Source organism: Alcanivorax sp. IL3, assembly GCF_047495465.1.
Lineage (GTDB): Bacteria > Pseudomonadota > Gammaproteobacteria > Pseudomonadales > Alcanivoracaceae > Alcanivorax > Alcanivorax jadensis.
Genome location: NZ_CP179931.1, coordinates 3,030,740 through 3,088,125 on the forward strand (window position 1 = coordinate 3,030,740; position 57,386 = coordinate 3,088,125).

52 protein-coding genes (1 of these 52 cut by a window edge) are annotated in these 57,386 nt (G+C 59.4%); 27 read left to right on the forward strand and 25 right to left on the reverse strand.

The genetic code is table 11. The annotated features are described in order from the left end of the window. Positions 1 to 1,383, reverse strand: the 5' portion of a protein-coding gene (locus ACMG4M_RS14135) for a hypothetical protein (RefSeq protein ID WP_156964810.1). Its footprint begins 72 nt before the window's first position; only the first 1,383 of its 1,455 coding nucleotides appear in the window; the start codon lies at positions 1,381 to 1,383; its stop codon lies off the left edge, out of view. Between the two features lie 253 nt (positions 1,384 to 1,636). Beyond that, positions 1,637 to 2,557 carry a DUF808 domain-containing protein gene (locus ACMG4M_RS14140; protein ID WP_414430252.1) on the reverse strand — a complete coding sequence of 307 codons (921 nt, stop codon included), beginning with the start codon at positions 2,555 to 2,557 and terminating at the stop codon, positions 1,637 to 1,639. A gap of 142 nt (positions 2,558 to 2,699) precedes the next feature. Here ACMG4M_RS14140 and ACMG4M_RS14145 point away from each other — a divergent pair, with 142 nt between their 5' ends. The 3 genes from ACMG4M_RS14145 (at position 2,700) to ACMG4M_RS14155 (ending at position 4,915) form a co-directional block, all read left to right on the forward strand. Continuing rightward, positions 2,700 to 3,392, forward strand: coding sequence for a 4'-phosphopantetheinyl transferase family protein (locus ACMG4M_RS14145; RefSeq protein ID WP_273008883.1), 693 nt, complete (start codon positions 2,700 to 2,702; stop codon positions 3,390 to 3,392). Between the two features lie 166 nt (positions 3,393 to 3,558). After that, entirely contained in the window at positions 3,559 to 4,173 is a 615-nt protein-coding gene (locus tag ACMG4M_RS14150; RefSeq protein ID WP_272975004.1) for a TetR/AcrR family transcriptional regulator, read from the forward strand. A gap of 106 nt (positions 4,174 to 4,279) precedes the next feature. Continuing rightward, positions 4,280 to 4,915, forward strand: coding sequence for an endonuclease (locus tag ACMG4M_RS14155; RefSeq protein ID WP_035244912.1), 636 nt, complete (start codon positions 4,280 to 4,282; stop codon positions 4,913 to 4,915). A 133-nt stretch (positions 4,916 to 5,048) separates the two neighbouring features. On the opposite strand, the gene ACMG4M_RS14160 is transcribed toward ACMG4M_RS14155, so the two are convergent. The 4 genes from ACMG4M_RS14160 to ACMG4M_RS14175 all read right to left on the reverse strand — a co-directional run bounded on the left by ACMG4M_RS14160 (position 5,049) and on the right by ACMG4M_RS14175 (position 10,932). Further along, positions 5,049 to 6,824: an acyl-CoA dehydrogenase C-terminal domain-containing protein gene (locus ACMG4M_RS14160; RefSeq protein ID WP_273008881.1), complete on the reverse strand. Its 1,776-nt coding sequence runs from the start codon at positions 6,822 to 6,824 to the stop codon at positions 5,049 to 5,051. A gap of 197 nt (positions 6,825 to 7,021) precedes the next feature. Continuing rightward, on the reverse strand, positions 7,022 to 7,393 hold the full coding sequence (locus ACMG4M_RS14165; protein ID WP_035244914.1) for a YbaN family protein: 372 nt from the start codon (positions 7,391 to 7,393) through the stop codon (positions 7,022 to 7,024). Positions 7,394 to 7,495: 102 nt separating this feature from the next. Beyond that, a complete protein-coding gene (locus tag ACMG4M_RS14170) occupies positions 7,496 to 8,992 on the reverse strand; it encodes a DUF945 family protein (protein ID WP_414430253.1) in 1,497 nt (498 codons plus the stop codon). Between the two features lie 143 nt (positions 8,993 to 9,135). Further along, positions 9,136 to 10,932, reverse strand: coding sequence for an acyl-CoA dehydrogenase C-terminal domain-containing protein (locus tag ACMG4M_RS14175; RefSeq protein ID WP_035244916.1), 1,797 nt, complete (start codon positions 10,930 to 10,932; stop codon positions 9,136 to 9,138). Between the two features lie 276 nt (positions 10,933 to 11,208). Between ACMG4M_RS14175 and ACMG4M_RS14180 the strand changes: the two genes are divergently transcribed. Continuing rightward, the gene (locus ACMG4M_RS14180; protein WP_035244917.1) at positions 11,209 to 11,397 is read left to right on the forward strand and encodes a Trm112 family protein; all 189 of its coding nucleotides are present in this window, start codon (positions 11,209 to 11,211) and stop codon (positions 11,395 to 11,397) included. A gap of 13 nt (positions 11,398 to 11,410) precedes the next feature. Next, the gene (locus tag ACMG4M_RS14185; protein WP_414430254.1) at positions 11,411 to 12,547 is read left to right on the forward strand and encodes a phospholipase A; all 1,137 of its coding nucleotides are present in this window, start codon (positions 11,411 to 11,413) and stop codon (positions 12,545 to 12,547) included. A 303-nt stretch (positions 12,548 to 12,850) separates the two neighbouring features. On the opposite strand, the gene ACMG4M_RS14190 is transcribed toward ACMG4M_RS14185, so the two are convergent. The 6 genes from ACMG4M_RS14190 to ACMG4M_RS14215 form a co-directional block, all read right to left on the reverse strand. Next, positions 12,851 to 13,978: a DUF3570 domain-containing protein gene (locus ACMG4M_RS14190; RefSeq protein WP_035244918.1), complete on the reverse strand. Its 1,128-nt coding sequence runs from the start codon at positions 13,976 to 13,978 to the stop codon at positions 12,851 to 12,853. Beyond that, on the reverse strand, positions 13,969 to 14,190 hold the full coding sequence (locus ACMG4M_RS14195; RefSeq protein WP_084573375.1) for a DUF4266 domain-containing protein: 222 nt from the start codon (positions 14,188 to 14,190) through the stop codon (positions 13,969 to 13,971). The genes ACMG4M_RS14190 and ACMG4M_RS14195 overlap by 10 nt, the downstream gene beginning before the upstream one ends. Before the next feature lie 11 nt (positions 14,191 to 14,201). After that, positions 14,202 to 14,696, reverse strand: a complete 495-nt coding sequence (locus ACMG4M_RS14200; protein WP_035244920.1) for a TlpA disulfide reductase family protein — start codon at positions 14,694 to 14,696, stop codon at positions 14,202 to 14,204. A 24-nt stretch (positions 14,697 to 14,720) separates the two neighbouring features. Beyond that, complete coding sequence (locus tag ACMG4M_RS14205; RefSeq protein WP_232221976.1) at positions 14,721 to 15,293, reverse strand: outer membrane beta-barrel domain-containing protein; 573 nt, start codon at positions 15,291 to 15,293, stop codon at positions 14,721 to 14,723. A gap of 59 nt (positions 15,294 to 15,352) precedes the next feature. Continuing rightward, positions 15,353 to 16,096, reverse strand: coding sequence for an outer membrane beta-barrel protein (locus tag ACMG4M_RS14210; RefSeq protein WP_414430255.1), 744 nt, complete (start codon positions 16,094 to 16,096; stop codon positions 15,353 to 15,355). Positions 16,097 to 16,241: 145 nt separating this feature from the next. After that, positions 16,242 to 18,740, reverse strand: coding sequence for a hypothetical protein (locus ACMG4M_RS14215; protein WP_414430256.1), 2,499 nt, complete (start codon positions 18,738 to 18,740; stop codon positions 16,242 to 16,244). Between the two features lie 313 nt (positions 18,741 to 19,053). Here ACMG4M_RS14215 and ACMG4M_RS14220 point away from each other — a divergent pair, with 313 nt between their 5' ends. The 4 genes from ACMG4M_RS14220 (at position 19,054) to ACMG4M_RS14235 (ending at position 25,335) form a co-directional block, all read left to right on the forward strand. Beyond that, complete coding sequence (locus ACMG4M_RS14220) at positions 19,054 to 20,238, forward strand: hypothetical protein (RefSeq protein ID WP_414430257.1); 1,185 nt, start codon at positions 19,054 to 19,056, stop codon at positions 20,236 to 20,238. A 4-nt stretch (positions 20,239 to 20,242) separates the two neighbouring features. Beyond that, complete coding sequence (locus tag ACMG4M_RS14225; protein WP_035244924.1) at positions 20,243 to 22,693, forward strand: LamG domain-containing protein; 2,451 nt, start codon at positions 20,243 to 20,245, stop codon at positions 22,691 to 22,693. A 10-nt stretch (positions 22,694 to 22,703) separates the two neighbouring features. After that, a complete protein-coding gene (locus ACMG4M_RS14230) occupies positions 22,704 to 24,284 on the forward strand; it encodes a hypothetical protein (protein ID WP_414430258.1) in 1,581 nt (526 codons plus the stop codon). A 76-nt stretch (positions 24,285 to 24,360) separates the two neighbouring features. Continuing rightward, positions 24,361 to 25,335: an FAD:protein FMN transferase gene (locus ACMG4M_RS14235; protein ID WP_035244926.1), complete on the forward strand. Its 975-nt coding sequence runs from the start codon at positions 24,361 to 24,363 to the stop codon at positions 25,333 to 25,335. Positions 25,336 to 25,372: 37 nt separating this feature from the next. Here the strand turns inward: ACMG4M_RS14235 and ACMG4M_RS14240 are convergent, their stop codons facing one another. The 3 genes from ACMG4M_RS14240 to ACMG4M_RS14250 form a co-directional block, all read right to left on the reverse strand. Next, entirely contained in the window at positions 25,373 to 25,984 is a 612-nt protein-coding gene (locus tag ACMG4M_RS14240) for a LysE family translocator (protein ID WP_414430259.1), read from the reverse strand. Between the two features lie 118 nt (positions 25,985 to 26,102). Then, entirely contained in the window at positions 26,103 to 27,968 is a 1,866-nt protein-coding gene (locus ACMG4M_RS14245) for a tetratricopeptide repeat protein (RefSeq protein ID WP_414430260.1), read from the reverse strand. 7 nt (positions 27,969 to 27,975) lie between these two features. Then, positions 27,976 to 28,473, reverse strand: coding sequence for a hypothetical protein (locus ACMG4M_RS14250; RefSeq protein ID WP_035244928.1), 498 nt, complete (start codon positions 28,471 to 28,473; stop codon positions 27,976 to 27,978). A gap of 125 nt (positions 28,474 to 28,598) precedes the next feature. Here ACMG4M_RS14250 and ACMG4M_RS14255 point away from each other — a divergent pair, with 125 nt between their 5' ends. Together ACMG4M_RS14255 and ACMG4M_RS14260 are read left to right on the forward strand one after the other, a co-directional pair. After that, the gene (locus ACMG4M_RS14255) at positions 28,599 to 29,354 is read left to right on the forward strand and encodes an SDR family NAD(P)-dependent oxidoreductase (RefSeq protein ID WP_414430261.1); all 756 of its coding nucleotides are present in this window, start codon (positions 28,599 to 28,601) and stop codon (positions 29,352 to 29,354) included. 278 nt (positions 29,355 to 29,632) lie between these two features. Further along, complete coding sequence (locus tag ACMG4M_RS14260) at positions 29,633 to 30,094, forward strand: LEA type 2 family protein (protein WP_035244930.1); 462 nt, start codon at positions 29,633 to 29,635, stop codon at positions 30,092 to 30,094. Positions 30,095 to 30,266: 172 nt separating this feature from the next. Here the strand turns inward: ACMG4M_RS14260 and ACMG4M_RS14265 are convergent, their stop codons facing one another. Beyond that, positions 30,267 to 31,274 carry an AraC family transcriptional regulator gene (locus tag ACMG4M_RS14265; protein ID WP_035244931.1) on the reverse strand — a complete coding sequence of 336 codons (1,008 nt, stop codon included), beginning with the start codon at positions 31,272 to 31,274 and terminating at the stop codon, positions 30,267 to 30,269. 102 nt (positions 31,275 to 31,376) lie between these two features. Between ACMG4M_RS14265 and ACMG4M_RS14270 the strand changes: the two genes are divergently transcribed. The 3 genes from ACMG4M_RS14270 to ACMG4M_RS14280 are packed head-to-tail and all read left to right on the forward strand — an operon-like array spanning position 31,377 to position 34,505. Further along, complete coding sequence (locus tag ACMG4M_RS14270) at positions 31,377 to 32,834, forward strand: flavin-containing monooxygenase (protein ID WP_414430262.1); 1,458 nt, start codon at positions 31,377 to 31,379, stop codon at positions 32,832 to 32,834. After that, complete coding sequence (locus ACMG4M_RS14275; RefSeq protein ID WP_414430263.1) at positions 32,818 to 33,750, forward strand: alpha/beta hydrolase; 933 nt, start codon at positions 32,818 to 32,820, stop codon at positions 33,748 to 33,750. Before ACMG4M_RS14270 ends, ACMG4M_RS14275 begins: the two co-directional genes overlap by 17 nt. Next, positions 33,747 to 34,505, forward strand: a complete 759-nt coding sequence (locus ACMG4M_RS14280; RefSeq protein WP_414430264.1) for an SDR family oxidoreductase — start codon at positions 33,747 to 33,749, stop codon at positions 34,503 to 34,505. Before ACMG4M_RS14275 ends, ACMG4M_RS14280 begins: the two co-directional genes overlap by 4 nt. Before the next feature lie 204 nt (positions 34,506 to 34,709). Here ACMG4M_RS14280 and ACMG4M_RS14285 read toward each other — a convergent pair whose 3' ends face one another. After that, positions 34,710 to 35,168, reverse strand: coding sequence for a 3D domain-containing protein (locus tag ACMG4M_RS14285; protein ID WP_414430265.1), 459 nt, complete (start codon positions 35,166 to 35,168; stop codon positions 34,710 to 34,712). 3 nt (positions 35,169 to 35,171) lie between these two features. Between ACMG4M_RS14285 and ACMG4M_RS14290 the strand changes: the two genes are divergently transcribed. Both ACMG4M_RS14290 and ACMG4M_RS14295 read left to right on the forward strand, forming a co-directional pair. Further along, entirely contained in the window at positions 35,172 to 36,062 is an 891-nt protein-coding gene (locus ACMG4M_RS14290; RefSeq protein WP_272961510.1) for an alpha/beta fold hydrolase, read from the forward strand. A 61-nt stretch (positions 36,063 to 36,123) separates the two neighbouring features. Continuing rightward, positions 36,124 to 36,957, forward strand: coding sequence for an SDR family oxidoreductase (locus ACMG4M_RS14295; RefSeq protein ID WP_414430266.1), 834 nt, complete (start codon positions 36,124 to 36,126; stop codon positions 36,955 to 36,957). Positions 36,958 to 37,090: 133 nt separating this feature from the next. Here ACMG4M_RS14295 and ACMG4M_RS14300 read toward each other — a convergent pair whose 3' ends face one another. Then, positions 37,091 to 37,675 carry an ACP phosphodiesterase gene (locus ACMG4M_RS14300; protein ID WP_035244935.1) on the reverse strand — a complete coding sequence of 195 codons (585 nt, stop codon included), beginning with the start codon at positions 37,673 to 37,675 and terminating at the stop codon, positions 37,091 to 37,093. A gap of 48 nt (positions 37,676 to 37,723) precedes the next feature. Then, positions 37,724 to 38,062: a histidine triad nucleotide-binding protein gene (locus ACMG4M_RS14305; protein ID WP_035244936.1), complete on the reverse strand. Its 339-nt coding sequence runs from the start codon at positions 38,060 to 38,062 to the stop codon at positions 37,724 to 37,726. Between the two features lie 184 nt (positions 38,063 to 38,246). On the opposite strand from ACMG4M_RS14305, the gene ACMG4M_RS14310 reads away from it, so the two are divergent. Then, complete coding sequence (locus tag ACMG4M_RS14310; protein WP_414430267.1) at positions 38,247 to 39,155, forward strand: 6-pyruvoyl trahydropterin synthase family protein; 909 nt, start codon at positions 38,247 to 38,249, stop codon at positions 39,153 to 39,155. Between the two features lie 340 nt (positions 39,156 to 39,495). Here ACMG4M_RS14310 and ACMG4M_RS14315 read toward each other — a convergent pair whose 3' ends face one another. Further along, a complete protein-coding gene (locus ACMG4M_RS14315; RefSeq protein ID WP_035245492.1) occupies positions 39,496 to 40,443 on the reverse strand; it encodes a LysR family transcriptional regulator in 948 nt (315 codons plus the stop codon). Between the two features lie 522 nt (positions 40,444 to 40,965). Between ACMG4M_RS14315 and ACMG4M_RS14320 the strand changes: the two genes are divergently transcribed. Continuing rightward, positions 40,966 to 41,238 (forward strand): Arc family DNA-binding protein, encoded by a 273-nt coding sequence (locus tag ACMG4M_RS14320; RefSeq protein WP_035244938.1) that lies wholly within the window; start codon positions 40,966 to 40,968, stop codon positions 41,236 to 41,238. Positions 41,239 to 41,363: 125 nt separating this feature from the next. After that, positions 41,364 to 42,593 carry a GGDEF domain-containing protein gene (locus tag ACMG4M_RS14325; protein ID WP_035244939.1) on the forward strand — a complete coding sequence of 410 codons (1,230 nt, stop codon included), beginning with the start codon at positions 41,364 to 41,366 and terminating at the stop codon, positions 42,591 to 42,593. A gap of 153 nt (positions 42,594 to 42,746) precedes the next feature. Here the strand turns inward: ACMG4M_RS14325 and ACMG4M_RS14330 are convergent, their stop codons facing one another. Together ACMG4M_RS14330 and ACMG4M_RS14335 are read right to left on the reverse strand one after the other, a co-directional pair. Next, positions 42,747 to 43,559, reverse strand: coding sequence for a M23 family metallopeptidase (locus tag ACMG4M_RS14330; RefSeq protein WP_273008874.1), 813 nt, complete (start codon positions 43,557 to 43,559; stop codon positions 42,747 to 42,749). Positions 43,560 to 43,797: 238 nt separating this feature from the next. Next, positions 43,798 to 45,369 (reverse strand): HD domain-containing phosphohydrolase, encoded by a 1,572-nt coding sequence (locus tag ACMG4M_RS14335; RefSeq protein ID WP_414430268.1) that lies wholly within the window; start codon positions 45,367 to 45,369, stop codon positions 43,798 to 43,800. Between the two features lie 204 nt (positions 45,370 to 45,573). Here ACMG4M_RS14335 and thrS point away from each other — a divergent pair, with 204 nt between their 5' ends. From thrS to cysS, 3 genes are all read left to right on the forward strand, one after another. Beyond that, the gene (gene thrS / locus ACMG4M_RS14340) at positions 45,574 to 47,490 is read left to right on the forward strand and encodes a threonine--tRNA ligase (RefSeq protein ID WP_035244941.1); all 1,917 of its coding nucleotides are present in this window, start codon (positions 45,574 to 45,576) and stop codon (positions 47,488 to 47,490) included. Positions 47,491 to 47,595: 105 nt separating this feature from the next. Further along, complete coding sequence (gene hisI / locus ACMG4M_RS14345) at positions 47,596 to 48,024, forward strand: phosphoribosyl-AMP cyclohydrolase (RefSeq protein ID WP_035244942.1); 429 nt, start codon at positions 47,596 to 47,598, stop codon at positions 48,022 to 48,024. Continuing rightward, a complete protein-coding gene (gene cysS / locus ACMG4M_RS14350; RefSeq protein ID WP_414430269.1) occupies positions 48,021 to 49,403 on the forward strand; it encodes a cysteine--tRNA ligase in 1,383 nt (460 codons plus the stop codon). Before hisI ends, cysS begins: the two co-directional genes overlap by 4 nt. 208 nt (positions 49,404 to 49,611) lie before the next feature. Here the strand turns inward: cysS and ACMG4M_RS14355 are convergent, their stop codons facing one another. Then, positions 49,612 to 50,271 carry a hypothetical protein gene (locus tag ACMG4M_RS14355; protein WP_414430270.1) on the reverse strand — a complete coding sequence of 220 codons (660 nt, stop codon included), beginning with the start codon at positions 50,269 to 50,271 and terminating at the stop codon, positions 49,612 to 49,614. A gap of 280 nt (positions 50,272 to 50,551) precedes the next feature. On the opposite strand from ACMG4M_RS14355, the gene yidD reads away from it, so the two are divergent. The 5 genes from yidD (at position 50,552) to ACMG4M_RS14380 (ending at position 55,574) form a co-directional block, all read left to right on the forward strand. Next, positions 50,552 to 50,806 carry a membrane protein insertion efficiency factor YidD gene (gene yidD, locus ACMG4M_RS14360; protein ID WP_414431140.1) on the forward strand — a complete coding sequence of 85 codons (255 nt, stop codon included), beginning with the start codon at positions 50,552 to 50,554 and terminating at the stop codon, positions 50,804 to 50,806. Then, a complete protein-coding gene (locus ACMG4M_RS14365) occupies positions 50,803 to 51,108 on the forward strand; it encodes a hypothetical protein (RefSeq protein ID WP_414430271.1) in 306 nt (101 codons plus the stop codon). Before yidD ends, ACMG4M_RS14365 begins: the two co-directional genes overlap by 4 nt. A 146-nt stretch (positions 51,109 to 51,254) precedes the next feature. Beyond that, on the forward strand, positions 51,255 to 53,321 hold the full coding sequence (locus ACMG4M_RS14370) for a TonB-dependent receptor domain-containing protein (protein ID WP_414430272.1): 2,067 nt from the start codon (positions 51,255 to 51,257) through the stop codon (positions 53,319 to 53,321). 78 nt (positions 53,322 to 53,399) lie between these two features. After that, positions 53,400 to 54,770: a hypothetical protein gene (locus ACMG4M_RS14375; protein ID WP_414430273.1), complete on the forward strand. Its 1,371-nt coding sequence runs from the start codon at positions 53,400 to 53,402 to the stop codon at positions 54,768 to 54,770. A 285-nt stretch (positions 54,771 to 55,055) separates the two neighbouring features. Beyond that, on the forward strand, positions 55,056 to 55,574 hold the full coding sequence (locus ACMG4M_RS14380) for an outer membrane beta-barrel protein (protein WP_035244949.1): 519 nt from the start codon (positions 55,056 to 55,058) through the stop codon (positions 55,572 to 55,574). 151 nt (positions 55,575 to 55,725) lie between these two features. On the opposite strand, the gene ACMG4M_RS14385 is transcribed toward ACMG4M_RS14380, so the two are convergent. Both ACMG4M_RS14385 and ACMG4M_RS14390 read right to left on the reverse strand, forming a co-directional pair. Further along, positions 55,726 to 56,055 carry a Fis family transcriptional regulator gene (locus ACMG4M_RS14385; protein WP_414430274.1) on the reverse strand — a complete coding sequence of 110 codons (330 nt, stop codon included), beginning with the start codon at positions 56,053 to 56,055 and terminating at the stop codon, positions 55,726 to 55,728. Positions 56,056 to 56,113: 58 nt separating this feature from the next. Beyond that, a complete protein-coding gene (locus tag ACMG4M_RS14390) occupies positions 56,114 to 56,629 on the reverse strand; it encodes a hypothetical protein (protein ID WP_414430275.1) in 516 nt (171 codons plus the stop codon). Positions 56,630 to 57,386 lie beyond the last annotated feature (757 nt).

The following is a 57,386-nucleotide window of genomic DNA, read 5'->3' on the forward strand; positions in this document are numbered from 1 at the left end:
GGGTGAAAACAGTTCGGGCCAGTTTTCTTCGCTGGGCGCAAACTCCATGACAATACGCGTCTGCAATTCATAACCCTCATTCTCGTCACCTTTACGCTTCTGCACGGTGATCTTTGCTGGCGCGCCCTGTCTGTAGGAGACCAGCGTTCGCTCCCAGGGGACGTTGGAGTCACTAGCAACACGGTCAACCTGCTTCAATTTCCCATCGTTGTAGTAACTGTACCTGCGCATTATCGAGCCGAAGTAGCCGACTTCAGAGAGCCTGCCGTTGCTGTCATAGTGATAACTCTCACGCGTTTCATGCCGGTCGTCTTCTGTGTCCCAAATCCCGTCTTTACTGTAGGAACTCCGCACCATGGACGTCACTTGCTCTGACGCATTGAAGAGATAAGAATCGTAATAGTGTCCCGACTCAGGACCGGCATCGGCGGTGCCGGGATGGACGATCACGCGATCGGCCAGGCGAGTGGCGGTGTAGTTGTACAAGTCTGCGGTCGTTGAGCCGTTGTAGCGTTGAACATCCTGTTCGACGCTATCGCCCAGATAGCGATAGGACCGTGTTTGGCGAGCGGAAGAGCATCCCCTCAGCAGCTTGAGGGAGACGGCAATGGGAGCCACCTCCATGCAGTACTCATCCAACACAGCCGTCCAGGTGCTATCGGCAGCGAGGTCAATGCTCAAAGGGCGCTGCTCGGCATCGAAGATGACGGTATTAGTTTGCGTATGGTCGACGATGGCTGGCAGATCAGGCTCATCCACAGTCGCAAGGTCGATATCAGAGGTAAATTCTGACAACGCCAATATCTCCGCAACCGTCGTGTCCAGGCCGACAAATTCGTAGTCGATCACCTCCGTTGCGGTCCCGCCAAAATGCTCAAGGTCGGCATTGATGGAGTAACTGAAAATAAAGTCCGAGCTAGGCGTGAACAGGCCGGTGACGTATCCGGACTCTTGCTGTAGCCGTCGTCCGCTACGCACCGGGCACTTCATCGGGCCATTATTCGAAAGACCTAGTACCGCCAGTGCTGTAGCGCCCGTAGCCGAACCTGACATACCGAGAAAATACAGATCCGGATAGCGCAGCAACGGGGTCGACGCCGACATGTACTGGCACTGAAGATAGGGATGAGACGTATCATCCCCGGTAGCCCAGGCCATATCTGGCCCGACAGATTGCAGCTGCACGTTAATCGTCAGTTCGTCGGGGTATTGGAACTGCATACGCGCCACCGGCTCGCCGTCAGCGTCATAAAAATAGGCGCGGCTTGGTGCGCTGCTTGTGGTTTCCGTGACGGCGCCGCCACTGGATGAAGATCCTCCTCCACAGCCGGTCGCCATCAGGGCGACCAGGCATGCCAGGCTGTAGCGCAGTGTTGTTGTCATAATGCTGTCCGAGAGATGTCAGGCTGAATAGCAGCCTACTGATGGTGATGGCCGCGAGCAGCGATGTCACTTTTAATGGCAGCGCCGCCTTATCAATCCGGTGACGCGCATCTTCGTTTATTTTTCCCCGGGTGCATAATAATCCACTTTCCCGAAACGATCATGCTCACACCCAACAGAGTCTGACGGGGCATGTAAATCGCACGAACACGCTCAGCGCTCGCAATCATTTGATACTCAACGCTTTGACAGCTTATTTATCGAGGAGCTTGCTGATTCCGGAAACCACCATCAGCACGATAGTTCCTGCCAGTACGCCGCCCACCAGGTTGATCAGCAACGGCACCAGCCATGACACGGCTCCCGCCATTTCCTGCAAAGCGTGAATCCAGTCATGAGAGCCGGGAATACCGTGCACCAGAATCCCGCCACCCACCAGGAACATAGCGGCGGTACCAACCACGGACAGGGTCTTCATCAGCCACGGCGCCACCGTCAGAATGGCTTGCCCGAAGGCAATACGGGCCCCTCCAGCGGTACTGTCCGCGGGCGTCTGCATCAGATGCTGGCCGGCATCGTCCAGCTTCACGATGCCCGCTACCAGCGAGTACACGCCCACCGTCATCAATACTGCAATGGCGCAGATAGCCGCCACCTGTACGCCAAAAGTGGCGCTTTGCACTGCCCCCAGAGAAATCACGATGATTTCCGCCGAGAGAATAAAGTCTGTGCGGATTGCCCCCTTGATCTTGGACTTCTCGAAGGCCACCAGATCCACGCTTTCATCGCTCAGCGCCTGCAGGCGATGCTGATGCTCTGCCTCTTTCTCATCTCGACCATGCAGAAACTTGTGGAGCAGTTTTTCACAGCCCTCATAACAGAGGTAAGCGCCCCCTACCATGAGCAGCGGTGTAATCAGCCAGGGCAGGAACACACTGATCAGCAACGCGGCCGGCACCAGAATCAGTTTGTTGACGAAAGATCCCTTGGCCACCGCCCAAACCACAGGCAGTTCCCGGTCTGCTTTCACACCGGACACCTGCTGCGCATTCAGCGCCAGATCATCCCCCAGCACACCGGCGGTTTTCTTTGCTGCCACCTTGGTCATTACCGATACGTCATCGAGAATGGTGGCAATATCATCAAGCAATGCCAGCAAGCTGGTTCCGGCCATGAGACTCTCCTTTCAATAATCAGTACGTCTGTGCGCAGATACCGCACCGAGTCTACCGGCACTTACTTCTCAACGCACCGCGCCCCCTCTTTACGCCGCGAGTTTGCTATAGTGCAGCAAAGCCATCGACAGCCCATAAATCATGCCGGAATATCAGCGCCCACAATGCCTATCCAATATTCATCGCGAGGAAATTGCCGATGGACTGGTCCGTGTTGGCTGCCACTATGAAATCGAAAAATTGCGTGATGACAGCTTCCTGCGGACGGATATTCCTTTACCGGCCTCGCTGACATCTTCGGTCGACAAGCGCAAAACCGAATACCTGGCCGGGCGCTGGTGCGCCCGGGAGGCGCTTCGGATTCTGGGCTTCGAGGGGATTCCGGGCATGGGCGCCGATAGAGCCCCCGTCTGGCCTGGCGGTACCGTAGGCAGTATTACCCACAGCAAGGGCACGGCCGAGGTCATGGTGGCAGATGCCCGGCACTGGCTGGCAGTGGGAGTGGATACCGAGCAATGGCTAACTGCAGAACGCGCAGACCGCCTGTGCCGTGAATTGCTGACCAGCGAGGAAAGGGACAACCTGAAAGGGCTCACCCCGATACAACGGGCGAACCGGATCACCCTGATCTTTTCCGCCAAGGAATGTCTGTTCAAGGCGCTCTACCCCCTGACCGGTAAACGCTTTTACTTCCATGACGCCGCCCGCCGCAACCCGCGCTCACTCACCCTGCTGACAACGCTGACATCGCAATGGAAGCACGGTACCGAGGTGCCCTTTCGCTGGCGAGAACGTCAACAGGGCGTACTCAGCTGGATTGCCTTGCCACGTTAGCCATTCAGCCACTCTTTACCGCGAGCCTTGCGGGATCGATATCACCGACATCACCTTAGCGGCTGCCGACACTCAGCCAAGGCCGGAAAAGCACAATAGACAGGGTTTATTGCTAACACACCGCATGCTCAGTACCATTTCTCAAAATTAACTCTTCGGCCTTTTAATGCAGCAGCAGCCCCTTAGCCAACGCGGCCAGAAACGCCGAGAAGCTATTCTTGAAGCCGCCACCGATGCTTTTCTTCAGCACGGGTATGACGGCACCACTCTGGATATGATCATCACCAAGGCCGGCGGCTCCCGGCGCAGTCTCTATGACTATTTTGGTGACAAGCAAGGACTATTCGGCGCGGTGATTCGTTATCACGCCGACAAGTTGGTCGAAGAAATCCGCTCTATCGATGTCACTGGCATGTCTGCCCGCGAGGGGCTGACGATGCTGGCAAATAACTTTGTGTTCGCCCTGCTGGAGCCGCTCAATCTGGAGTTATACCGCCTACTGATCACCCAGGCCCCGACCTTTCCGGATCTCGGACGCACGGTCTACCAGGCCGGGCCGGAATTACTACTGAGTGAGCTGGAACAATATTTGAAACACCTGCAGCGAGAGGGACAACTGCCTGCCAAGCTGCCTACCCCACACACCGCCCGTCAGTTCCTGGGCATGGTCAAGGCGGAGTTCCAACTATGCGCCCTGCTGGCCCCGGAGCAACTACCACCAAAGAGTGCGATCAGCGCACATGTTCAGGACTGCGTAACATTCTTGTTAGACAACCGTTAGTCCTGCCATTGGCACCTTTCATCACCCCGGTATACATTATAATTAGATGTCACTCTGGCTTTGGGGGCTAAGATGGCAAGAGCAGACATGTGACGGGGCTCACAATATGAATAAGTTTTCACTGGTGCTGCTGGCATTCTTCTTGCCTGTAGCTACCAGCTTTGGCGACACACCTGAGAAGATGTTTCTCGAGCAGGTATACGCCAACGGCGGCAAAACGCTGTATTGCCAGGAAGCGTTCCAGGCCGATGATCGGGTTTCTTTAGAACACATCTATGACGAGCGCCGGCTTGCGCAACATTTCGGCTGCCGAACCAGCCGGTTGTGCCAGAGCAGTCACCAGTTTGTCGAGGTCTCACGGGACCGCCACAGCCTATTTCCGGTAACTCGACATGCAGAGCTTGACCGTCGCCGAACCCTCTTGGGCGATCTGCCAGCCACCACAGCCACGGATCCGCAGTGTGGTTACAAGCAAGCCTTTCAGGTATTCGAGCCACCAAAGTCCGCCAAGGGAGATGTGGCCAGGGCCATGCTGTATCTGTATGACAGATATGACATCCCCTTGCTTGGCACCCTGGAGATGTACCAACGCTGGCACCGGGATGACCCGGTGGACGACGAGGAACGTCGCCGCAACAACGTGATCGAGCAGGTGCAGGGTAACCGTAACCCTTTCATAGATGATCCGAATCGGGCGGATTCACTACAGGGCAGTTCGCCGCTGAATATGCAGTTTCCGTAAGGGCAGCTACGAGCAGCTAGCTTCTAGCTTCAGGAAAGCATCCAGCTAACGATCAGCCTTTTGGCCCCGCGCCACCCCAAAAAAACCGCGCCCGTGAGGGTGCGGTTTTTTGTAGCTCGTAGCTCGTAGCTATTTAGAACAACTCGCCGTCCAGACCCATCATGGTATCCGCGCCACTCTTGATCTGAGCATACAAGGCATGGGCCTTGGGCAGAATGCGCTGGAAGTAGTACTGGCAAGTGATGCGCTTGGCCTTGGCGAAGTCATCATCACGACCATCGGTGGCCGCCAGCATCTGCGCCCACAGCCAGGCGTAGAGCACATAGCCGAACAGGTCCAGATACTCCACTGCGGCAGCGCTGATCGCGTCCGGGTTGTTGCCTGCCTGGGACAGCAGTTCGTCGGTGGCGTCCTTAAGCAGGGTCAGTGCCGCCTGCAGCTCGCTGCTGATGGCAGCCAGTTGGCCATTACCGCTGTTTTCTTCAACCCAGGCCTGGGCATCGGCCAAGAACGCATCCACGGATTTACCGCCGTTACGGGCGACTTTACGGCCCGCCAGGTCCAGCGCCTGAATACCGTTGGTGCCTTCATAGATCTGGGAAATCCGGCAATCGCGCACGAACTGCTCCATGCCCCACTCACGAATATAACCGTGGCCACCGAAGACCTGCTGCCCGGTGATAGTGGTATCCAGACCGCGATCGGTGAAGAAGGCCTTGGCTACCGGTGTCAGCAGGGCCACCCGGTCTTCCGCCTTTTTCTTGGCGTCCGCGTCTTCGCTGAACTTGGCAGTGTCCAGCTGCATGCCCACGTAGGCAGCCAGCGCACGGCCACCCTCATTGATGGCACGCATGTTCATCAGCATGCGCCGTACGTCACCGTGAACAATGATCGGGTCCGCCGGGCCATTGGGATTTTTTGCGCCGGTGGCGCTGCGGCCCTGCAGGCGCTCGCGGGCATAGTCCACCGCGCTCTGGTAGCTCACTTCACCCAGTCCCAGACCCTGCAGGCCGATGGAAAGGCGCTCGTAGTTCATCATGGTGAACATGCAGGCCAACCCCTGGTTCGGTTCGCCGATGATCCAGCCCTTGGCGTCGTCGAAGTTCATCACGCAGGTAGCCGAGCCCTTGATGCCCATCTTGTGTTCGATGGAGCCACAGGTCGCACCGTTGCCCTCACCCGCGTTGTTGTCCGCGTCGGGCAGGAATTTGGGTACCAGGAACAGGGAAATTCCCTTGGAGCCAGCCGGCGCATCCGGCAGCTTCGCCAGCACCAGGTGAATGTGGTTGCTGGTCATGTCGTGCTCACCACCGGTGATGAAGATCTTGGTGCCGGTGATGTTGAAGGAACCGTCGTCGTTGGGCTCGGCCTTGGTGCGCAGAATACCCAGATCGGTACCGGAGTGAGGCTCAGTCAGGCACATGGTGCCGCTCCACTCACCACTGTAGAGCTTGGGCAGGTACTGCTCTTTCAGTTCCTGGCTGGCGTGGGCATCGATGGCCAGGCAAGCGCCGCTGGTGAGCGCTGGGTAGAGGGCGAAGGAGGAACAGGCGCTGTGCATCATTTCCTCGAACAGCACCGCCAGGGACTTGGGCATGCCCTGGCCACCGAATTCCGGATTACCGGAAAACGCGCTCCAGCCATTTTCCGCAAAGGTCTTGAAGGCATCCTTGAAACCGTCCGGGGTGGTCACTTCACCGTCGTTCCAGGTGCAGCCCTGCTCGTCACCGTTACGGTTCAGCGGGAACAGCAGGCCTTCGGTCATCTTGCCCGCTTCTTCCAGAATGGCGTCGGACAGGTCGCGGGTAACCTCGGCGGTGGCAGGCATGGAGGCCCACAGCTGATCCGCTTTGAACACATCGTTGAGAACAAAACGCATGTCCTCGAGGGGCGCTTTATAGGTCGCCATTTGCACATCTCCCGAAAGTTGGCAGGGCGCAAATTTTAGGCAGGCAGGGCCTCAGGTAACAGGGTTATTTGTGACCCGCCGTTCATGGGCGCCGCCACTAACGCAAGAATCACGCTTTGTGGGTGAAATTGGGAACATTGAGGGCTGTTGACGCACTTTTGCCTTCATTTGCGCCGTATTCAAATAAAGCCTTATGCCTATTCCAGCGGCTCCGGTCGGCGCCACATCCACAGCAATACCGCGCAGAGAAACAGCGGCACAGCGATTTTCACGTAATCCGGCGCCGTAGACAGGCTGATCAGGCCGATACTGATTAACATCATGGTGGAGGCGGCGCACTTGGCGCGGCGGGGAATGGCACGCTGTTCGCGCCACTGACGGATGTGGCCACCGTGGCGGGGATGGTGCAACAACCAGTGTTCAAGCTGTGGCCAGCCATGGCTGCCCGCCCAGGCGGCCAGCAACAGAAAGACCACGGTCGGCATACCCGGGACCACCACACCGATCATGCCCAGCAGAACGAACAGGATCGCCGTTGAGCGCCAACAAAGCACCCTGACTGTCTCCATGTCTCCCCTCCTTAGAACAGGCAATCGCCCCGCGAGAGAGTCATTACAGCATGCCCGATTTTCGGGGAATAAAAAAACCCGCCAAACGGCGGGTTTTGCGGATCAATCGACTTGGTAAGCCAACGGATCGTCCAGGGCCGTCTCCGCTTCAGCCGCCTCCGGAGTGCCAGCAGGCCCGGAAACCGCTTTCATGCGCTCCTGCAGCTCTTCAGCGCTCACTAGCTGGCCATTGAGGCTCAGGGCGCCGCCATTGGCGCTGATCACACTGCTCCAGCGCTCGCCCTGCCTTTCCACCACGCCCTGCTCGGCCAGGGCTGTCAGCCTGGCGACGTAGGACGCCGGCACCAGTGACTCGTGCATATCCACGCGCACCTGCACATCCAGCATCTGCTGAATCTGCGCCTCACTGAGTGCCATCAGCTCGTCAGCCGGCAGGTTGTTGCCATCCAGCCCCAGGTAACGGGCCTTGCTGTCGACGGTGAGCTGTCGCTCGCCCTGGTGGTCCACCAGCATCTGCAGTGACAACTCACTGTCACCCGGATGCAGCAGTTGTTCCGCAGCCACCTGGGTCATTTCTGCCAGCAAGGTCTGGATACGAGCCATCTGCTGTTCCATATCCTGCTCGCCATTGCCGGTCAGGGCGCCCATCAGTGCCCGGGTCTGGATTTCATCCATCTCCCGGTTGAGTGCGTGCACCTTGACCAGTGCCTGCCGGTCCAGACCGGCGTAGTCCATACCCAGGTAAGCGCTGTCCATGGGCAGCGGCACCATTGGCCCGCTGATATTCTCCAACCATAAGCGGCTGTCGCCACTAAGCGTATCACCGTGATCCTTACTGTTGCCCTGCAGGGTCAGATCAAACGCCAGCATCGGCTGCTCCCCCTGGGACCAGCGCAACTGCTTGCCGGCCAGGTTAATATCCGCCAGCGGTAATTCACCGCCCAGCATGGCAACGATATCCACGGCGCCAGTGAGTGAATCCACCGCGAAACCCATTTTCGGGGAGGACACATCCAGCCCCTGCAGGGACAGGTAAGTGTTGAGCGGATAGGTATCAGCGGTTGGCCGCAACACGTCCAGCTGCAACTCTTCGAGCACCACCTTGCCCATGGGTGCCTCCAGATTTACCGGCGACACCGCCACCTTCATGGTCAGGCTGCCATCAAAGCCATAGCGGCTGTAACCGGTCACCGGCGGCTTGCCCTGAAAGATCTCATTGACCATGGCCGCCATTTCCGGGGGCAGCTCACTCAGATCCAGGACTTCCTCACTGGCGGCAACCCCCACAAACAGGCCCTCATCGGTCCAGGCGAAGGGACCGTGGTGAATGGTGCTCAGGGAGCAGATTTGCCCGGACAACATCGCCATGTTCGGATTGGATGCCAGCTCGCCCTGGGCGATCAGGCAGGTCACCGCCTCGGACCGAAACAGCCCGCGATCATAACGAAGCACGTCAAAGACAATATCGCTCTGCCCCGGAATCACTTCCAGGCCGGCCACTTCGTCGCGAACCAGCGTCTCGGCGCGCATGCCCACATAAAACGTGGCCCCCAGCCACGCCACAACCAGCACCACAATCAGTGCAACAACCTTCTTCATGGATATATCCCCCTCATCCCTGTGACGTCTTTTTTGTGTCGACACTATAACGAAAAACCACCGTTTACGTAGCCTGGGCGGTTTTCAGGCAAAAAAAAGCCCGCCGAACAAGGGCGGGCTTTTTTTCTGGCACTGACGCCGGATCAGAACGCGAAGTGTTCTGCGTCCAGTTCCATCAGGCAGTCCAGGCCGCCTTCGATGGCGCCCTTGTGACCGGCCGCACGCGGCAGGATGCGCTTGAAGTAGAACTTGGCCGTGCTGATCTTGGCCTTGTAGAAGTCCTCATCACCAGCACCGGATTCCAGCGCAGCGTGTGCCACGGCTGCCATGCGGGCCCACAGGTAGGCCAGGGTCACGTAGCCGGAATACATCAGGTAATCCACGGAAGCGGCACCCACATAATCCGGATTCTGCATGGCCTGCATGCCGATGGCCTGGGTCAGCTCGCCCCATTCCTTGTTGTAAGCGGCCAGCGGCTCCAGCAGTTCCTTCAGGTCCGCATTGTCCGCGTTGGTTTCGCCGAACTTGTGCACGACCTTGGTGAAGTTACGCAGGGCCTGACCCTGGGTCATCATGACTTTACGACCCAGCAGATCCAGCGCCTGAATGCCGGTGGTGCCTTCGTACAGGGTGGAGATACGCGCATCACGCACGTTCTGTTCCATGCCCCATTCACGGATAAAGCCGTGGCCACCGTAGATCTGCACACCGTGGTTGGCCGCTTCCAGACCGGCTTCGGTCACGAACGCCTTGGCGATTGGCGTCAACAGGGCCATCAGATCGTCGGCTTCCTTGCGGGCCGCCTCATCTTTCTCCAGCTTCACCTTGTCACCCAGCTGGGCGCACAGGTACACCAGTGCACGACCACCTTCGGCGAACGCCTTGGAAGTCAGCAGCATACGACGCACGTCCGGGTGAACGATGATCGGGTCGGCGGGGCCTTCCGGGTTTTTCGGGCCGGACAGGCTGCGCATGGCCAGACGATCCTTGGCGTAGGTCAGGCCACCCTGGAAACCCAGCTCGGCATGGGCAACACCCTGAATGGCGGTACCCAGACGGGCAAAGTTCATAAAGGTGAACATGCAGTTCAGGCCTTTGTTTTCCGGGCCGATCAGGTAACCGGTGGCGCCGTCGAAGTTCATTACGCAGGTGGCGGATGCCTTGATGCCCATCTTGTGTTCGATGGAACCACAGGTCACCGCATTGCGCTCGCCCACACCGCCGTTGCCGTCGGTGAGAAACTTGGGAACGATGAACAGGGAAATACCCTTGGTGCCTTTGGGCGCATCAGGCAGGCGAGCCAGTACGATATGGACGATGTTCTCGGCCATGTCATGCTCACCAGCAGAGATAAAGATCTTGGTGCCGGTGATGCTGTAGGAGCCGTCAGCGTTGGGCTCGGCCTTGGATTTCAGAATACCCAGGTCAGAACCACAGTGGGGTTCGGTCAGGCACATGGTGCCGGTCCACTCACCGCTGGTCAGCTTCGGCAGGTAGCCATTTTTCTGCTCGTCGGTACCGTGCTCTTCAATGGTCGCCACCGCACCGTGGGACAGGCCCGGGTACATGCTCCAGGACCAGTTGGCGGTACCGGTCATTTCAGAGATAGCGATGCCAGCGGAGCCGGGCAGGCCCTGACCGCCGAATTCCGGATCGCCGCCCATGGCCGGCCAACCACCTTCCACATACTTGGCGTAGGCTTCCTTGAAACCTTTCGGCGTGGTTACCACACCGTTGTCGAAACCACAGCCTTCCTCATCACCGGAACGGTTCAGGGGAGCCAGCTCGTTTTCGGAAAACTTGGCGCCTTCTTCCAGAAAGGCATTCAGCAGTTCGCTGTTGATCTCTTCCAGACCCAGACCCTGGTAGTGGCCGTCCATGTCCAGGACTTCATTCAGTACAAAGCGCATATCGCGCAGGGGAGCCTTGTAATCCGGCATCTCAAATCTCCCTAAAGAAACGGTGACAATGAGGCGGGCCATGGGCCCGCCATAATTTGGGACGCTAATCTTAGGTCAGGGCTCCTGCACCGCTCTACCCCTATTTGTGACCCGTGAGTCAAACAAGCGTTTGAAACTACCGTTTGCCTCTCTAGTTAACTGTTTTAACAGCTTTTTCGTAAAAAAAGGCCGGAGTTGCGGCGGTATCCTCTCCCCTGCCGTGGACATTGGGTATACTCGCCGAAGACTGCTGAATGACTGCTTAGGAACCCGCCAATGATTGATACCAACCTGCTAGACATCCTGGTTTGCCCGGTCAGCAAGGCACCCCTGATCTATGACGACAAGGCCGGCGAACTCAAGTGCAAGGCCAGTGGTCTGGCCTATCCGGTGCGTGACGGTATTCCCGTCATGCTGGAGGATCAGGCTCGCTCAATGAGCAACGAGGAAGTCAGCAACCTGTAACCGGATGCTGGCCGTGCCAGACGGAAATATCGGCAACGTAAAGGATCACCGCATGTACAAGTCCCTGGTGCTGGCCCTGACATTGATCAGCGCCTCTCTCTGTGTCGCCACCCTCCATGCCGAAGAAAGCCCGCAAGCATCCGAACGTGAGAAAGAGGAAAATGCCCAGGCATCAGACAGTGATAGTACCCCGGTGCCGGATGAATCAACGGAGGCCATGAGCAAAACCCAGCAGCAGAACGATTGCCTGTTGCGAAGTGCTCAGACTGCCAATGAGCAGGTCACCCTGAAAGAGCTGCGCGGCTGGTGCCAGAACGGCGAAGAACTGCCCGGGGATCGCACCAACGAGGATGCCCTGCGCGCCCGCCTGGCGCTGGAAAACACCACCCGAGGCAACCCCTTTGTGATTACCCCGCACCGCCGCAATTACCTGCTGCCGTACAGCTACTGGTCCAACCGCCAGTGGAATGACCCCGACAAGGATGACCGGGACCTGCAGCCCAACGAGGTGAAGTTCCAGCTCTCACTCAAGGCGCCCCTGAAGGAAAACATCGTCGACGATGTGACCTTGTGGATGGCGTTCACCGGTACCTTCTTCTGGCAGGCCTACAACAGCGAGATCTCCGCGCCGTTTCGGGAAACCAATTACGAGCCGGAAATCTTTATTTCCAAGCCTATCGACTGGCAGATTGGCCCACTGGATTCCGAACTGCTGGTGGCCGGCTTCAACCACCAATCCAATGGCCGCGATGTGCCGGTGTCGAGAAGCTGGAACCGGGTGTTCATGAATTACGTCTTCAAGACCGGCGACTATTACTGGTCCGTGAAACCCTGGTACCGGATTCCCGAAGAAGAGAAAGACGACCCCCTGGAGACCTCCGGTGACGATAACCCGGACATCGAAAAGTTCATGGGCAATTTCGAGCTGGAAGTAGCCTACCCGTTCCGCAACCACGTACTGGAACTGATGGTGCGTAACAACTTGCGCTCCGACAACAAGGGCGCCGGCCGCATCAACTATTCTTTCCCGCTCAGCAAGCGTTTCAAGGGGCTGGTTCAGGTGTTCAGTGGCTATGGGGATTCGCTGATCAACTACGACGATTACGAAAACCGTTTCAGCTTCGGGATTTTGCTGACCGACTCGTTGTAAGAGACAACGCCGGAAAAATTTTGCAGGAGCGCCGCTCGCGGCGCGATTCAGGCGAAAGAACCGGGCTTCGCTGTAGGAGCCATGCTTGCATGGCGAACCGAGCGTAGCGAGGCGGCAGAGATCAACCTAGCCGCCATTCTTTTCTGAAACCTGTCGAGCTCTGAGACTCCTGATCTCCCTCCGGCCGATTTCCGCGCAAGCGCGGTTCGCCATGCAAGCATGGGCTCCTACCGCGGCTTCGTAGAAATACCGAGGTCCCAGGAACTTTCCATCCTTTCCCTATCCAACCAGCGTAGCTCGTAGCTAATACCACAACGTAAACAGCAGTCGGGTTACCGTGGCATCAAAGCTGTACAGCGGTTCGGTGCCCGGGGTGGAAGCGACGCGAATGTCGCGGAAATTCTCGTAGTCAAAGCTGAAGCGATCCACCCACAGATTCAGCCCCGCCCGGTCGAAGGTGTCCCAGTTTGATTTGCTGAATTCGAAGCCAATCCCCACCCCCACCACGGTAGAGCTGAATTCGCTGAGTTCCTTGTCTCTGGCAAGAAAATTCTGGGCATTCTGGAATGGAAATAGATCCGCATAAAAATCCGCCTGGCCTTGCTGGTAGGCCCGGTAACGCCCTTCCAGAGTCCACTTTCCTCCCAGCGGCTGTATCAGCTTCAATTGCCAGCTATTGGCATCAATACCCCAGGAATCGTTATACAGCCGGTACTCGCCATGCAGGCCGGCCCGCCAGGGCAAGTAGTAGGACAGCCGTAACGAGGTAGCTTCACTGGTACGGGTTTCTGGATAGCGCTCCGGCTCAAAGCTGTAATTGCCACCACCCGTCAAATAACGCACGGAGCGGTAGGGATTGTTCAGGTAGCCTTCATCGGTGATCAGCTCATGGCCCAGGCTAGCCCTCAGATTGCGGGTCAGAATCTGCGATATATTGATCCGAAAATGCTGCCGATCGGCTTCTTCAGCGAAGGTATTATCATCACTTCGAAACACTTCATCCCAGCCTTTCGAATAGCCAAAGCTCAGGGTTGTCAGATCGCCAAAGAAATCCTGGCTCATGTCAAAGTGTACCGAGTTCGCCTCGAAATCATTTTCTTCGCTGTTGGCGTAACTTAACGAATAGATGGCCTTGCCATGCAGATAATCCACGCCAACACTTTTCTCCGTGCGCTCTTCTGAGTAAGGACTGGCACTGACCAGCACATCAATGGAAGCAGCGGAGACTTCATCCACATAATAATTGGCATGCACCGCTACCTTGTCGGCCACCGACTTTCTTACCAGCACCGACGGGCCATTGATTTTCATACCGCCCCCCTCGTACTGGTGGTACAGCACATCAAGCCGATCCTCCGGCAATACCGAGGCTTGCAACAACGCGCTTGAACAGATCAGCACTCCCACCAGCAACGTACGCATCAGTTGCATCCGCAGCCTCCACCGGCACTGCCTTCCGCCCCACGCATGCTTTCCCGCGCCTGATGCACATGGCCCATGTAGCTTTCCGCCACCGGGTGGGCAGACACGTTCATCACCGGGTCCGCCAGGCGGGCACGCTCGTAGGGCTTTAGCCAGGGTTTTACGGCACAGCCGCTGGCGGTGAACGCCAGCAATAGCACAAGACCGGAGAGACGCATCATTCCCACTCCATTCATTCCAGCACCAGCGCCTTCACCTGGTCTTCGTATTTATCCATATAGCCGTCCTTGTAACCACGATGGTGATGACGGACCACACCATTACGGTCAATCAGTACGGTGGTGGGCATGGCATCCACGCCATAGGTTTCACTGGTACTGTTCTGCGGATCAAACAACACCGGGAAGGTCACCGGAATCTTGTCCAAAAGACGATCCGCCTGGTCACGATTCTCATCCAGGTTAACGCCCAGCACGGTGAAGCCGTAGTCGCGATACTCCTGATAAAGATCGTCCAGCAACGGCATTTCGGTACGGCAGGGTCCGCACCAGGAGGCCCAGAAATTCAACAGAATCACGGTTCCCCGCTGCTCGCTTAGCTTCAGGTTGCTGCCATCCAGGGTCTTGAGCGTAAAGTCCGGTGCTGGCGCACCTTCCTCTGCGGCAAGCGCATTGCTGGAAAAAATCAGCGCCAACGCGCCTATCACTAGCATCAGTGTCTTTTTCATTATTGCTCCCCCCATTTCTTATTTTCAGAAAAACAGACTGACACCCGCGGTCAGCTCCAGATTGTGCGTGGTCTTATCCTCGCCAAGCACATCCAGATTAAAGATATGGTCTTTCATATCCACCCGCACGGCGATCAAATCATTGACCAGCAGGCGGTAACCCACACCGACCCCCAGGGTGAAATGCTCTTCGCCGGCGAAATCGGTAATCCCGGCTCCACCAAGCAGATAAAGGGCGTTATTGAACGTTCGTCCGCCAGACAGAAAGGCCTCGCCGGGTAGCAGGTTGTACCCCACCGACGCCTGGTAATAAGTGAACTCACGCTCATCATCATTCAGCAGACGCACCCCCGCATTAAGGGTTTCGAAACTGGTTTCTCCAGCCTCGGCGCGGCCCAGCACTGCCTCGAAGAACACATCCTCGGACAAGTGATAGTCCAGCCGCACGCCCACCACTGGCTGAGCACCAAAATCTTCAATCGAGAGAATGCCTGCGTACACACCCGCCTCGAAGTTTTCGCTATCGATATCCGCTTCCTTGATACGACGCCGCTCGATTTGCGGATCCAGTACCGATTCCGGGTCTGCGTCGCGCACAGCGGATATATCGTCTGCCGTTTCAGCTATTGCTACTGCCGGGAGTAATAGAGGCAGGATCAGAAAAGCAGGGAGAAACCGAGTTTCCATTCTTCCAGATTCCGGTTGTCGTTTTCTTCGGTGAACAGCACATAACTTCGGTATTCACCCCGTAATACAAAACCGCGAGCCAGGTAGGCCTTCAGCCCGGCGCCGGCAAAAGCCAGCGTTTCGTCACGATTTTCCGGGCGCACCAATGTCGCCCGGGGTTCAATACTGGCGCGGCCGGTTCCCAGCATCGTATAGGGAGAGATTCTCCAGCGCGGAAACAGCTGATGCTGAAGGTTGAAATCAATCAGTTTGGTATTGGAAAAATTCCCACTGGCCTGGGTAAACATCGCCTCGGCAGTGAGGTTTCCTGTGAACCGGTAGCCAAGCCCCACCGCCAGCGAGGTGACACCTTCAAGTTCTCCCGCCAGCACCGATGCCTGCCAGTGCCCACCAGTAAAATCCTCGTGACCCAGATTCTGCAGTTCCGGTGTCTCACCGCTGCCGTCCAGGGTAGACAGTAACGCCTTGCGAGGCACCCAGCCGATGCGGCCACGGGCGGTTTCAACCTTGATCCAGCCGGCGCGCTGGAACAGCAGGGTCAGCGGCGCATGGCGCTCTACCACATGGAAAACCGGGTAACCGCGACCGGGCCCGGTATGGATATCCACATAGGGCTCCGCAACCTTGACTTGCAAGGGAGGTGACGGTTCGGATGAAACCGCTTTTACCGGTAACAGCACCAGCATGGATAACAACACAACTACAAGGCGCAACGGGTGCGTCTCCCCTTTCAATCGGACATCAAATAAGCCCGGCATGTCGATTCCGGGCTTGTTTTCATGGCAAGACTTTTACGCCATTCGCCTTGCGAACAAGGCTCCAACGGCACCAGTCAGGTTATCCAGACTTGGCGCTTTATCAGTTTTCGGGCACCCGGAACGGGTCGTTATAGAGCTGCGCCCCAAGATCGGCCCATTCCGCCAGCAACCGCAATTCTTCCACCTTCAGCCAGTCGTCATGGGCACCGCCCTGTACAAAGATATCAAAGAATGCGTCGGAATTGCGCGCCTGGCCAGCCCGAATAAGTGCCGAGACCGGCACGGTTTCCGTCACCGGAACAGGATTACCCATGTTATCCAGAATCAGCTCGCCGTCTTCATCAGTTTGGTAAACCACATTGCCTTCACCGTCAGTGACGATCTCCAGCCGGTCGACCAAGGCGCCGTCTTCCAGCACCAGCTCGTTGTCATTGAACAGCAGTTCCCGGTAGCTGGTGGGCTGTAACGGCTGATCTGCAGACGCCTCACCAGTGAGCTCCAGCTGCGCCGGCGGCACCTGCAACGCATTCATGGCATCCCGGCGATTATGGCAAGAAGAACAGGTAACATCCTGCAGGCTGCCACCCACGTCCGCCTGGCGTGGCAGATCCCAAAGCGGCTGAATGTGGTCCTGATAATGAATCACCGTGCGGCATTCCGCCTGCCATTGCTGCTGACAGGGCACCGGGGCAGGCGCCAGTGTCTGCAGGTCCGCATAGGCCAGCAACAGGTCTTCAGCCGGAGCCGGATCGCTCCAGGCATCAAAGCCGCGCATATCAATGGCCGGGATTTCCCGTTCCGGATAGAGCCGGGTGAGCGCCTGAGCCATGGTTTCGCCGGCATCGGCAAACCCGACCACATCGGTGCGGGTATTTGGGAAGGGCTGCCCGGTCAGGGGAGCACCCGCATTGATCGAAGGTGCCATGCCATCAGTACGGCCATGGGGCAACGGCGAATTGTTGGCGTGGCAGCCCTGGCATTGCAGGGTTTCGCCCGGGCGCAGATTGATCCATGCACCATGGCGGCTGTACACCGCCTTGCCCGTGGCATCGACCAATTGCAGGCCCAGCGGCGCGTCAGCGGGTACCCGCGCTCGCACCGAGCCGTCCGGCTCTACCGGCACATAGCCGACAATTTCGCGCATGCCGAAATTAGCCGCCCGCCCGAACTGGGCTCCGGCGATATCCCGGACATCCTCGTCGGGGATCAACACGCCCTTGGTAATCCGCAGAAAACGCACCTGCCGCTCTTCCGGGGCCACCAGGGAAGGATCCCGGAACTGCTCGAGCGTGGAAATACCGGGAAGCCGAGGGTTATTGAAACTGACAAACCGGCTATCCATGTCGTAGACACTGCGAATATCCAGTCGCGCCAGGTTGTCTTCAGCGAGGGCATCGTCCCGCTCATTGGCCACGGCCTGCGTTGGCAGGGTTCGCGACGTTGCCACAGCCAGTTCTGTGACCCAGAGATTCGCCTGCGGGGTGACCACTGGCCGCTGAGTTCCCTCGGCCGGGTCCAGAATCCATAGACCGAAGGCAGGCGGTGCTTCCGGCAGTCCCTGATTTAGATACTCGGCGGTACAGGGCCGCAGGGTTTGCCCCTCCCGCAAGCGACAGGGAGACCAGGCGATCAAAAAACGACCGGAGCCATCATCCATGCTCACCAAATCCGCCAGTCGCCCTTCCACCGCCACGGCATCACCCAAAGAGCTGGCCGGGCCCGGCAACGCCTGCTCTGCCTGACTACCAACCCGACCAAACAGCGGGCCCTCACGATTCACGAAGTTGCCAATATCGATGGCCAGCGGCTGCATCTGCCCGGCTCCGGCCTCGCGCAAACGTGCAGCGGTGAGCAGACGACCATCGCCCATGAGCGAGAGGGGCAGGAATTCCCGAGTGCGATTATTACCGGCGTCATGGCTATCGGCACCGTATAGGGGGGTAAGCCCGGTTCCGTCCGGGTTAACCCGGTACAGATCAAAGCGGTTTTCATTATCCTTGTTATCCCAGCGCAGGAAGATCACCCGCCCATCGCGGCCCACCAGGGGCGCCACATCATGGCTCATATTGAAGGTGATCTGCTCAATCTCCACGCCGTCCGCACTCATCACGTGCAGGGCGAAGGCATAAGTATCACGGCCTTCTTCCAGCGGGGTGAACTGGGGCTTGCCCTCATCCAGCAACCTGGCCCGGGCCTGGCGCTGGCGGGTTGAGGCAAACACGATACGGCCATCGGGCAAATAGGCCGGATAGCGATCCTGGCCTTCTTCTGCGCGCAGGTCGCTGCTGATCAGCCGTCGCGCGACGCCCGTTTGAAAATCATATTCCCACAGGTTCCAGGTAGGCTGCTCATCCTCATCTGCATCGACAATTTCCGGCGCCCGAGCGGAAAATAGCAGACGACTGCCGTCGTAGCTCATGGTGAGATCACGGACGTCGTGGCCGGAACCGAAGATCGTCGTGGAGACATCACGAGTCACAGCACGGGAGGAAGCGCTGTCACGCACCATCAGCCTGGCCCCGGCCTGGAACGCTGCCGGTTCTTCCAGGGACTCAACCACAATCTCACCGTCGTCATCCCTGGGCAGCGAACGCTGCACATACGCCACCGGGATATCGGTTACCGTGGGGTCCTTCTGCTGATCCCCCCGTCCATGCCTCCGCAGCCGCTTATCCCCACAAGCAGGCCCAGCAGGACAGGTACCCTCATTATTTTCACCGTTCGTCCGTTTTTTTCTGGTTTGTGTCAGTATCGCGAATCTGTTGTTGATTTTCTGGGCCCCAATTCACAGAGCCTGATGCAGAATGTCATGGACAATGATTGCGGGAAACGGGAAATCTGTTAAACGGTCGATCTGTACTGCCAATCAATGACAGACGGACGACACCGTATCAAAGAAAAAGGATACAGCCATGAAAGGCTATCGGGGGATATTTCTGGTGACGCTGGCTCTCAGCTTGCCTGTGACAGGCATGGCCAACAGTCGCGACCAGGCACAACGCATTCACAATCGTCTGGCGGGTGTACCGGCGGATGCTGCCACGCTCACTACCATGGCCAACCTGATCCAGGGCAACCCTACCAGCGGCCCCCGTGACGCGGCGGAACTGGCCATGGACCACCCGGCGTTCTATAACGTCACTGTCAAGCAGTTCGCCACACCGTGGACCAATGAGGCCCAGGATGTGTTCGCGCCATTGAATGACTATACCGCCACGGTAATCGGTGCCATTCGCGATGATCTGGACTTTCGGCGAATCCTCTACGATGACCTGCTTTACGTGGGCAACGTCACCCCAGCGGCGTCTGCGGACAGCAATGCCCATTACCGCAACCTGGAGAGTCAGCACGCCAATCTGGCCGATGTGCTTTCCGCCAGCAGCCAGGCCAGCCAGTACGGCACGCCGTCACAGGCCGTTGCCGGGGTGCTGACCACCCGTGCCGCTGCCAACGCCTTTTTCTATGCCGGCACCAACCGGGCCATGCTGCGCTTCACCCTGATGAACCATCTCTGTCGTGACCTGGAACAGGTGCAGGACACCACTCGCCCCTCCGACCGCATCCGTCAGGATGTCAGCCGCAGCCCCGGCGGCGACAGCCGTATTTTCCGCAACAACTGCATCAGCTGTCACAGCGGCATGGACCCGCTGGCCCAGGGCTTTGCCTACTACGACTGGGAAGGCCCGCAGGAAGGCGATGGTGGCCGCATGGTCTACAACACCAGCGCCGATCCGGATACCGGCACCCGGGTGCAGGGCAAATATCTGATCAACAGCAACAACTTCCCCTGGGGGTACATCACCCCGGACGACAACTGGGACAACTACTGGCGAAAAGGCCCGAATGCCAACCTGGGCTGGGACCCGAATCTGAACGGCAGTGGCAGCGGCGCCGCCAGCCTGGGCCGAGAACTGGCCCACAGCGACGTGTTCGCCACTTGCCAGGCGGAAAAGGTTTTTCAGGCGGTGTGCCTGCGCAAACCCGCAGACAGTGCCGACACCTCTCAGCTTGAGAACATGACGAGCCAGTTCAAAAACGATAACTACCGCATGAAGACGCTGTTTGCCGATGCGGCCACCTACTGCATGGGGGACTGAGGCGATGCGATACTTACCACTTGCCAGCGCTCTCCTGGCCGCGTTGATCAGCGGCTGTGGCGGCAGCAGCAGCGGCTCCGACACCACCCCGAACGTTAACAATGGGGGCGGCAACAACAACGTCAACTACGACGGCCCTGCACCACGCAATGCTGACGTCTCCGCTTTCAAGATCTATATCTGGAACAATATGGTCAGCGAGCAGCGCTGCGGCGCCTGTCACCGCGATCAGCAGCCTGCCTTCCTGCAGACCGGCGATATCAACCAGGCCTATGCAGCAGCCAACCCGCTGATCAACCTTAACCAGCCAGCGTCCTCGCAGATGGTGCAGAAAGTCGCCGGTGGGCATAACTGCTGGGAATCTGATTCGCAATTCTGCGCCGATCAGATCAGTACCTGGATCAGCGCCTGGGCTGGCGAAAGTCTGGGGCTGGGGGGCGGCACCACGGAACTGGAAGAACCGCCGATCAAGGACCCGGGCAACAGCAAGAATTTCCCCCAGGACCCGAGCCTGTTCCAGACCCATGTATATCCGTTGCTGGACGACCATTGCAGCGACTGTCACCAGAGTGATGCCAACACCCCCCAGGGCCCCTATCTGGCTGCAGATGATGTGAACGAGGCATACACGGCCGTGCGCAGCAAGATCGACCTGAACAGCCCGGAATTGAGCCGTCTGGTAGAGCGTCTCGGTGAAGACAGCCATAACTGCTGGAGCGATAACTGCGACAGTGATGCCCTGGCCATGGAAAATGCCATTCGCGCCATGGCGAACGCCATTGTCCCTACCGCCCCCGATAACGATCTGGTGCTGAGCAAATCACTCAATGTGGACGATGGCACCCTGGCCGCCGGCGGCGGCCGTTACGAGAGCAACATCATCGCCCGCTATGAATTCAAGACCGGGGAAGGCCTCACCGCCTTCGACAGCTCCGGAGTAGACCCGTCCATCCACCTGCAATTCAATGGCGACGTCACCTGGGAAGGCGGCTGGGGCATTCGTCTCAACAACGGCAAAGCCCAGGGCAGCACCGCCACCAGCAAGAAGCTCAGTGACATGATCCGCACCACCGGCGAACTGACCCTGGAAGCCTGGCTGGTGCCCGCCAGCACCGGCCAGGATGATGCCCATATCATCAGTTACTCCGCCGGCCCGGATGCCCGCAACCTGACACTGGCGCAAAGCGGCAGCAATTATCAGCTGTTCCAGCGTATCGGCGAAGCCACTGACGGCAACGGCGAACCGGTGCTGGAAACGGCTGACGATCCGCTGCAGGCCAGCCTGCAGCACGTGGCGGTGACCTTCGACCCGGTAAACGGCCGACAGATCTATATCAATGGTGCCCGCAACGGCGCCACCGATCCGGTCATCCCCGCCCTGCTCAACACCTGGGATGACACCTTCGCTTTAGTCCTGGGCAACGAAGCCTCCAGTGACCGCCCCTGGGAAGGGGTAATCCGTTTCGCCGCCATCCATAACCGGGCACTCACTGAAGAACAGATTCGCACCAACTTCGACGCCGGCGTCGGCGAGCGTTATTTCCTGCCCTTCTACATCGGTCATCTGATCGACCAGCCCGGCGCCTATGTGGTGTTCGAAGTGTCCCGCTTCGATAACTTCAGCTACCTGTTCGCCGCGCCCTACTTCATCAACCTGGAGCAGGACATCGTCAGCGAAGAAGTCCCCCTGGCCGGCCTACGTCTGGGCATCAATGGACAGGTACCGGATGTGGCACAAGCCTTCGCCACCCTGGACACAGAGATCGGCGGCGACGGCTACAGCGAACAGGGAGAAACCCTGTCCCGCCTGGGCACCTTGCTGCCGGTGGAGCAGGGCCAGGACAACGATGAATTCTTCCTGACCTTCGAGCGGCTGGGTAGCCATACCCATGTGCACACTGAACCGCAGCCCTTGCCGTTGACCCCTAACGAATACGGCGAACAACCACTGGCAGGGCTACGCAACTTTGCCGAAATCAACGCCACCATGAGTGTGCTTACCGGAGTACCAGAGGGTTATGGAGACGTGCCGGACACCTATCAGCGCCTGCGCACCCAGCTTCCCAGCGAGGAAAACATTGAAGCCTTCCTCACTGCTCATCAGGTCGGCGTGGCGCAGCTGTCGATCGAGTACTGCAACGCCCTGGTGGAAGCCGAGCGCACCAATGATGGCAGCATCACACCCCTGTTCTCAGGGCTGAACTACAACGTTGGTGCCGACACCATTACCCAGCAACAATGGCGGGACTGGGTCATTTCACCATTGTTTGAACGCATGGTCGGCAACGGCCAGGCGGATCAGCCAGCCCGGGCCGATGTGGAGGGGGAACTGGAAAGCCTGCTGTTCAACACCAATCTGACACAGTGCAGCAGTGACTGCGTGGAACGCACCGCCACCGCGGCAAAGGCGGCCTGTGCCGCCATGCTGGGCAGTGCCACCATGCTGATGCAATAAGGGGAAAATCATGAAACGTCACTTTCTAAAAAAACGTACCCAGCCCCTGCATCCGGATGCACCCTTGTTGAATCTGGGCCACGGCAAACCGGTCAGCCGCCGGGACATGCTGGGCCGCGGCTTGCTCACCGGCGCAGCGTTCGGCAGCGTCGGCATGTTTGGTTTGTTCAGTAATCCTCGCGACGCCATGGCGGCACTGTCCGGTGATCTGGAAGGCATGAAAACCGACTGCGGCATCGCCGCCGCCGGGGCCGGCAAGATCCCCTTCATCTGTTTTGATCTCGCCGGTGGCGCTAACATTGCCGGCTCCAACGTGCTGGTTGGTGGCGAGGGAGGACAACAGGATCTTCTCAGCAGTGCGGGTTATTCCAAGCTTGGGCTACCGGGCAACCTGGCACCCAATAATGACCCGGGCACCATCAATACCGAGCTGGGGCTGGCATTCCATAGTGACTCCCCTTTTCTGCTTGGCATTCTCGACAAGGCACCAAACGCCACCGCCAATGTGAATGGCTGCGTGATCCCGGCACGCTCGGAAAACGATACCGCCAATAATCCCCACAACCCCATGTACGGTATTTTCAATGCCGGTGCGGACGGCGAACTACTGTCGTTGATAGGCTCTCGCAGCTCCATATCCGGTGGCAACTCCATGTCCCCGGATGCATCCATCATCGCCTCAGCCCGTCCCACCAAGGTAGACCGGCGCTCCGATGTGACCGGCCTGGTAGACACCGGCAAACTGGTCGGCCTGCTCGACCAGGCCGATGCCGTGTCGGTAATGGAATCCATCGCCCGCATCAGCCACAAACGCATCGACCGCATCGACAGTGGTCTTACCAATACCAACCGCCGCGACAACCTGCGCAACCTGCTGCGTTGTGGTTATGTGGAAGCGGCAGATATCACCGACCGCTACGGCGACCCTTCCACCCTGGATATCCGCCAGGACATGGACATTCTCGGCATCTTCTCGGACGCCGAGTTGAACGATCGGGAGTTTGAGAAAACGGCCTCGGTGATGAAGCTGGTGGTCAACGGCTACGCCGGTGCCGGTTGTATCAGCATGGGTGGTTTCGACTATCACACCGGCGAACGGGGAACCGGTGAAATCCGCGACCGCCGTGCCGGGCGGTGCATGGGAGCCTGCCTGGAGTACGCTCGCCGCAAGGGAGTGCCACTGATGATTTATGTGTTCAGTGATGGCTCCGTGGCCAGCAACGGGCGCATCGATGACTCTGCCGAAGGACGTGGCAAGGGCGAATGGACTGGCGATAATTCATCGACCGCGGCGTCCTTCTTTCTGGTTTACGACCCCAATGGCCGCCCCACCCTCAATACGGCGGGCAGCACGGCGGAACAACATCAGCAGCTGGGCTGGATGCGCCCGGATGCCTCGGTGGAAACCGCTGGCACCCCGGCCGCCAACAACGTCAACCTGTTGGCGGAAACCGTGTGGCTGAACTACATGGCGCTTCATGGTGAGCAGGGCTTGTTCTCGGAGAAGTTCCCCAATCACAGTCTGGGCAACAGCGACTCAATGGACCGGCTTACCGCCTTCGAGCCCATCGTTAGTGGTACCATTACCTGACGGCAACCGTTGGAGCTTTGCGAGCAAAGCTCCAATATCTACACACTGGATCTACACACTGGTCCCGGATACACCGATGCATCGCCCTCGCCCGCTTCGCTCCCTGCTTGCCAGCCTGCTACTGCTGCTGGCGCTCCCCGTGCACGCCGACTGGCAACAACACGATTGGGATGTGATGGGCACCCGCGCCAGTGTTTCCCTGTGGTCAGAGAGCAATGCCGCTCCCCTTTTCCAGCAACTGGAAGCGGAAATGGAGCGGCTCAACCAGTTACTGTCGCCCTGGGTGGAAGACAGTGAACTGGCTCGGCTTAACCAGCGTGGCCATGAAAAACCGCAAACCATCAGCCCCGAGTTCTATCGGTTACTGGAACGGTCCCTGCATTTCTATCAGCTCACCGACGGCGCCTTCGACATTACCTTTGCCAGTGCCGGCCATCTCTATGACTACCGGGAAGGTAAGGCGCCAAACGCTTCCCAGCTAGCCGATGCGGCCGAGCACATCGGCGCCGACCGCATTGAGTTACTGCCGAATCACCGGGTGCGCTATCGCACACCCGGCACCCGCATCGATCTGGGCGGCATCGCCAAGGGCTATGCCATCGACCGGGGTATCGCGCTGTTGAAAGAGGCGGGTATTAAGCATGCCTGGCTGTCCCTGGGCGGTGACAGCTATGTGCTCGGTGACCACCGGGGTCGCCCCTGGGAAGTGGGCATCCAGCACCCTCGTAACCAGGAGAAGGTGGCCATGCGCCTGCCCATCAGCGACCTGGCCATGTCCACCTCCGGCGATTACCAGCGCTACTTCATCCGTGATGGCCGCCGCATCCACCACATCCTGTCACCGCAGACCGGCAAGAGTATCGATGGTCTGGCCAGCGTTACCGTGCTCGCGGACAACAGCCTGGATGCGGATGCTCTCTCCACCAGTGTCTTTGTGCTGGGAGTAGAAAAAGGCCTGGCGCTGATCAACCGGCTAGCGGATACCTCGGCCATCATCATCGACCGCAATGGCAATGTTTTTTATTCCGACGATTTAACGACACCGGAGTAACGGTGGATTACGCCTAGGGCTAATCCACCCTACGGGCCTACGGGCGAGTCACCAGCCAGGTGCCGGCGCCGATCATGGTGCCGCCAGCGACGATGCTCAGAGGTTGTTGCAAACCGGGATTGCGGTGGCGGGTAATCCGTTGGGCCAGTAATGCATAGACAGCCTTAACGCCGCCCACGCTGAAAACCGTAATCAGCAGCACCGCGACAATACCCATCGCATCCGGCGAGTGCATATCCACAAACAGGGGAAACAGGCTGGCATAGAAAACGATGGCCTTGATGTCGCCCAGGGTCACCGCTAGGCCGGCGAGAAAACTGACGGTCCTGCTACCACCGGCAAACGGTTCGACTTGCAATGCAGCCCCACGATGCCGGATCAGGTTGATGCCGAACCACACCAGCCAGAGCCCGGCGGCAATACGGACCGGGGCAAACAAGCCACCCAGTTGCTGGGCCAGCTCGCTCATTCCCCACAGGGCAAGCGCAGCGAACAACAGATCCGCCACCACAATACCCGCGGCCACCCACAGGCCCTGCGACAATCCCAGCCGGGCAGAACGCACCACTACCAGGGCCACACTGGTGCTGGGCAGTGCCGCCAGCACCATCATCACCGGCATCAGTAACAGTAACCCGTATCCATCCATGGCCATGCCCTGCGATAAAACCCGTTGCCTTGCGAACAAGACCCCCACTAAATCGTTGGTCTCGACACAAACAACACCGTTGGCGCCTTGCTGGCAAGGCGAAGAGGCCGATTCCCTCTTACTCTATGGGCGCCTCGGAACCACCAGCCGGCGGCTCACGCCGGGTCCGCAACGCCTTGTTGTACAGATCGGCCAGTCCTTCATGGGCTGCCGCACTGAAACGCTTCAACCGCTTGCGGGTCACTGTGACCTGCTCAAACGCGGACGCCTGCAGGGAATATTGCTGACGCCGCATCAGCCGCTCACCGCGCTTTTGCAAGCTGGCCAGCTCCTGCTCCAGAGCGGGCAGTTCCTGGCGGAAAAAATCCAGCCGCTGGACCCGGTTACTCGCCACCATGACCCGGCTACGCAATTCACGGGTCTGGTCGAGCATGGCGCTGATGTCGTTCAGTTCCTGCTGGCGCTGCCACTGGCGAGGCACGATATCCTGCTGCATTTCCCACAAAAGAACCCCCTTGTAGAAATCCAGCTTGGCGGTCATATCCGGCCGTTTACGCTTGCCCCAACTCCGGGTTTTGCGTTCGGCCTCCTGCTGAGCCTGCCAAAGACGCTGCTCATCGTCAGTGGCAAAAGGCAGCGGCTCCTGATCAGATACAGCAGTCCGGTAATCACCCTGCAGGCGGGTAAGGCGACCCTGAAAATCTTGCTGTGACAATTCCCGCAGCAGGGCCTGAGCCTGGGGCCTGACTTCCTGATGCTTGCGCTCATGGGCGTCGAGCATGGTCTGCATGGCGGGCAAGGTATTCTGCCATTGAGTCAGCAGATTCCGTTGGCGCATCAGCTCATGGTAGTTGTGCCAGCCATGCTGGAACTCCCTGGTGGCAAACCATTCGTAGAAAGTCGGAAAACTCTTCACCCGCTTTGGTAAAAACGGCGGCACCGGGTCCATGGCGGTGGACCAGCGTGGCTCACCGACCATTTCCGTAAACCAGTCACCATTGGCAATCCGCGCCTCCACTTCCAGCAGGTACTCTTCCAGCCCGTCGAAGCGTTCCAGCGCAGTCTGGAAAGCCTGACGAGCAGAACGCTGATCGCCCATCTGTTCGTACAGATAGGGGATCGCCAGCTGCGCTTCCTGCACGGTGGAACGCTGGATCGATTTACGGTCCAGTTTCTGCAGCACCGGCAACGCCCTGGCCGGCTGATTCTCGATCAACAGGGCACGGGCGTAGAGCAGCAGGGAGACATCAGCGAACGGCCCTTCCAGGCGGGCATCGCGCAGCAGCTGCAAAGCACGGTCCTCCTGATCGCTGCGCAGCATGTAAATCGCCAGCGCCAGCATGGCCTTGTCCTTGATCGCGTTCACCTCCGGCGCACCGGGCGGCAGGTTGGCTAGTTCCCACAACCATTCCTGGCCCAGACCAGGGTGCTTGCCGTTGATCCAGCTGATCGCCAGGTTATAGCGCAGGTAGGCATTGAGCGGGTGATTAGCGGCAAAGGCATCCAGGGATTCCGCCGCCTCTTCATAGCGGCCCAGACGCATCAGCACCCGCGCCCGCAGGCTGTGGTAAACCTCTTGCAGGTCCTCAGGCGGCGTACCGGCCTGCTGCTCAAGAGTTTCCAAAGCGCGAGCGTATTTCTGTTGTCGGTAGTAAAGCCCGGCCAGATGAATCCAGGCCCGCTGGGCCACCTCGCCACTGACCTGCTGGTCCAGCAACGCACTGAACACCCGCTCGGCATCCTCCGGCATACCGTAGGCGCTGTACATGGCGCCCAGCAGCACTTCCAGATCTGCCCGGTGCACATCCACCTTGCCGCGCTCAAGGGCCATCTGTGCCCGCGTCAGGGCAGCGAAGTAATCCCCCTGCAGATAGAGATATGCCACCTCCCCATAGGCCAACTCCTGCACCTGATGCGGTTTGTCCAGCCGCCCCCAGGCCAGTGAGCTGATCAGCAACAACACCACGCCAGACCACTTCAGCATGTTCGCCTCAGCGCCAGTCACGGAACAGGAGACGAGGCTGCTGTTTGGCCTTGTCATCCTCAATATGCAGCTGAACGAAATGGCGGCCATGGCGCTTTTCAAACTGCCCGGTGACACCCCGTCGAATTTCCCTGTCCTCTGGCCCCATGCCGGTCACAAAGGCGGTGATTTCGTGCTCGCCGTTTTTCACGTTGGCCAGCGCCAGTCGCTGCACCGCACCATTTTTCAGGGCCCGGATTTCCCGCTCGGTGTACAGATGGCTGGCCAGGACTTCGCCATCCAGCTCCAGAGTAATGCTGTCCGGCTGGAAGTAATGGCCCACATCCAGGGACACATAGATGCCCACCTGGGTATCGGCAGGAAACAGCAGTTCCTCCTCCAGCAATAGCAGACGCTTATTGACTTCCAGTACGTCGCGCTTGAAGTCCGCCAGCTCCTGATCCAGCTCGGCCCCCTGAATCTGGCTGGCAACCAGCATCAATAGCAACACTACTACTTGGCGCATTGCGCTCCCCCAATCCCGATGGTTTTTTGGCAATCTACCATAGCCATGCGACTTTGACTGTTGCGATCGTCACACCTGATCGGTTCTTCACGTTAACTTGTCCGATCAACGGCGATTCTTCGCCCATGACATCCCCATCGCGTCCCTATCCAGTACTGATTACCGGTGCCAGCTCTGGCATCGGTCTGGCACTCACTCGCCTTCATCTGGCGCGAGGAGATCAGGTTATCGCCAGCAGCCGCGACCCTGACAGCTCGCCGCTGGCGGCACTGACCGCCCGGCATGACACGTTGACGCTGGTGGCGGCGGATCTGACCGACCCACAGGGGCCTGCAGGGCTCGCCGAGGAAGTCAAAACACACACAGAGCATCTGTCGCGAGTGATTCATTGTGCCGGGGTGCTACACGATACCCGCCGGAATCTGTCACCGGAAAAGCGACTGGAAGATCTGTCGCTAGAGAGCCTGGAATACAGTTTCCGACTGAACGCCTGGGCCCCGATGCTGCTGGCCCGCAGCCTGCTGCCACAGCTACGCCGCCAGCCGGCAACCTTCGCCGCCATCTCTGCCCGGGTCGGCAGTATTACCGACAACCATCTCGGCGGCTGGTACAGCTATCGCAGCAGCAAGGCAGCGCTGAACCAACTGATCCGCACCTTTGCCGTGGAGGCTCGACGCCGGGCTCCTCAGCTCACCCTGCTGGCATTGCATCCTGGCACCACTGACACCCCACTATCCGCTCCCTTCCAGTCCCGGGTCCCGGAAGAAAAGCTGTTTTCTGCAGACTGGGTGGCAGAGCAATTGACAGTTCAGCTGGACCAGGCAACACCGGAACAGAGCGGCAGTTTTATTAACTGGCGGGGCGATCCGCTACCCTGGTAGCAGATACAAATTTTCCACACTTGTCGCTTGCCATACCCTGCCTGCTCGCGCCACTATCAACGGGCTGATACACAATGTGTATCGGCACTCATGCCGGCGGCCCGGTCAGGATGCCGCGCCATGCGCGCCCCATCAGGGGCGCGGTGGCGTGGCGGGAGATCGGGCCGTTCGGCATGCACCTATCCCGCTTCACCCCCGCGACGAATCATCTGCCCTTCATTGATGCAACTTTCCCGCTATGCTTGCCTCTAACAGAGCCAATGCCAAGGAGTTCGGGAATGAAAAAAGTACTTTCGCTATGGCTGATCACGGCCACCATCGTGCTGGCGGGCTGTCAACGACTGGGGTCGCTAGAGGCGCCGGAAGTCAGCGTATCCGGCATTGCCCTCAACAGTATCAGCCTGTTTGAACAGGAATGGGGGCTCACTTTGCGTGCCCGCAATCCCAATGACCGGGAACTGACGCTGAAGAGCCTGGACTATGAGATCTTTATCAACGGCGAAAAGTTTGCCCGCGGCCTCACCGGCGACAGCGTCACCCTGCCCGCCATGGGCGATGCCCAAGTGACCACCACGATTACCACCAGCCTGCTGAGCAGCCTCAAACAGTTGCAGAAAATCCAGCAGCAACAGGACAAGCCGCTGCAGTATCGCCTGGTCGGCAAAGCCAGAGTCGCCGGGGTACCCTTGCCCCTGTCCTTCGACAAGGAAGGCGAAATGAAACTGCCGGCGATGCCTTGACCCTTCTTTGAAAAGCATTTTTTTACCACAGAGGGCACAGAGCACACCGAGATAGAACAGTGGTGTTACCTGTGCCCTTAGTGGTTAACCAGACAGCTTCTCGTTTGCTTGATAGTTCCCAACCCAAACCGATTTTTCCCTCAGTGTCCTCTGTGCCCTCTGTGGTAAAAAATCACTTCCCCTGACGCTCGCGTCGAAACCGGGCCGGAGTCTGCCCGGTCCAGCGGCGGAAAGCATGATTGAAGTTGGAGAGTTCGGAGAAACCCAGTCGATCGCTGATCTCTTCCATGCCCAGCCCGCCCAGAATCAACCACTGCTCCGCCAGCATCCGTCGCACTTCATCGAGCAACTCCCGGTAACCGGTGCCCTCAGTGCGCAGCTGCCGACGCAGTGTGCGACTGGTCACACCCAACTCTGATGCCATGGCTTCCATATCCGGAAAGCGGCCCGGCTGGCTAAGCAGGCGGCGGCGCACCCGTAACGCCACCCCACCCTGTCGATAGCGCTGCACCAGCAGTTGCTGGCATTGCTCCTCGCAGAGCCGGGCGGTAACCGGGTTGGCCTGAGGCAAGGGCATATCCAGAAGACCAGCGACAAACCGGGCCTGACTGTGAGACTGATCGAAACAGGGCGGCAACCCGAAAATAGCGGTAAACGGCGCAGGATCCTGCTCAGGCAATCGCAGGGCCAGGGAGGACAGCGGAATACGGCTGGCGAACAATTCTTCCTGGACCATCATCACCGCGCTGGCATCCCGTGCCAGCAGGTAGGGGCGAATGGTTTCCGGTAACCCGCTGTCATCCAGGATCAACACCGCCTCCCCCTGCTCCTCCTCAAGGCGGATATCCAGGAAGGCAAAGGTCAGATCCAGATAGCGCACCCCCAGCTCCACCGCCTGCCGAAAGGTAGGGCTACTGAGCAGGGCAAAGCCCCACACCCCGTAACTGCTCAGGTGATAACGCTGCCCCATGGCCAGGCCATGTCTGACCGGATCATCCAGCTGCGCACAAAGGTTCTCCACCACCCGGCGCTCCTGGGCCCGCTCGATGGTCGCCTCCGGCCGATGCAGCATTGCCGGGTCAATATCGCTGCCTGCCAGACAGGCCTGCGCGTCCAGCCCCTGTTCGGCGGCGTAGGCCATTTGCAGGCGCACACTGGTGATGGCACGACGTACATCCATGAAATGTCCGTTTCCCACAATTTTCTGTCCCAGAATGCCATAAACAAGACGTATCCGTCCCGTTAGAGTAACCATCAATAAAAGACTATTGGGATGTTTACCATGCAAGTGACCCACAACGTGGTGATTATCGGTGCCGGCTTCGGCGGACTCGGCATGGCCATTCGCCTGAAAGCCCAGGGCGAAGAGAATATTTTGATGATCGAGAAAGGCCACGACGTGGGTGGCTGCTGGCGCGACAACACCTACCCTGGCGCCGCCTGCGATGTGCCTTCCCATCTGTATTCGTTTTCCTTCGAGCGCCATTACCCGTGGAGCCGCCGCTTCGCGCCGCAACAGGAAATCTTTTCCTACCAGCAATACTGTGCGCGCAAGTACGACCTGTACCGGCATATCCGCTTCAACACGGAAGTCGCCGACGCCCGCTACCAGGATGAAGACGGCATCTGGGAATTGACCCTGACCAACGGTGACACCCTCACTACCCGGGTACTGATCACCGCCACCGGCCAGCTCAACCAGCCCGCCTACCCGCCGCTGTCCGGTATCGAGGATTTCGCTGGTGCGCATTTCCACAGCGCCCGCTGGGACCACGACGTGGACCTGACCGGCAAAACCGTGGCCGTGGTGGGCACTGGCGCCAGCGCCATCCAGTTCGTGCCGGAAGTGGCCAAGGTGGCCGGCAAAGTAAAACTGTTCCAGCGCTCCGCTGCCCATGTGATTGCCAAACCGGATCGCGCCTACAGCAAACTGGAACACCAGGTACTGAGCAAGGCACCCATTACCCAGACCCTGGACCGGCTACGCATTTATGCCACCAACGAATCACGGGCCCTGGGCTTTACCACTTTCCAGAAGGCCATGAAGGTGTACGAGTGGCTGTTCAGTCGGCACCTGAAGCAGCAGATCAAGGATCCCGCCCTGCGCGAGAAACTGACCCCGGATTACCCCATGGGCTGCAAGCGCATTCTGATGTCCAACGATTACTACCCGGCCTTGGCACAGGACCATGTGGAGGTGATCAACCACGGCATCAGTTCGGTGGACCAGCGCGGCCTCACCGACAGCACCGGCACACATCACGACGCCGATGTGATCATCTACGGCACCGGCTTCAAAGCCACCGACTTTCTCACCCCCATGACCATTACCGGCCGTGACGGGGCAGACCTGAACGCGGTGTGGAAAGATGGCGCCGAAGCCTACCTGGGTATCACCGTGCGCGGCTTTCCCAACCTGTTCATGCTCTATGGCCCCAACACCAATCTAGGCCACAACTCCATCATCTACATGCTGGAAAGCCAGATTCACTACATCCTGCAATGTGTAGCGGAGATGGACGAACAGGGCATCAAGGCACTGGAAGTCCGCGACCGGGTTCAGGAAGACTTCAACAAGACGGTGCAGGACAAAATCAGCAATACCGTCTGGGACAAGGGTTGTCATAGCTGGTACAAAACCGAAAGCGGCAAGAACACCAACAACTGGCCCGGCTTCACCTTCGACTACCGCCGCCAGACACGGACCCTGGATTTGAGTGACTATGAGCTCCTTCGTTGAACGAATCAGCCGGGCCCAGTCCGGCACCCAGCAATTGCTGGCAGGCGCCCTGCGCCAGTCCCTGGCAATGCTGTTCAAACCGGTGGCCAACCCCCGCTTCAGCGTCAAGACACAGCGGCGCTGGCTGGACATCATGGCCAAAACCACTCTGGTCGCCCGGGATGTGCCCTGCCATGAGGCTCCCCTGGGGGACGTACCCTGCCGGCACTATGCGCCGTTGAATGCCCAGGGCACCGTGCTTTATCTGCACGGTGGTGGTTATGTGGCTGGCAGCCCGGAAAGCCACCGCTCGGTTACCTCGCACCTGGCAAAATTCGCCAATGCCCGCGTGGTCGTACCGGACTACCGGCTGGCGCCGGAGCATGCCTGCCCCGCCGCCATTGAGGATGCCGTAGCTGTGTATCAAGCACTGCTGGAAGAGGGCCTGGACCCGGCCACCCTGACCATCGCCGGCGACTCCGCTGGCGGCGGTCTTGCCCTGGCCACCCTGCAAGCTCTGAAGGCGGAAAAGATCGCCCTGCCCAGCAGCACCATCCTGATTTCTCCCTGGGTGGACCTGAGCCTCAACCACCTGTTCGACACTGACCGGGACATCATGCTCAGCCACGCCTGGCTGGCCAGTGCCGCTGGCGCCTATGGCGGTGATGATCCGACTCGCCCGGCCTGCTCCCCGCTCAATGGCGACCTGACGGGCCTGCCTCCGGTATTGATCCAGTCCGGTAGCGACGAGATCCTGCTCAACGACAGCCACCGCCTGTGCGCCGCCCTGAACGACGCCGGCACCCCGGCCCGTCTGCAGGTACACCCGCAACGCTGGCATGATTTCCAGCTCCACGCCGGTGTACTGGCCGATGCGGATCAGGCGCTGATGACCTGCGCCCGCTTTATCCACCAACACTGGAACCCCGCCGCATGAAACGCATCCTGATCACCGGCGCCGCCAGTGGCATCGGCCTGACCACCGCCAAACACTTCCACGAGAAAGGCTGGCGAGTGGGCCTGACCGACGTCAACGACACCGCCCTGGTGCGGCTGGCGAAGGAACTGGACAACAGCTGGTATCGGCCCCTGGACGTGACCGACAGCATTGCCTGTCAGCATGCCTGCAGAGACTTTGCTGAAGACTGCGGTATCGACGTGCTGTTCAACTGTGCCGGTATTCTGCGCATGGGACCCTTTGAGTCCATCAGCGCGGAACAACACAAGCAGATCATCGACATCAACGTGACCGGCCTGATCAACATGAGCCTGGCTGCCCACCCCTTCCTGCAAGATAGCAAGGCCGCCGCGGTGATCAACATGAGTTCCGCCTCGGCCCTGTACGGGGTGCCGCATCTAGCCTCCTATTCCGCCAGCAAGTTCGCGGTGCGTTCGCTCACCGAATCGCTGAATATCGAATGGGGTCGGCAGGGCATCCGCGTGGTCGATATCATGCCGCCGTTCGTGAAGACCCCCATGGTGGAAAAGGCCAGCTTCCGGGCACCGGTGGTGGACCGCATGGGCGTCAACCTGAGCGCCGACGATGTGGCCAAAAAGGTCTGGCAGGCCGCCAATGAAAAAGTCCCGGTACACAACCCGGTGGGCCTCACCTTCAAACTGATCAAGCTCCTCGACAAAGCCCTGCCCAGCGCCTCGACACGGTTGTTCATGAGCTTTCTGAGTCGGGACTGACCCTCCCACCTCTGTAGGAGCGGCGCTCTCTGTGCCCCGCGGGTATGAGCCGCGAATGGGGCGTGGCGGCCCCCTTCCGGGTTATCGGTGCTCTACTCGGAGAAACCTGCCGAGCCCTGCAATCCCTGATCGCCCATGGCCGATTCCCTCGCAAGCGAGGGTTCGCGGCTCGAGCGCCGCTCCTACGACGGAGGTGATAGCAAGCTACTCCCCGGCCTGAGGAGCCTGAAAAGTAATCTTCACCTTCCTCCGCCCCCATTCCCGGGCCGCCTGCACATCCTCGCCCATGTAGATATCGATCTTCTTTTTCCAGCGCCAGTGCATCTTGTCCTTCACCACCCAGGTACCGGGCAGGCCTTCGATCTGCAGCTGCGCGTTATGACCCAGCCCCATGGGAATCAGATCCCGCGACACCGCAATGGACTTCATTCCTGGTTTGAGGCGATCCCCCCAGGCAGCCAGGGCATGGTCCGCTCCCGCCCCCTGGCCGTGCAGGGAATTGTAGGCCGTGGCAGAGACCATCATGGTCACCGTGTTCGGTGCGGGCTCGGCAGGCTTGCGCTGATCCGCTTCGCACCGCGCCACCAGCCAGGTCAGTGCCACCAGCACCAGGGTAAAATCGGCGGCATTCACTCGCCGTTGCGGGCTGACTGCTAGGCTCATGGCATGATTCTCCGTCTGGTCACTCTTATTATGCTTCACGGTCTGCTGTCGGCCTGCAACCTGGTTTCCGACAAGAGGGCGGAGGACACGGCTGCGCCCGCAGCCCTCACCGACACCCTGCGCCACTGGCAACCCGCCGACAATCCCGATGCGGTGATCCTTGGCCTGCACAGCTTTGGCGATTACGGCGCTGCCTTCGACGCGCTGGGCCCCTACTTTGCCGACAACGGACACCTGCTGGTCAGTTATGACCAGGCCGGGTTCGGCGAACGCGCCCAGCAAGGGCAGTGGGCCGGGGAAGACCAGCTGGTGTCAGAAGCGGTCTATCAGATCGAGCAACTCTATGAACGCTATCAGCGCCCGGTGTTCCTGGTGGGTGAAAGTCTGGGAGGCGCCGTGGCGATGCTGGCAGCGCTGGAGGTGCCTGACAAAGTGGCCGGCATCGTGCTCGCCGGGCCTGCCGTGCGCGAGGGCATCCGCCTGCGCTACGGCTGGAATGCCGCCATCGCCAGCGCCGCCTTTCTGGCTCCCGGATACCAGCTGACGGTAAACCGCGACCCCGATGACCCCAACCTGGCGGCTGACAGCGCCCAACGTCTGGCCAACGACCCTCGGGTGATCCGCGAAGTCCGCATGGATGCCTACTGGGGGCTGATCCAGCTGGCCGACAGTGCCAGCGACCAGGCGCCATCATTACAGGTGCCCTCGCTGCTGCTCTATGGCGGCAAGGACAACTCCGTGCCGGCAGCCGGCATCAGCCATCTGCACGACCACCTTGCCGACCGAGGCGAGTACCGCTTCTACCCCCAGGGCCCGCACCTGCTGCTGCAGGGGCCACAGTGGCAAAACGTCGCCGACCATATTCTCGACTGGGTCGCCCGCACTTCCCCCTGAGATTGGCCTCACAGGACACAGCCATGCTGTTAAGCTGGCGCAAACCCTAGCGGAGCAAACCATGAGCAAGCGTGTTCTGATTACCGGCGGCAATTCCGGCATCGGCTACTGTACCGCCGAACAACTGGCCGGCCACGGCGCGGAAGTGTCCCTGGCCTGTCGCGACCAGACCAAGGGCCAGGCCGCCATCGCTCGCATCAAGAACCGCCATCCGGACGCCAAAGTGCGACTGTTTCCGCTGGACCTTTCCGATCTGGAAAATGTGCGCGACAACGCGGCTCTGATCTACCGCGAACTCGGTGAACTGGACGTGCTGATCAACAACGCCGGCGTGGTGCCGACCCAGCAGGAATTCACCCGCGACGGCTACGAAATGCAGTTCGGCGTCAATTACCTGGCCCCGGTGCTGTTCACCCACCTGATGTTGCCGTTGCTGAAGAAAGGCAACCAGCCGCGCATTCTGCACGTGGCGTCCGTAGCCCACTGGCTCGGGCGCATCAACAAGAAAACCTGGCGTGGCCGCAAGCCCTACCTGGTAATGGATGCCTACGGCCAATCGAAACTGGGCAACATCCTGTTCAGCAATGTGCTCGCCGAGCACCTGCAGGAGCTCGGCATCACCAGCAACGCCCTGCACCCGGGAGGCGTGGACACACCGATATTCCGCCATGTCCCCAATGCCGCCATGGCCCTGATCCGCCCGACCCTCACCACCCCGGAAAAAGCCGCCACCCTGCCCGTCAGCCTGGCCCTGGATCCGCAGTACGACGGGGTAACCGGTGAATACTTCGCCAACCACAAACCGGCCCTGCGCTCACCCCGGGCACGCAATGCAAAGCTGGCGGAAGAGCTGTATTACGACACCATGGCGGAGTTGGATCTGCCCACGCTGTGAAAAACCCACCACAGTGGTAACAGCGACAACGCTTTTCCCGTAGGAGCTATGCTTGCATGGCGAAAAGGACCCTCTGCTTGCAAGGCAACCTGAAACCTTTTTCGCCATGCAGGCATAGCTCCTACAAAGAATGCTATTCCTCCACCCGTGCGGCTTTTACCACGCCCTGAAGCTCGGGATAGAAATCCAGAAACCCCCGCTCCAGCTCCTGATAGCGGGGCTCGATTTCCTCGACGATGCCGGCAAAATCATTGGCAAAACGAATACGCCCGGCGATCACATCCAGCGCCTGCCCCACCCGCTCCAGCTCACGGTACTGATTGAGCAGGTCGTGCTCAATCAGCCGTTCCACTCTTGCCCGCATGGGCGCATGCATCAGCCCCAGGCCGGACTGTAGATGCTGGTAGTGGCGGGTAATGGCCGCCTCGCGGTCATGGTCATAAAACGCCGACCAGTGCTGCCACAGAAAATGGTCAAACAGCACGTCCAGGGCCACACCGGCAAAGCGGCGCCGTGTTGACGAGAAGCTGCGCCGCTGAGCCTGCACCCAGGGGTGGTTATCGGTGAAACGGTCCACCAGACGGTGATTGTCCAGGCCCCGTCGCACCGGCTCACTGAGCCGGGATCGTTCCACCCCATGCATGAAATCCCCCAGCACATTGCCGACCTTGGATGGCACAGACGGCCGAGCCAGGGAGAGGTGTGCCAGATAATTCATGGTCGCTCCTGGAGGCGGCGCACAATCAGCGCCAGGCCTTGACCACCTTCAGCCCGGCGGCCAGCTAAACGAGCGGCCACCCAGAACGTGTACATGCAGGTGGAAAACGGTCTGGCTGGCGCCGGCTCCGTTGTTCACGTTAAGGCGGAAATCTTCCAGCCCTTCCTGTTCGGCAACACGGCTTGCCACCAGCAGCAGGTGCCCAAGCAGGGCCTGATCCGCCTCTTCGGCATCAGACAACTTGGGAATGGGCTTCTTGGGGATCACCAGGAAGTGGGTGGGCGCCTGGGGGCTGATATCCCGGAAGGCCAGGCACTGGTCGTCTTCGAAGATGATATCGGCGGGAATCTCGCGGTCGATGATTTTGGAAAAAAGGGTTTCAGCCATGGTTCGAATCGCTCCGGATAGGCAAGGCCGAGCAGTTTTCAGGGCCGAAGGGTGTGCCCCGGTTCACAGCTCGCACGGTAACTGCGCGTAAAATGTTCGGTGTGTGTGGCGCACACCTTAGCGGCAGCCCAGAATAATGGCATTATAGCACTGTCGAAACCCAACCTTATTCCACCGGAACCGCATGGCCACTCTTTTTGTCGAAAATTTAACCGTCGCCGATTTCTCCTACCTGCACCCCAAGCGCGGCATGGTCGGCGAGTCATGGCTGGTCGATCTGGAATTGACCGGCGACCTGGATCATCAGGGCATGGTGTTCGACTTCGGCCATATCAAGAAGCGCATCAAGCAGATCATCGATCACAATGTGGACCACAGGCTGCTGGTGCCGGTGGACAGCGAGCACGCCACGGTGAGCGAGCGGGACAACAACACCAGCCTGGAATGGCTCTACCGGGGCGGCACCATCCGCATGGTAGCGCCCAGCGAAAGCCTGCTGCTGATGAGCGGCCCGGAAGTCTCCAAGGCCAATCTGACCCTGTTCCTGATGGACCTGGTACAACAGGTGGTGCCGGACAATGTGGCCGAGGTGCGCATCGTGCTGCGCGAGGAAGATACTGGGACCGCGCCTTTCTATCATTATTCCCATGGTCTGAAGAAACACGACGGCAATTGCCAGCGCATTGCCCACGGCCACCGCTCCGGCATCCATATCTTCGAGAATGGCCGGCGCAGCCGCTACTGGGAAAAGCTCTGGGCGGACCGCTGGGAAGATATCTACCTGGGTACCGAAGAAGACCTGGAAGGGACCTACTACATCGAGGAAATCCCCCACCACCGCTTCCGCTACGATGCCCCCCAGGGGCACTTCGAACTGGTGATCCCGGAAGATCATTGCTACCTGGTCGACACAGACACCACCGTGGAGCAACTGGCCGGGCACATCGCCGAGCAACTGGCCACCGAAGCCCCCGGCAAGCACTTCCGCGTGCGTGCCTTTGAAGGCATCGGCAAGGGCGCCATCGCCGAAGCCGGCGAAAACATGCCCGGCAAGACCCACAGCGGCTGGCTCAGCGGCGCGACGGTGATTTGAGAAGTAGCGGCTACCTAAGAGCTGTAACGCGGGAAGGACTGCACCCCATTAACAGGGCCGTACCCGCGACCCAAAGGCTGTAGGAGCGGCACTGGCGGCGCTATTAAATGTAGGAGCACCTCTTGCAGGTGCGAACCGAGCGTAGCGAGGCAACAGAGGGTTATCTGTCCGCAGTTCTTTCTGAAACCTGTCGAGCTCTGAGATTCCTGATCGCCCTGCGGGCGATTTCCGCGCAAGCGCGGTTCGCCGTGCAAGCATAGCTCCTACAAGCGGTTTCGTAGAAATGCCGAGGTCTGAGGGACTTTCCACCCTTTCCCTATCCAACCAGCGTAGCTCGTAGCTACTCCTCCGCCAGAATGCTTTCCGCCTCTTCCTGAATCAGTCTTCTCAACCAGCGATGGGCCACGTTGTGGTGTAGTAACGACGACCAGGCCATTTTCAGTTCGAACTGGGGAATGTCGAAGGGCGGCTCCTTGATCAGCAAACGTTCGTTCTGTGCCTGCATGCGCGCCACGCGGCTGGGCAGGGTGGCGACCAGGTCGTTGTTCATGGCGAGCAACGCGGGCATCTGGTAGTGACGGGTAAAGATACTGATCTTGCGGCTCTTGCCCAACTGCTCCAGGGCATGATCAATCCAGCCCAGCCCGCCGAGTTTTTCCGGATTCATGCCGAAGCCCACCCCGAAACCGGTTTTCGATACCCAGATATGCTGTGCCGACAGGTAGCTGTCCAGGTTGAAATCGCTGGCAATGGGGTTATCCCGATTTAACAGACAGGAAAAGGAGTCCTTCCACAGGCTCACCTGATGAAAGGAGCCGGGAATCTCGTTGAAGCGGTTCACCGCCATGTCCACCCGGCCCTGCTCCATGTCCTGGTAACTGACATCCGACGGCGTCAGAAAATCCAGCACCACGTTGGGGGCTTCGGCACGCAGGCGGCGCACGATATGAGGCACCAGGGTGGCTTCCGCATAGTCGCTGGTCATGATGCGAAACACCCTACGACTATCCGAGGGCTTGAATACATCTTCCGGGGTAAACAACTGCTCCGCCTGAGACAGAATCTGGCGAACCAGCGGGCGTAATTCCTGAGCACGCTCGGTTGCGGTCATGCCGTCACTGGTGCGAATCAGCAGCGGATCGCCAAACAGTTCGCGCAGTCGCTTGAGTGAATTGCTCATGGCAGGCTGGGTGATGCCCAGTTGCTCCGCCGCCCGGGTCACATTCTGCTCGCGCAACAGCACGTCCAGGTACTTGAGCAGGTTCAGGTCAGCCGCGCCAATATTCATGGTGTGAATCATCACTCAAGGAAGCATCATTGAAATGGATTCTAGCGCCCGGCAGCGAGACTGTCACATGAGAACAGCACATGTTTTATGCATCACGCAACATTCGACATCCCATCCAGCAGCATCCGTGGCGCATGTCGCATGGAGCGTTATTCAATGTAAAAGCAATTTTTACCGTTTTCAGTGTTAACCGGGTCGCTGTTTGAGGCTTAATGGCAAGCTGCCAGTATCGCCTAAAGGCAAAAAAATGCGTAAGGTCTGAAGCATTGTTAACACTACACCCTGTCGTGTTGTCTAAGCCGGCACTCTGCCATCAGAGTGCTGAATATTGTTCGCGGGTGTGATTCAGACCTGAATCTGTGACTTCAGCGTGGATGCATGGCGCAAGAGTTAGTTGTCACAGGGCCTTTTCTGAAGAAGCACCATATCAGGGGATACGGTCGACTGAAGAAAATGTTCTGTGGCGGCAAAGGCTTACGTCAGGCGCCGCGGTGAAGTCACGGATTCAGGTCAGAGGTTACTATGACAAGCAGCGCAACCACGCGAGCCGAGAAGTTCGTGGTTCGATTTCCCAATGGCATGCGTGGCGAAGTGGCGCAAGCCGCCGGCCTGAGCCATCGCAGCATGAATGCGGAGATCATTGCCCGCTTGCAGCACAGTCTCAGCAATTGGCCAGCTACTTTGCCCCATGGCGAAACAGCAATTCCTGACGGCAACGAGGAAGCGTACCTGCTGGAACGCTTCCGGCGCCTGCCAGCGGGGAAACAACAGGCACTTCTGGCCCTGCTGGACTGAGCACTAACGACCTTCTGTCCATACAATATGCCGTTGGCGGCCTGTGATTTTTTTCAATAACGGGCATACTCTATGATGAAACATGGCCGCCATCGACTCACGGACAGAAAGGAGCCTTACCGGCCGTGACAGCTCCCCAGAACCAAAATCCACTTCCCACTGGCAATGACATCAGCTTGCCGTGGCATCTGCGTCTGCCCAAGCCGCTGGAAAAAGATTTTCGCCTGTATTTTCTGGCCAGCGTGTCGAAGGTGGCACCCTGGGCGCTGGGACTGGTCTCCATTCTGATCGCCACCGCCATGCTGATCGAATCCTGGATCGGCACGGATGTGATCACCAATTCCTGGCGTCCCCGGCTGTTCACCCTGATGCTGGCCGGCGGCTGCGTTATCCTCGCCCGCACACTCCAGTGGCGGGAGTGGCTTCACCCGGCCACGCTGGCACTGGCCTTCGCCATCGCCCTGACCGGCAATTATCTGGGCGTGCATGTTGAACACCCGCTCTCCTATACCTTTTTCCTGCACACCCCGATGTCGATCATCATGATCTGCATTCTGGTTCGTGTGCCGTTCTATTCCGCACTGCTCAGCTCCACGGTGATGATCGGCGCCATGGTCGCCACGCTGATCGCCAACCCGGAACGAACCCCCTTCGAGGCCACCACCCTGACCATGGTGACTCTGGCCTTTGCCAGCATGAGCCTGTTTGGCCAGTACGTGTATGAGCGGTTGTTGCGCCAGCACTTCCTTTCCGAGCACGTGCTTTACCAACACCGCAACGAGCTGCACTCCGCCAACCTGGTGCTGGAAAACCAGGCCACCGTGGATGGCCTCACCGGCTGCATCAACCGGCGCGGCATGGAGTCCCGGCTCAATCACCTGTTCCATCTGCACAAGCAGGGAAACCCGGATGCACCGGAACGTATCAGCCTGCTGCTGTTCGATATCGATTTTTTCAAACAGTACAACGATACCTACGGCCACCCGGCCGGGGATGAATGCCTCAAGAAAATATCCAACGTCCCCCTTTCCATGGTGCAGGCGGACACCGATTTTGTGGCGCGCTATGGCGGCGAGGAATTTGTCATCGTTCTCACTGACTCCAGCTTCAACGATGCCCTGGTGTTTGCCGAACGGATGCGTAACCGGGTAGAGCAACTGGGTCTGCCCCACAGCGGCTCCCGGGTCAGCCAGGTGGTCACCATCAGCGTCGGAGTCTCCTGCTCCGACCACGGCGCCAGCAACAGTGCCGAATTGCTCAAACAGGCCGACGAAGCCCTCTATCAGGCCAAGGGTGCCGGGCGTAATCGGGTGGCGCTGATGAACAGTCAGGGGTTGGTGGAGATGTTGAGTTAGTTGATAATTGAGAATGGATAATTGATAACGCCGCGGACAAGACCGGTTCGTTTTTAAACGCAAGAGGCCGCGCCCGGAATATGGGCGCGGCCTCTTGCGTTTAAAATTGCAGTAACACCGATCGCGCAGTTATCAATCATCCATTTTCAATTATCAATTCATCGGCGGCACCACCGTCACCGGATCCAGCTTCACCTCAAACCAGTTCAATCGCCAATCCAGGTGCGGACCGGTAGCGCGGCCGGAGGCGCCGACTTTGGCCACCGGCTCGCCCTGCTTCACGGTCTGCCCTTTTTCCACCAGTACCTCGCTGAGGTGAATCATGGTGGAGGACACGCCATAGCCGTGATCCATGATCAGGGTGCCACCGGAATAATAGTTATCCCCCTGCACCAGTGTCACCACCGCATCTGCCGGCGCTACAACAACCGTGCCGGTAGGCCGGGCCACATCCACGCCGAAGTGCGGACGGCCGGGTTTCCCGTTATAGACCCGCTGGCTGCCATAAACACCACTGATGCGCCCGGTAAGCGGCCACTGAAAATCACTGAGGAAGGCCAGCAGGGCAGAGTCGGTATCCCGCGCCGTTTTAATCTCGGCCACCTCGCGACGAATCCGCTTGAGCACCGCTTCCGGCGGCGGCTCCACGGTACGCTTGGGCACCCCTTCAATCCGCTGGATGTCATAGTCCCGCTTGCTGAGGGTCACGGGTACCTGTTGGGTTTCGCCCTGCTTTTCCAGCACCAGGCTCTGCTGCAGCGCCGCATCACGGCCAAACCCGACAGCAAAAAAACCGTCACCGGTAACTCGCACCACCCTGTCATCCAGTTTGACGGCCACCCCCGGCGCCACCTGGCCACGCAGCAAGGCCCCCTGGGTACGCTCCCCTTCCAGGGACAATAGCCAGTCGCTGGCCATCACATTATCCGCCAGCAGCACGAGCAAACCTACAACAATTCGCAACATCGAATACCTCGAAACGGTTACCGGGATCAGAGGAGAACCGGCGCTGAATATATACGGAGAACCTGTCTGGGGATTCATTGGAAGGATCTGTCGAGTGCTGAAATCCCTGATCGCCCTGCGGTCGATTTCCGCGCAAGCGCGGTTCGCCATGCAAGCATAGCTCCTACAGCGGCTTCGTAGAAACACCGGGCCCGGGAACTTTCCAACCTACCAGTATCCAGCGAGCGCGGCTCGTAGCTCAGAGAAAAGCGCTGCCATCCTCAACATCCAGCTGCACCGGATCCAGATGTTTCTCGGCGTACTGGCGCCACACCCGGGAGCGGATGAACAGACGATAAAGATCCGGGTCCAGGTGATCGTTGTCGCGCATGCGTTGCAAGATGCCAAGGGCTTCGCTGAGTTTCAGTGGCGTCTTGTAGGGGCGCTCCTTGGCGGTAAGGGCCTCGAACACATCAGCGATGGCCATGATCCGCGCCGGAATCGACATCTGGTCGCGGGTCAGCCCCAGCGGAAAGCCGGTGCCATCCATTTTTTCATGATGGCCGCCAGCATATTCCGGCACCTGGCGCAGCTTGGGCGGGAACGGCAACGAGCCAAGCATGTCCAGGGTCACATCCATGTGGCCGTTGATGATTTGCCGTTCTTCTGGAGTCAGGGTGCCGCGAGGAATGCACAGGTTGTAGACCTCGTCGTCGGTGAGCAGGGGCTTTTTCTGACCCCAGGCATCGGTCCAGCGCCGCGCGGCGATATCACGCACCCGTTGCTGATCCACCTCAGCCATGGCCTCACCGCCCCGGTTGATCCGCTCCAGAAACGCCAGCTCTTCCTTCAGCTGGCCGATTTCCGCTTCCATGCGTTCCCGGCTGGCAGGCTCGTCAGCGGGATCAAGCAGACAGGCCTTTTCGTAACGAAACTGGATCTCTGCACGCAGGGCGGCAAAGCGGCTGGCCACCTCATCGATGCGATCATGGAGGGTGTGCAGTTTGGTGGACTTGTCCAGTACCGAGTCCGGGGTAGCCAGCTTGCCGCAATCGTGCAGCCAGGCCGCCACGTGCAACTCGTACCAGCCATCCTCATCCAGGGAAAAATCCGCAAAATCCGAATTATCCTCACAGGCCGCCTGGGCCAGCATCTCGGTGATCACCGGCACCCGCTGACAGTGGGCACTGGTGTGCGGGCTCTTCGCATCAATGGCCTGGGCCAGCACCTTGATAAAGGCATCCAGCAGTTCCTTGAGTTCCTGCACCTGGCTCAGGTTGCTGAGGGCAATGCCCGCATAGGTGAGCAGGGACTGGAAGATCAGGTCGCTGTGCTTGCCCAGCCGGTGCAAACGGGCCGGTAGCGCGCGGTTATAGGCCAGCTGCAGCACACCGATGACCACCCCTTCGTGGTTCCGCAGGGGCCACAGCCGCAACCCGCCGGCATCCGGGGCCAGCGCATCCAGTAAGTGCCGATCCTCCTCGCTGAGGCCGTTCTCCGACAGGTCCACCGCCAGCGGCTTACCGTCTTCGTAACACTGCTCGGGCAACCCTCGTTTGCGCGCCATGGGGCAGAACAGGCTGGCCTCCTCGTGCAGGAAAGCATCACCGGAACGGCGGCACAGGCAGCTCAGCCCCGGTTCGGGCTTACCATCTGCATACAGCCATACCCAGCCGGTATCGGCCTCACACAGATACAGGGCCTCATCCAGCAACACCTGCAGCAGGCGCGGTACGTCCCGCTGCTCGCTGAGATGCTGCGCCACCCGCAGCAACCGCGGCATCAGGTTTTCATCCGTCACCGGTGTGGTATCGGGCAAAGAGGAATTCATGAGCAATCCAGCTCCCAATGATCATCCGTAACAAAATCGTGTATTTACCCAGCAAGCATAGGCTGAGCCAGGATTTCAGGCAAAACAGGCCGCCATACGTCTATTTCCCTCCGACCGGCGCATATACCGCCGGTTCCGGTTGAAGCTCTGGTCTGGATTGCCTACCATCTGCCGGTTCCGAGCCAATCTGGATTCCTACCTCTCATGAGTGTCAGCTATCAACTGCCCGACGGGGCAACCATGGCGTTTGATCAGCCGGCGTCCGCCCTGGACATCGCCGAGCGTATCAGCAAAAAACTCGCCAAACAGGCACTTGCCGCCAAAGTGGACGGCAAGTTGATCGATGTTTACCTGCCCATCGACGATGGCGCCACGGTGGAAATCATCACCCGCGACACTGATGACGGACTCGATCTGATCCGCCACGATGCTGCCCATGTGATGGCAGAAGCCGTGCAGGAGCTGTTTCCGGGAACCCAGGTCACCATTGGCCCGACCATCGAAAACGGCTTTTACTACGACTTCTATCGGGAGGATTCTTTCACCCCGGAAGACCTCAAATCCATCGAAAAACGCATGATGGAAATCGTACGTCGCAACGAGTCTATACGGCGTGAAATCTGGGATCGGGACGAAGCCGTCAGCTTCTTCCTCAAAGAAGGCGAGGAATTCAAGGCGGAGATCATCCGTGACCTGCCCGCCGACCAGGAAGTGAGCCTCTACCGCCAGGGCGATTTCATCGACCTGTGCCGTGGCCCACACCTGCCCAGCACCAGCAAGCTGGGCGACGGCTTCAAGTTGATGAAGGTGGCCGGCGCCTACTGGCGCGGCGATGCCAGCAAGGCTCAGCTTCAGCGTATCTACGGCACCGCCTGGCGCGACAAGAAAGAACTCAACGCCTACCTCAAACAGCTTGAGGAAGCGGAAAAGCGCGACCACCGCAAACTGGCCAAGGAAATGGGCCTGTTCCATATCCAGCAGGAAGCGGTGGGCAGCATGTTCTGGCACCCGAAAGGCTGGCGCATGCGCAAGAACCTGGAAAACTACATCCGCGGCAAGATGGAAAAAGGCGGCTACCAGGAAGTGGCCACCCCGCAGATGATGGACCGCATCCTCTGGGAAAAGTCCGGTCACTGGGACAAGTACGGCGACGACATGTTCACCGTCTGCACCCACGATCACCGGGAAATGGCGGTCAAGCCCATGAACTGCCCGGGCCACGTGCAGATCTTCAATCAGGGCATCAAGAGCTACCGGGACCTGCCCATTCGCCTGGGCGAGTTCACCACCCTGTTCCGTAACGAAGCTCACGGCGCCCTGCACGGCCTGATGCGCGCCCGCTCCTTCAGTCAGGATGATGCCCACATCTTCTGTACCGAAGGGCAGATCAACGAAGAAACCGCCGCTTTCATCACCATGCTGCGTGAGGTCTACAAGGACTTCGGCTTCGAAAGCTTCCGCATCAAGTTCTCTGACCGCCCGGAAAAACGCGCCGGTGCCGACGAGACCTGGGACAAGGCCGAAGGCGCTTTGCGCGAAGCGGTGGAATCCCTGGGGCTGGAATGCGAATTGAACCCGGGTGAAGGGGCCTTCTACGGCCCGAAACTGGAATTTGTCCTGCGCGACGCCATTGGCCGTGACTGGCAGTGCGGCACCCTGCAGGTGGACTTCGTGCTGCCCGAGCGCCTGGATGCGGAATACGTGGCCGAAGACGGCTCTCGCCAGCGTCCGGTGATGCTGCACCGTGCGGTGCTGGGTTCTCTGGAGCGCTTCCTGGGCATCCTGATCGAATCCACCGCCGGCCACCTGCCCCTATGGCTGGCACCGGTGCCGGTGGCCGTTTGCACAATCACCAATGCGGCGGATGACTACGCCCGCAGCGTGAAGGAAAGACTGGAAGCGGCCGGCATCCCGGCGGAGCTGGACCTGCGTAACGAAAAGATCGGCTTCAAGGTGCGCGAGCATTCCCGCGCCAAGGTGCCGCAGATCTGGGTCATTGGTGAAAAGGAAGCGGAAGAGCAACAGGTCGCCCTGCGCCGCCTGGGTTCCCAGGCCACCGACACGGTAAGCCTGGACGCCGCCGTCACCGCCCTGGCCAACGCCACCCGCCTGCCGATCTGAAGCCACGAAACACCGTTGGAGCCTTGCTCGCAAGGCGAATAGAGGGTTACCCCTTCGCTTTGCAAGCAAAGCTCCAACGGCAGCATTCAGCCCCCGGAGGCGTTCATGTTCAAAGACAACGAACAACAGCCCGAAGGCTTTCAGGTGCCACTACAAGAGGCCCTGGACAACCTGAAGCTCACCGACGACGGCCTGATCGCCGCCATCGCCCAGCAGCATGACACCGGCGAAGTGCTGATGATGGCGTGGATGAACCGGGAAGCCCTTGAGGAAACCCTTGCCACCGGCCGGGTCTGCTACTTTTCCCGCTCCCGGAAAAAACTCTGGCGCAAAGGCGAGTCCTCCGGCCAGGTGCAGATGCTGAAAGAACTGCGCATCGACTGCGACGCCGACACCGTGCTGGTAAAAGTGGACCAGACCGGCCCCGCCTGCCACACCGGCCGCCGCGACTGCTTCTACTGGAAAGCCGACGCCAACAACGTGACCATCGACAAGACGCCGATCATCGATCCGAAAGAGCTTTATAAAAAATGACTCTCAAGCTGCACAACACCCTCACCGGGCAGAAGGACGACTTCATTCCGCTGGATCCCAACCGCATCACCCTCTACGTGTGCGGCCCCACGGTCTATAACTTCGTCCATATCGGCAACGCCCGCCCGGTGGTGGTCTTTGATGTGCTGTACCGGCTGCTGCAACGGCTCTACCCGGAAGTGGTCTACGCCCGCAACATCACCGATATTGATGACAAGATCATCAAGGCTGCGGCGGAAAACAGCGAAGACATCGGCGTGCTCACTGAGCGCTTCACCGCCGCCTTCGCCGAGGACATGGCGTCTCTGAACGCGAAAACCCCGAACATCATTCCCAAGGCCACCGACCATATCAGCGAGATGATCGCCATGATCGAGACCCTGGTGGAAAAGGGCCACGCCTACGAGGCCGACGGCCAGGTGCTGTTCGCGGTGGAATCCATGCCCGACTACGGCAAGCTTTCCGGTCGCAAACTGGAAGACATGCTCGCCGGTGCCCGGGTGGAAGTGGCCGACTACAAGCGCCACCCCGGCGATTTCATCCTCTGGAAGCCGTCCACCGACGAGCAACCGGGCTGGGAGTCTCCCTGGGGCCGTGGCCGCCCAGGCTGGCACATCGAGTGCTCCGCCATGATTCACAAACACCTGGGTGACGTGATCGACATCCACGGCGGCGGCCAGGACCTGATTTTCCCGCACCACGAGAACGAGATTGCTCAGGGCTGCTGCGCCCACGGCACCGATTACGTGCGCTACTGGATGCACAACGGCTACATCAATATCGACGGCGAGAAGATGTCCAAGTCCCTGGGCAACTTCCGTCTGGTCCGCGATCTGCTTACCCAGTACCACGGCGAAATCCTGCGCTTTGCCCTGCTTTCCAGCCACTACCGCTCGCCGCTGAACTTCTCCGCGGACGTGCTGGATAACGCGGAGAAAGGCCTGGATACCCTCTACTACGCCCTGCTCGGTCGCGGCGAAACCGTAGCGCCGGCAGCGGATTACCAACTGCCGGACAACCACCCGGTGCTGGAAGCCCTCAAGGATGACCTGAACACCTCGGAAGCGGTCAGCGCCCTGCACGCCATCGCCGGCGAACTGAACAAGGCCGAGCAGGCCGACAAACCGGCCCTGAAAGCCGAACTGCTGGCCGCCGCCGACCTGCTCGGCCTGCTCACGGTCGAGCCCACCGCCTGGTTCCAGAACAAGAACGTGAGTGAAGACGGCCTCAGCAACGAAGAGATCGACACCCTGGTCGCCGAGCGCACCCAGGCCAAGAAAGACAAGAACTTCGCCCGCGCCGACGAGATCCGCCAGCAACTCACCGACGCCGGCATCCAGCTGGAAGACACCCGCGAAGGCACCCGCTGGAGTCGCTAACCCCCTGTAGGAGCCATGCTCGCATGGCGAACCTGCTAGCGATAACGGCCAATCACCAAAAGGCCATAGCGGCAAGCTTCAAGCTGCAACGCGATAGAAAGTTGTCATGACCTGAAACGCAAGAGGCCGCACCCAAACCCTGGGCGCGGCCTCTTGCGTTCAACAACCCATAATCCTGCATCGCCTCTAGCAGCTAGAGGCTAGAAGCTCAAAGCTTCAATCCCTCCATCCCCGGCAGTTCCGGCAAATCCCCCCGCGTCGCTTGCGCAAACCGCGGCTTCTCCAACTGCTCCTTCAATCCCTCCAGGGTCACCAGTGGCGCCTTGGTGGAGACCAGGTTGGCCAGCCACACCGGCACATTGCCACCCGGGTCCACGAAGGTCTCGAATTTCACCCGTACCCAGCCGTCCGCCAGCGGGGTAATCACGAACTGGTTATCCAGAGCCGGAATACGGACAAAGCCCTGCTGCTTGTCCTTGAAGCCCTCGGCGTTCTCGCTGTGCAGGTGAATCTCGCCATCGGCGGTCTGAGTCAGCGTATTGGCCAGCACCACGTCCCGGTCCGCCACCGGCCAGATACCATTGAAACGCATGTGGATACGCTCTTTTTCCTTGATGCTGAGCCGGTCCGCCCCCTGGCTCTGGAAGATCCATTCCTCAAAGGTATCCACCGCCGTAATCACCGCCAGTACCGAGGTAGCACTGGTCTGCAACTCCACAACGCCCTTGAAGGCCTTCACCGGGCTGTCAGACACCTCGCGCACATAGGTCCTAACCTCACCCCGCTGCGCGCCCTCGTGGTTCAGTTCCCAATCCGCAGCCCAGGCAGGGGCCGCCAGCATTAACAACGCCACAACAACAGCTTTCACAACAACACTCCTCAATCATGTCCGTGGCGCAGTATGCACCGCGCTTGCCGCCAGACAAGGCCCCTCCCGCAAATTGGCACAACCGGCCAACGCGTCCCGTAGGAGCCCATGCTTGCATGGCGAACCACCCCACCGGTTCGCCATGCAAGCATAGCTCCTACAGGGACAGAATCAGCCCGCCCCCGCATCAAGGTGGCATCCGCCACCAAATTAGCCGTATCATGCCCCGTTGAGTTGACACTACACAGGTCTTGATACCGTGAAATCGCTTCTGCTCGGCATGCTCTGGTTGTACCAGAAGCTGCTGAGCCCCTGGATCGGCAACCAATGCCGCTTCTACCCCACCTGCTCGGAATATGCCCGGCAGGCGGTGGAAGTCCATGGCAGCCTGCGCGGCAGCGCGCTGGCAGCGAAGCGCCTGTGCAAGTGTCACCCCTGGCACCCCGGCGGTTTTGACTATGTGCCGGGCACCGAGCCCGGCGAGGAACAGCACCGCTGCTGCGACCACAGCGCCCCGGGGGAGAACGCATCATGATGCGCGCCCGCCACGGCCTGTCGCTGTCATTGATTCTGGCGCTGTTCTGCGCCCAGCTGCTGCTTGCCTGGCATGCGCCCGCGCACATTGATGCCCAGCCCCACGATCCGCACAAGGAACTGCTGGCCGCTGCCGATTGCCAGGTCTGTACCCACGGCCAGGGCATGCTCGCCCTGCCCAGCCACTATGTCCACGTGGTTTCCCAGCACGCCGAACCGGCCCCGGCCCCCGTGGCTGCCCCGGTACGACGCACCCTTGAACGCCTTTCCCACCCCCCGCGCGGCCCACCCGCCTCTGCTTGACACCGTTTGTTCAATCCGACAGCCACCGCACGGTTCACCGTGATGGTCGGCCGTGCATAACGCTGTCGGACACCCGTTCCGGACCACGACACCAGGACCCTTGAATCCACCGTCGTGGCCGCTCAAACGTGAAGACAGAGGTTTCTATGAATTCTCGACGCCACACCCTGGCCGGGTGCGTCGCCGTGGCGCTGGCAGTATCGCTGGCCCCAACGGTCGTTCAGGCCGACGACACTGCACCCTCCAACAGCAATGAACTGGAAGCGGTGAACGTGTCCGCCCTGCCCCTGGGCAGCGGCAGCCCCAGCACCCCCTACTCGGTGATGGACCAGCAAACCCTCACCCAGAAAAACGCTGCCACCCTGGGCGAGACCCTGAACAACCAGCCCGGCGTGCACAGCGATACCTTCGGTGGCGGCGCCAGCCGGCCGGTCATTCGTGGCCAGAGCGGCCCGCGCGTGGGTGTACTCAACGACGGCTCCGCAGTGCTGGATGCCTCCAGCATTTCCCCGGACCACACCGTCACTGTGGACCCCATGCTGGCCCGCCAGATCGAGGTCCTGCGCGGCCCGTCTACCCTGCTTTATGGCAGCGGCGCCAGTGGCGGCGTGGTCAATGTACTGGACAGCCGCATCCCCACCGAACGCCCCCGTGAGGAGGTGGAAGGCTTCGTCGGCGTACGCGCCAACACCGTGGCCGATGCAAACGCCACCGCCGCCGGCATCACCTTCTCTGCCACAGACCATCTGGTGTTCCGCGTGGAGGGCAGCCGCCGCGACGCCGATGACTACGAAGTGGACGGTTTCGACCGCCTAACCGTGCCCGGCACCTTCGCCGAAAGCGACAACAGCAGCATCGGTGCCTCCTGGATCGGTGATCAGGGCTTCTTCGGCATGGCCTACAGCTACCGCCGCGATAACTACGGCCTCCCTGGGCACAACCATGAATTCGAGGAATGCGGTGTCAGCCGCGGTAGACTGGACTGCCCGGACGAAGAGCACGACCACGAGCACGGCGAAAAAGTGACTCCCTTTGTGGACCTGGCCAGCCGTCGGGTGGACGCCCGCGGTGAATACCGCAACCCCATGGACGGCATCACCGCCATCCGCTTTCGTGGCAACCACACCGAATACCGCCACCATGAAATCGAGGAAGGCGAAATCGGCACCACCTTTCGCAACCGCGGCGGCGATGCCCGGCTGGAAGTGGAGCACGCTCCCATCGGCAACTGGCGGGGTGTGGTCGGCATGCAGTACACCGACTTTGACTTCAGCTCCATGGGGGGTGAAGCCTTCGTGCCAAAAACCGAAAGCCGCTCCATGGCGTTGTTCGCCGTGGAAGAGTACCGGCTCAACGATCAATGGCGTTTCGAGCTGGGGGCCCGCCAGGAGCACCAGCGACTGCGCCCCGAAGATCGTCCCGGTGAAGCGCTACCGGATCTGAAGCAGGACAGCACCTCCCTGTCCGCCGCCGCCAACTGGGCCTTTGTGCCGGGCTATGAACTGGTGCTTTCCCTGGGCCACTCCGAGCGCGCTCCCAGCGCCCAGGAACTGTATGCCGAAGGCGTACATCTGGCCACCAACACCTACGAGTGCGGCCTGTTCAGCGCCTGTGGTGGCGGCCAGCGGGATCTGGACGACGAAATCAGCCTCAACGCCAACCTGAACCTGCGCAAGACGCAGGGCGACTGGCTGTTTGACCTGGGCGTGTTCGAGAACCGCATCAACAACTATCTCTATGCCCGCACCCTGGACCAGATCGAAGACTTTCGCCTGATCAAGTACAGCCAGCGCGACGCCACCTTCACCGGTGCCGAAGCCTCGGTGAGCTACTACGGCATCGACCCCATCGGCATTACCGTGTTCGGCGACATGGTGCGCGCCACCTTCGATGACGGCGGCTACCTGCCACGCATCCCCGCCAAGCGACTGGGTACCCGGCTCAACACCTACGTGGGGCATTTCGATGCCGAGCTGGAGTATTACCGCAGCTTCGCCCAAGACCAGATCGCCGGTTTCGAGGACCGTACCGCAGCCTATGACATGGCCAACGTCACCGTCAGCTACCGACTACGCGGCGACCAGCGCTACACCTTCTACGTGCGCGGCAACAACCTGCTCGGCGAGGAAGTATTCAACCACTCCTCCTTCCTGGCCAGCACCGTGCCGGAACCGGGTCGCAATCTGACCGTGGGTACCCGTATCGAGTTTTAACGCCTTGATCGTTCAGTGAAAACGACTCACCCCGGCGCCTTTACTCCGCCGGGGTCGCGAACCGAATTGGAGAACACCATGCAACGCTTCAAACACGCAGCCAAGCGGGGCCCGGCCCTGCTTATCTGGATGCTGGCCGCCCTGCTACTGGCCGGCTGTGAAAACGAAACCGGCAGCACCCCGCTGGGCGGCGGCGAAGACGACGCCCATGACCACGAAGAACATGGCGATCATCCGGGCCGTCTGGCCATCCTGTCCCGCGACGGGGCCGGCGATCAGCTGTACGCCTACGACCTGGAAGAACAGGCCCAGCTACCCGGCAGCCTGGCTCTGAACCACGCCCCCAGCGCCCTCTACACCAGCCCCGGCAAACGCTTCGTGCTGGCCATGCAGCGCAACGCCAACCAGGTGCAGATCATCGACGGCGGCCTCTACCGCCACGACGACCACGTGGATGAAGTGGCCCCCCACCTGGTCGGCACCCTCACCGGCCCGCGCCCGACCCACTACCGGGTTCACGGTGAGCAAGCCGCCCTGTTCTACGACGGCGACGCCGGCAGCGCACTGATGGCGCAGGTGCAAGTACTCACTGACCACTCCCTGGAAAGCGCCAGCATGGAGGCCGACCATACCTTCGCCAGCGCCCACCACGGTGTGGCCGAACCCCGTGGGGAAATCGTGCTGGCCACCCATCGCACCGCCGCCAGCGGCCTGCCGGAAAAAGTGGACATCCTCCACCAGCACGGCGACCACTACCACGGCGAAGGCACCATCAGCCTGGATTGCCCGGACCTGCACGGTGCTGGCTCCAACGAGGAATACTCCGTATTCGGCTGCAGTGACGGCATCCTCATCGTCCACCAGGATGGTGAAACCTTCACCGCCCAGCACGTGGATAACGCCACCCTGGGCATGGCCGCCGGCGAGCGGGTCGGCAGCTTCGACAGCCATCACGAACTGCCCCAGTTCGTGGCCTACGCAGACGACCGCATCCTCATCATCCACCCGGACCATGGCGACGCGGAAGAACTGGACTGGACCGAAGGCGCCGCCGTCAGCCTGGACAACCATGCCCTGGACAGCCACGGCGAGCATCTGATCCTGCTGGATGACAGCGGCGACCTGCGCATCGTCGACACCGCCGACTGGAGCGAACACGCCCACGTGGAAAACGCCATCAACCCGGAAACCGCCGCCCCGCCGGCCAGCGGCCACGGCAGCCGCGTTTCCATGGCCGTCGGCGGCGAACCCGCCCAGGTGTTCCTGTCCCACGCCGACAGCCAGTCCATCATTGTCGTCGACGTGGAAACCGGCGCCCTCGCCACCCCGCTCAACCTCACCTTCACCCCGGGCCAACTCACCTGGGTAGGCCTGAGCAGCGAAGAGGGCGACCATGAACACGAGGAAGACGACCACGATCATGACGATGAGCATGATCACGACCACTAACCCTTAACCCGACACATCAACCTCTCTGGAGGGTCCCCTCTCCCGCTTGCGGGGCTACGGCGGATAAAGCAAAGCACTGCTTTGGCCGCCGTAGCACCCTTCGCATACCGGCGAAGGGCCGGGGGCACGGAGTGCGGGACAGGGAGAGGGCATCACCCACCTCCCCACAACAGTCTCCCCCTCAGCATCTACAACTACCCCACTCCCCCGGTCGCCGTAGCACCCACTTTTCACTACAATCCGTTTCATTACTTCGTCATACACATGACTCAAGCGGGAGACACCATGAAAAAAGTACTGCTAGCTGCCACCCTGGCTCTGCCCATGTTCGCCCAGGCAAGTGGCTACGCCGGTCTGGAAATTGTCAGCAGCAAGATCGAGCCGGACAACACCAGCTCCTCCGCCAAGCCGAACGCCCTGCAATTCAAATTCGGCACCTGGATCAACAAGGATGAAACCCTCGGCGGTGAACTGCGCCTGGGCCTGGGCGTCGGCGATGACGAACTGAGCAACAACGTGGACCTGGAAATTGACCGCATGTACGGCGCCTACTTCCGCGGCCAGTTCCCCAACACCCTGCCGGTACGCCCCTACGGCCTGATCGGTGTGTCCTACATCGAAACCACCGCCAACTTCCCCGGTGGCGGTTCCGACGGTGAAAACTACAAGGATCTGTCCCTGGGCCTGGGCGCCGACATCACCATCACCAACCAGATCTTCCTCAGCGTGGAATACCTGCGTGCGGTGGATCGTAGTGGTGATGAAGTGTCGAACCTTGGATTCGGGATTAACGGGCGGTTCTGAGGTCTGTTGATGACTGAAGGCTGAACGAGAAACGCCCACCGGAAGGTGGGCGTTTTGGTTTGGGCCTGTACATCGCCCCGCGCTAGTGAACTAGCAATAAGTCAACAGGCTAAAACGAGGCAGGGCCCAGCTCTGACTTTTCAGGCTACGACTACCTGAAACGCTCATTCCATCTTCCATCATTGTCATTATCGCAGTCCTCTTCCGTATCGAAGCGCACCTGCTGGCGACAATCTTTCATCTTGATACCAATTGACGCCAGTTTTTCTTTGATAAGCACACGCATGCCTTCCTTATCCGTTTTGGCGAGATGGGCATTTGTGTCATACACACAGACAATCGACAGTGACGCGGGGAAATCACTATAGTTCACAAAGTGCGTCAGCCACTGGAACCCTTCGTATTTCTCCAATGCTGTCTCGCAAGCTTCGGTCAGCGCCTGCCTCAGAGCGTCTTCTCTTTTTTTGTCAGTCTTTCTCATTTTGAACGCCAGAGCGCACCGGCGCACTTTAGTGCGTCCGAGTGCCGCGAATTGTTAGCTATAACCAAGCTTCTGAACCAAACAGTAAGCCATCCAGCTTGTCTCTTTTCGGCATTTCTTCGTCCCTAATTGCCTTTATTAAGACTTTTCTCAGCAATTCAAAAGTCGCTAGCAAATCTTCTGGACCATGTTTGGGCTTTCCGTGCGCAGCCGCAGAACGTTTATCGTATAGCTTTGCTATCTCTTTTTGCTTGGATGCCCTATCTGTACCCGGAGGGTGAAGGTAAGAAGCTACTAACGATGAGACTCGAAATTTAAGCTCTGTGGTTGATGGCGAAAAGATAGCCTCGATCGCCCCCCACAAGGAAATCATTGTTAGCGCGTCATTAGGGACAAATTGCCCATTCGTGAGTGCATCTGCTGCTAACCTAAACTCTGTACTTGAGCAGTACAGCTTATATGCAGATTGCCAGTTATCGCGTACCCACTCCAAACTCTCGTGGACTTTAGTTCCGTCAATCAAACCCAAAGCGAAACTTCGAGGGTAGACTTCTGCGGGTATCAGGCTTGCCACTCCCTCTCCAGCCTCAGATATCTCTGAAAAAGGGTGGCTCGAAAAGACATGGAGCACAATTGAAGGGTTAGACCACAAACGCAGAACGAATAGAACAACTCTCGCGACTTCCATTCGAGATGGTAGGTCAGATCCCAACTCGGAAGAGATGGTGAGTTGCGTCGTAATATCGTAAGCGACTCCACTTGCAGCAGACATCCACGGCCCAGGGTGGTGTGCGCCAGGTCGCTCTGGCCTTTTGAAGGCCAAAGTGTAGGGAGCCATAAAATGCACATATGTTTTTTTCGAGAACGGCTCCACCACTCAGATCATATGTGCTTCCCTCAAAGTCCAGACCACTCAGTCCAGCGTAAAGGGCTTTATTCTCCAGTTTTGACATAGGCATCTTTTGCTAACAGCGTATTCAGTCGAACGATTCGACATAATTCTTAACTGGCTACGACATATAGTTCCAAAGAATCCACTATCTTCATTACCTTACGGAAAAAATGGCAACCATTCCCATTTGACAAAACTCGAACGAGCGGCCTATTTCCTGGATTTCCCCGATATGTCCCCTTTCTAAAAAGCACCTTATATCAAACGCTTAGTTTTTTCTGTAAGCCATATCCTACAAATTTATCGTTCGTTCTGTTGAGCACGGGCGATTTTGGAGGGTTGCTGTCTGTGGATAAGGGTTCGCCATGCGAGCATGGCTCCAACGGAGGGAGAGTGTTTACCTGGTGCTGGGGCGGCAGTGCCAACTAGGTTTCGCGGT

Coding starts and splice junctions, on each gene's coding strand:
- ACMG4M_RS14140 (WP_414430252.1), bottom strand. CDS start 2,557: ATGGCCGGAACCAGCTTGCTGGCATTGCTTGATGATATTGCCACCATT.
- ACMG4M_RS14145 (WP_273008883.1), top strand. CDS start 2,700: ATGCCGGAATATCAGCGCCCACAATGCCTATCCAATATTCATCGCGAG.
- ACMG4M_RS14150 (WP_272975004.1), top strand. CDS start 3,559: ATGCAGCAGCAGCCCCTTAGCCAACGCGGCCAGAAACGCCGAGAAGCT.
- ACMG4M_RS14155 (WP_035244912.1), top strand. CDS start 4,280: ATGAATAAGTTTTCACTGGTGCTGCTGGCATTCTTCTTGCCTGTAGCT.
- ACMG4M_RS14160 (WP_273008881.1), bottom strand. CDS start 6,824: ATGGCGACCTATAAAGCGCCCCTCGAGGACATGCGTTTTGTTCTCAAC.
- ACMG4M_RS14165 (WP_035244914.1), bottom strand. CDS start 7,393: ATGGAGACAGTCAGGGTGCTTTGTTGGCGCTCAACGGCGATCCTGTTC.
- ACMG4M_RS14170 (WP_414430253.1), bottom strand. CDS start 8,992: ATGAAGAAGGTTGTTGCACTGATTGTGGTGCTGGTTGTGGCGTGGCTG.
- ACMG4M_RS14175 (WP_035244916.1), bottom strand. CDS start 10,932: ATGCCGGATTACAAGGCTCCCCTGCGCGATATGCGCTTTGTACTGAAT.
- ACMG4M_RS14180 (WP_035244917.1), top strand. CDS start 11,209: ATGATTGATACCAACCTGCTAGACATCCTGGTTTGCCCGGTCAGCAAG.
- ACMG4M_RS14190 (WP_035244918.1), bottom strand. CDS start 13,978: ATGCAACTGATGCGTACGTTGCTGGTGGGAGTGCTGATCTGTTCAAGC.
- ACMG4M_RS14195 (WP_084573375.1), bottom strand. CDS start 14,190: ATGATGCGTCTCTCCGGTCTTGTGCTATTGCTGGCGTTCACCGCCAGC.
- ACMG4M_RS14200 (WP_035244920.1), bottom strand. CDS start 14,696: ATGAAAAAGACACTGATGCTAGTGATAGGCGCGTTGGCGCTGATTTTT.
- ACMG4M_RS14220 (WP_414430257.1), top strand. CDS start 19,054: ATGAAAGGCTATCGGGGGATATTTCTGGTGACGCTGGCTCTCAGCTTG.
- ACMG4M_RS14225 (WP_035244924.1), top strand. CDS start 20,243: ATGCGATACTTACCACTTGCCAGCGCTCTCCTGGCCGCGTTGATCAGC.
- ACMG4M_RS14230 (WP_414430258.1), top strand. CDS start 22,704: ATGAAACGTCACTTTCTAAAAAAACGTACCCAGCCCCTGCATCCGGAT.
- ACMG4M_RS14235 (WP_035244926.1), top strand. CDS start 24,361: ATGCATCGCCCTCGCCCGCTTCGCTCCCTGCTTGCCAGCCTGCTACTG.
- ACMG4M_RS14240 (WP_414430259.1), bottom strand. CDS start 25,984: ATGGATGGATACGGGTTACTGTTACTGATGCCGGTGATGATGGTGCTG.
- ACMG4M_RS14245 (WP_414430260.1), bottom strand. CDS start 27,968: ATGCTGAAGTGGTCTGGCGTGGTGTTGTTGCTGATCAGCTCACTGGCC.
- ACMG4M_RS14250 (WP_035244928.1), bottom strand. CDS start 28,473: ATGCGCCAAGTAGTAGTGTTGCTATTGATGCTGGTTGCCAGCCAGATT.
- ACMG4M_RS14255 (WP_414430261.1), top strand. CDS start 28,599: ATGACATCCCCATCGCGTCCCTATCCAGTACTGATTACCGGTGCCAGC.
- ACMG4M_RS14260 (WP_035244930.1), top strand. CDS start 29,633: ATGAAAAAAGTACTTTCGCTATGGCTGATCACGGCCACCATCGTGCTG.
- ACMG4M_RS14265 (WP_035244931.1), bottom strand. CDS start 31,274: ATGGATGTACGTCGTGCCATCACCAGTGTGCGCCTGCAAATGGCCTAC.
- ACMG4M_RS14270 (WP_414430262.1), top strand. CDS start 31,377: ATGCAAGTGACCCACAACGTGGTGATTATCGGTGCCGGCTTCGGCGGA.
- ACMG4M_RS14275 (WP_414430263.1), top strand. CDS start 32,818: ATGAGCTCCTTCGTTGAACGAATCAGCCGGGCCCAGTCCGGCACCCAG.
- ACMG4M_RS14280 (WP_414430264.1), top strand. CDS start 33,747: ATGAAACGCATCCTGATCACCGGCGCCGCCAGTGGCATCGGCCTGACC.
- ACMG4M_RS14285 (WP_414430265.1), bottom strand. CDS start 35,168: ATGAGCCTAGCAGTCAGCCCGCAACGGCGAGTGAATGCCGCCGATTTT.
- ACMG4M_RS14290 (WP_272961510.1), top strand. CDS start 35,172: ATGATTCTCCGTCTGGTCACTCTTATTATGCTTCACGGTCTGCTGTCG.
- ACMG4M_RS14295 (WP_414430266.1), top strand. CDS start 36,124: ATGAGCAAGCGTGTTCTGATTACCGGCGGCAATTCCGGCATCGGCTAC.
- ACMG4M_RS14300 (WP_035244935.1), bottom strand. CDS start 37,675: ATGAATTATCTGGCACACCTCTCCCTGGCTCGGCCGTCTGTGCCATCC.
- ACMG4M_RS14305 (WP_035244936.1), bottom strand. CDS start 38,062: ATGGCTGAAACCCTTTTTTCCAAAATCATCGACCGCGAGATTCCCGCC.
- ACMG4M_RS14310 (WP_414430267.1), top strand. CDS start 38,247: ATGGCCACTCTTTTTGTCGAAAATTTAACCGTCGCCGATTTCTCCTAC.
- ACMG4M_RS14315 (WP_035245492.1), bottom strand. CDS start 40,443: ATGAATATTGGCGCGGCTGACCTGAACCTGCTCAAGTACCTGGACGTG.
- ACMG4M_RS14320 (WP_035244938.1), top strand. CDS start 40,966: ATGACAAGCAGCGCAACCACGCGAGCCGAGAAGTTCGTGGTTCGATTT.
- ACMG4M_RS14330 (WP_273008874.1), bottom strand. CDS start 43,559: ATGTTGCGAATTGTTGTAGGTTTGCTCGTGCTGCTGGCGGATAATGTG.
- ACMG4M_RS14335 (WP_414430268.1), bottom strand. CDS start 45,369: ATGAATTCCTCTTTGCCCGATACCACACCGGTGACGGATGAAAACCTG.
- thrS (WP_035244941.1), top strand. CDS start 45,574: ATGAGTGTCAGCTATCAACTGCCCGACGGGGCAACCATGGCGTTTGAT.
- hisI (WP_035244942.1), top strand. CDS start 47,596: ATGTTCAAAGACAACGAACAACAGCCCGAAGGCTTTCAGGTGCCACTA.
- cysS (WP_414430269.1), top strand. CDS start 48,021: ATGACTCTCAAGCTGCACAACACCCTCACCGGGCAGAAGGACGACTTC.
- yidD (WP_414431140.1), top strand. CDS start 50,552: ATGCTCTGGTTGTACCAGAAGCTGCTGAGCCCCTGGATCGGCAACCAA.
- ACMG4M_RS14365 (WP_414430271.1), top strand. CDS start 50,803: ATGATGCGCGCCCGCCACGGCCTGTCGCTGTCATTGATTCTGGCGCTG.
- ACMG4M_RS14370 (WP_414430272.1), top strand. CDS start 51,255: ATGAATTCTCGACGCCACACCCTGGCCGGGTGCGTCGCCGTGGCGCTG.
- ACMG4M_RS14375 (WP_414430273.1), top strand. CDS start 53,400: ATGCAACGCTTCAAACACGCAGCCAAGCGGGGCCCGGCCCTGCTTATC.
- ACMG4M_RS14380 (WP_035244949.1), top strand. CDS start 55,056: ATGAAAAAAGTACTGCTAGCTGCCACCCTGGCTCTGCCCATGTTCGCC.
- ACMG4M_RS14385 (WP_414430274.1), bottom strand. CDS start 56,055: ATGAGAAAGACTGACAAAAAAAGAGAAGACGCTCTGAGGCAGGCGCTG.